We start from the raw sequence: 57,671 nt of genomic DNA, 5'->3' as shown, positions 1-57,671 counted from the left end.
GCACCATCATGGGACGGACTGACAAATAATTTAACTTTTCATTAATTTCATCCATCGCCAATTGAATCATTGGCTCCGCCTTCTTAGCCTCTGCTTGACGAATGTGCTTATTGGCCTCTACCACGCTTTCCAAGGCGTCAATATTAAACAAGTAAATACCGTCCATTTGTGCCACCATCGGGTCTATATCACGTGGCACGGCAATGTCGATCATCACGATCGGCTTGCCATGGCGTGCTTTTATAATATCGCGAGCATGCTCTGCTTTTACAATGTAATGTGGCGATCCAGTGGAGGTAATAATAATATCTGCCAACTTAGCCTGCTCTACAAAATCGTCTAGTTTAATGGCTTGGCCGTTGAATCGTCGAGCCAACAGTTCCGCTTTAGAAAAGGTCCTGTTCGACACAAAGATCGTTTTGACCCCTTTCGCCTGCAAATGTGTGGCCGTCAGCTCACTCATTTTGCCTGCCCCTAAAATTAATACGGTTGCCTCTGAAAGTGGTTTATCCAAACTATCTTCCGCTAAATTAACCGCCGTATAACTAACGGATACAGGGGTATTGGCAATACCCGTTTGGGTGCGAATCAGTTTGCCCACATGGATGGCTTTTTGAAATAAAATATTAAAAACCGCTCCCGTAAAGCCCGCTGTGGCAGCAGATAAATAGGCCGTTTTTAATTGGCTCAAAATTTGCCCTTCTCCTAATACCAAGGAATCAAGGCTAGCCGCTACGCGAAATAAATGTTCAATACAATCTTCCCCTTCTAATAAGAAGAATGCCTCTTCATCAATGGAATCTGTATGCTTTAACTCTTTCATTAAGGTCAGCATATACTGATGTGGATCGTTTACATCCTCTAGTACGGCGTAAATTTCTGTACGGTTACAGGTCGATAACACAACGCATTCGCTGATATTATCATAATGATATACCTCATCGAGGGCTGTACTTACTTCACTTTTATCAAAAGAGAATTGTTCTCGCACATTGATGGGGGCCGATTTATGATTTAGTCCTAATACCACTAATTGCATGGTTCAATGTTTCCTCCACTTGTTGCCAGTTTCCTGCTAAAATTTCGTTAAACTCTCGATGTCCCAATTGGGCTCGCCAAAATGCTTCTCTCTCTGATGCCGTCAGTAACAGCTGTTTAACTTCTTGTCGATACGTATTTAATATAGGTAATATACTAGCTACCTGCTGGTAGCGTTGTTCCAAGTCACAACGAATCAGTGCATTCATCCGTGGACTACTACGTCCTGTACTAATCGTCATATGCAAATCGCCTAGTGTCACCACAGAAGGCATCGTAAAATCACAATCCCTATAATCATCTGCTCGATTCACCAAAGCGCCTTGTAATCGCGCTTCCTTAGCCGCTTGTTCATTAACACTATGTTCATTCGTAGCAATGAATACAAACGAGGCTACGCCTATACATCCTGGAACATATGCTTGTTGATGCCAAGTAAGTAATTGTTCCTCGCTCCATGTCCGAATGGTATCCGTCACGCGAGGGCTAATAATTTCAACCTTTGCTTGTGCTTGTAATAGGGTCTTAATTCTTCGCTCTGCCACAGAGCCTCCCCCGATTACTACACACCGCTTATGTAACATATTAATTGACATTGCAAGCATATGATTCACTCATCTTTCTTAGATTATCAATGTTAAAAACGGCTTGACTTACATCAAGCCGATTTGTAATGTTCATATAGTTACACGTCTGTAGATTCTACAGGTGTTGTTTCTTCTACTACGTCTACAGATGATGCGACTTGATTGTCTAGTGCCGCTTCTCTATCTGCTTCTGCCGATGTTTCGACTTTACTATCTTCTAGTACGATGCTATCTAGCATTTTAATTTGCGAATATAACATCGATTCAATTTTCGCTTTAAACACAGCAATTTCATGTTGAATGGTGGCGTACTTTTCTCTAGCTTCTCGAAGCGATGTATCTGCTTCTTCTAGCATCGTCTGTTTTTGCGCGCTTGCTTCTTGAATAATGAGTTCTGCTTCCTTACGTGCCGACTCTTTTACATTTTCTCCCGTTTCTTTCGCAAGAGCCAATGTACTATTCATGGTTGCTTCCATTTGTTCATATTGAGCAATGCGTTTTTCTAATTGCTCCATACGATCCGTCATTTCACGATTACTCCGATATAATTCTTCATAATCACCTTTTAATTCGTCCATAAAGGCATCGACAGACTCTTTACTATATCCACGAAATCCAGTTTCAAACTCTTTATTATGAATATCCATTGGTGTAATCATATATTAACCTCCTATTATATAAATCGTTTGAGATATACGCCCATACGACCTTTTTTTGTGGTTCCCGTAATGGAATCGACTTGCATACGGCCTCGGCCACGCATAGAAATAATATCGCCTTCTTTAACTTCTTGGGAAGGCCCTTTTGCTGGTTGCCAATTGACTTGCAATAAACCAGCCCGAATGGCATCCACCAATTTAGTACGCGACATACTAAATCCGGACGATGCTACCGCATCTAACCGAAGGGACGGCACAGTCGTTCTTATTTCTTTTACTTTTTCTTCCTTTGGCAAAATAGATGTTAACGGTATCTGTGTCACTTCAATGGTAACCATGGCAATTTTTGTAAAGTTCTGTACAATAAATTCAGCCACCGTATGGTCAACCAATATCTGTGCGCCACCTTGTTGCATAATAATATCGCCAAATTTAGCTCGATCAATACCTAGCGCCATAAGTGATCCTAATACATCGCGATGGGTTAACAAGCGAAATCGCGGATCCCAGAACAACTGTAATGCGAGGATTCCAAAATCTACAGTACCTTTAAAATCACTATCTACAAAGGCAATGCGCAATCGTTCTGCCCCTGTATAGCCACCATTTGTGACAATCTGTAATTGTGGATAATTAGCGCGAATCGCATCGGCAATGACGCACCCAGAAGGTTTCATAAACTCAGTTACGCGAAAGGGCTTACCCTTAACGACTTGCTTTGCTAAATCTAACATACGCCGTGCTTCTTCGCCATTACCACTAGCTTCAAAATAGCGTATTAATTTTTCTTTTTCATTCACTACGATTTCCCCAATTCATTTGAGCGCTCATAGCAAGCAATAATGCCATCGTGAATGGCAGATCGCAAGCCACCTTTTTCCATAGCTAAAATGCCAGCAATGGTAGTGCCACCTGGCGATGTTACTTGGTCACGCAAGATAGCAGGATGTGTTCCTGTTTTTGTAGCCATCATACCAGCGCCTAATAAAGTCTGTGCAGCCGCTTTAATCGCCAATGCGCGCGGTAATCCAATGCGTACACCTGCATCGGCTAAGGCATCCATCATCAAAAATGCATAGCCTGGACCAGCACCAGACAAGGCGCCTAGTCGATCAAGATCCATTTCCGATACTAGTTCGACCTGACCTATAGCAGAAAACAAAGCTTGTACCTGTTCCGTTACTTCTAGCGATGCGTTTGGTCCCGCTGCGAGGGCAGTCATCCCCGCCCCTACAGCAGCCGGCATATTCGGCATAGCACGATACCAATCAGCCTGAGGTAAGGCACTTTCTAATGTATGTAGCGTGATGCCTGCGGCAATAGAAATGCATGTAGTATGTGGTGGGATTTCTTTTAGATTTACTAGTACGTGAGGCAATACCTGTGGTTTAACGGCTAACAGAATCGTATCAAAGGCATCCGTTTTCCAATCTGGTAACGACGTAGTTACCGAAATTCCTAATTCCTCTCTTAATGCACGAGCATGCTCCTCCGTACGCACCGTAACAAGCAACTCGTTTCTCGTGATAACGCCTTTTTCTAGCGCACCTCTAAGGATAGCTCCACCCATAGCACCAGCACCGATGCATAGGATTCGACCTAGCACATATACCACCACCTTATACTATTATAATTGAGGCTCTTTCCATGCAAATTTTTCATTTAATTCTGTATATGTTTTATCATTATAATCAATGGATATATTCATAGGCACACACATAAATATGTCCTTACCCACTTTTTCTAATTTACCGTCCAAAGCAAAGGTGGCACCACTTACAAAGTCAACGATGCGTGCCGCTTCATGAGGGTCTGTATTTTCAAAATTGATCAATACAGGGCGCATATCGCGTAATTGATTCGTAATGGCTTCAGAATCTTCAAACACCTTTGGTTCAATTACGATTACTTTCATCGCCGTAGGACGTTGACTTACTGGTGAATGACCACTCACTTTGTTAGGACGAAATTCAGATGTTTCCTTAGGTTGTGGTGCATTTGGTTGTCCATACTCTGCATCATCATAGTCATCGTACTCGTCGTATTCATCATACCGATCATCATTCATTCCCAAGAAGTTTTTTATCCCTGCAAATTTGTCTGTAAAAGCCATATTAATCCTCCTCAATGTATGCCTAGAAATATACACGCTCGCCGAAAATGGCCGTGCCTACACGAACAACATTGGCACCTTCTTCTATTGCAATTTCAAAATCATGGGTCATCCCCATCGATAAATACTGTATTTGTTCCGGTTGAAAGTATTGCTTCATATCTTCATATAAGGCATGTGCGACTCTAAAGATAGGTCGTGTATCTTCTGGATTTTCAAAATAAGGTGCTATGCACATCAAACCGCGCACACAAACGTGGGGCAATGTACTCGCATACGTTCTTACCTCTGGAAATTCCTCTACAGTCAAACCTGTTTTACTTGCTTCATGAGCTACATTCACTTGCAATAAAACATCTTGTATTATGTCGTGTTTTGCTGCGACTCGCTCAATTTCATCCAATAACTTTTTACTGTCTACGGAATGAATCAAATCAAACATAGGCACTGCTTGCCTAACCTTATTCATTTGCAAATGACCCAACAAATGCCATCGCACCGTGGGTCCCTTATATGTTAATTGCTTTTCTTTTGCTTCTTGTACACGGTTTTCGCCTACATCAGTGACTCCTAAGGATGCTACGGTTTCTACCGCTTGGACTGGATGATTTTTAGTCACCGCTACCAACGTCACTTCATCAACACGGCCAGCACGTTTCATACACTGCTGTATACGATCACGAACCGTCTGTAATGATGTTTCAATCATCGTCATCGCTCCTATACAATTACAAATAAAATGCCCTTTGCCTACAGACTCACACACTATAGGCGATTTTATTATATACTATTTAGCTCATAATGTATAGGAATTTTAATCGTTCTCGTCGTTTTCATCAATTCTCATCTTGTAGCATGGCAAACAAAGCCATCCGTCCCGTACGGCCTTGTTCACGGCGATAGGAAAAACAAGCATCACACGTCATACTATCGATACCGCTTTTCGTAATTTGATTGATCGGCACGCCCTTATCTACTAAACTATGAATAATAAAGCTCCATAAGTCGACATGCGGTGTTGCGTTAGAGGCACCGGGACGCGTTATATAACGAACTATCGCATCGTGGTGCATCGCCTTTTCCATAAATCTATGGGCCAATTCTTCATTCACTTCAAAGGAAGTCGGTCCAATAGAAGGACCTAAAAATACATAACAATCAGCCGCTTGCGTGCCATACGCTTCATGCATAGCTTCTAACGTAATCGTCGGCAACATGCCAATGGTCCCTTTCCATCCTGCATGAATCACCGCTACGGCTCGATGTTTTGTATCGTAAATGCATAGAGGTACACAGTCGGCTGTAAATAATAACAATGGCACAGAAGGTAGATTCGTCATCATCGCATCACAATCAGCCAATGCCGTTTCCTGTGATAAAGCCCCTGCCCCTATGTGACTTTCATCAACACGTGCCACCCTAAGGCCATGCACCTGATTGGCACAGGTTAATAGTTCCACCGAAACACCTAAATAGGCGGCCACACTGCGGCGATTTTCAATCACATGAGCCGGTTCATCACCCACATGCAGCGCCAAATTAAACGACTCATACGGTGCTATCGACGCACCACCCATGCGAAACGTAGAACCAAGAATCAGTGGAAATGGTGTAAACGAAAGAGGGTGCTGAAAGTACCACGATGTACCTTTCTCCGTTACCACTTCTTCTATCGTTGTCCTATCATCAAAATTCGTTGGTAAAACCATCGCATCTATTTTCTTTCCTTCTTTCATAACGTCCCTTCTCTATTACTATCTGTACAATAAGTGAGCATCCTATCTTTAACTATCTAACACAGTAATGTAGTATCATCATACGATCTTTCCCTAGCTAAAAGGTTATTTACATACACCACATCGCTTACAACCAGACCTACAAGGCGGCGTATAGATTTCTTGTAAACACCGCTCCCACTCCATCTGTAAATAGCCATCTTTCAGTTGCATGTCCAATACATCCCACGGTTGTGGATCAGAAAAGGATCGCTCTTTATAAAGTTCATGTTCCATATCAATGCCTTGTGCTTTACATATACGCTTGAAATCTTTACTGCCCCGTTCCAATGCACAAGCGGCTATCACAGATCCTAGGCGTCGATCGCCGCGAGCTAATACGCCTTGCACGTATGCTTCTTTAGGCGATTCTATGAGCACTTCAATGCGCCTATTTTTTTGCAACAATTTTTTAATATATTGCAGCTTCTTTTCAATATCTTTTTGATGCGCCATCGGCATCCATTGAAAGGGTGTAAACGGTTTAGGAATAAAAGGATTAATGCTCAACGTTAACCGCCCCGTACAGCCCACTGTATTCATATAGGCCTGTGTGCGCTCGGCTAAGTCAATGAGCGCCTCTATATCTTCATCTTGTTCTGTCGGTAATCCAATCATAATATACAAGCGAATATGGCGAATACCAGCCTGCCCTGCCAACATAGCCGCTTTTCGTAAATCCTCTTCACGAATGCCCTTATTAATCACGCGTCGCAATCGTTCGCTCCCCGTTTCAGGGGCGATGGTAATCGTCTTTTGTCCGCTATCAGCAAGGCCATTGACTACATCTTGTGTCAACGAGTCCGCACGAAGGGATGCACAAGAATAACGCAAACCTTTCGCGCGAATGTAATTCACCAATTCATCAATCTCTGGATAATCAGAAATAGCGGCACCCATGAGGCCTACTTTTTTCCCTAGTGCGGCCGCCCGGTCCACACCAGCTTTCAACATATCTAAATCACGCACCCGCGGCGTACGATATGTATAGCCCGCCATACAAAAGCGACAATGACGCCCACACCCACGTGCCACTTCCACAATATACATGGCACCAAATTCTGTAAAATCAGTAGCTACAACGGTTTCTCCCTCTCGCTGTAATGGTCGCCAATGGCGCTGTATCTTAGTCGGTGCCTCTTCTGCCACATCATACCCAGCAAATTCCCCTTCTGTATCATAAAGAGGTGTATATAACATAGGCACATAGACGCCTGGCAATCGGCTTAACCGTTTCATAATCTCCTGGCGCGCCAATCCTTCTTCTTTGCCCTCATAGATACAATCTAGCATATCACTGATTAGGCCTTCCCCTTCCCCGATAATACAAGCATCAAAGAAATCAGCAAATGGTTCTGGATTAAATGTCGAACAAGGGCCTCCGGCAATTACAATCGGATCAAATTCTGTCCGATCCTTTGCCATCACCGGTACTCGTCCTAATCGGAGCATACGGGGAATATGAAAGTAATCCATTTCAAAGGTGACATCGATACCAATCACATCAAAACTATCCATGGATCGCCTTGTTTCCACGCTCATAAGTGGCGTTTTAGTTTTTTCATACACTTCTAGTTCTTGTCGTTCTGGCAAAAAAATTCGTTCACATACACTGTCGCTTCGCTCATTAATCTCTTGGTATACAATTTGAATGCCTAAATTGCTCATTCCCACATAATAGGTGTTCGGATACGCCAGTGCTACCTTGTACCGAGCATGAGGATCAATATGACAGCGATTGACTTCTCCTTCATGTAATTCTTGCAGCCGACTAATAAGAGTATTTCGATTCATCTAACGCCTTTCTCACTGAAACAAATGCGATCATTCCTATACCCATATCACTTCACCAGATGGAAGCAATATAGCTACATAGCAATCATCGTCCTAACAATGCCATCGCCATATAGCAGCACCTCTCACTATAGTGCTACACATGGCCATATCTAATAGATTCATTAAATTGTATTATACCATATAAATATAAATTAAAAGGGATATCCCCAACGTGTACTAGTAACGGAATGAATCGCATAATTACTACTATACCGCACCATCATTACAGTTACACAGTATGATACGCTCTTTCAATTGTCGCTGCAAAATTATCCCTATTATTACAATCACACAAGATATAACACGCTTTACTCACTTATATGCTCATTCACTCATTTACTTACTTACTTACTTACTTACTTACTTACTTACTTACTTACTTACTTACTTACAAGCATATTACTCCATCTCATGAATATGGCAACATTATAATAGTACTATTTCTTCCTCTTTCTAGTATCCTATGGCGCGCTATGACAAAATGATTGCCTGTCCCTAGTGTAAAAGAAGCATATGCTACTAGCAATAAGTAGCATATGCTTCTTGATAAAGGCGTACATAGTCAACATATCCGAACACCTAACTAGAAATAAGTTATCTACGGATACGAGGAAGATGTACCATCTATACTAAGATAGGACTTCCTATAATCTGTTAATTATTCTTCAGGATAAATTGTAAAGGACAAGGATGAGAAGTATTTATTTTGTGTACCTGCATCACCAGATGGATAGGCAATTTCTACACCGATAACATTTAAACCATTGGCGTTAACAGTAACGGTAGCACGACCATTGGCATCGGCTTGACTTTCATTTGTCAAATCATTTAGCACATCTTTAATTAATGGTGCATTCGCCATTGGTTTGCCATCTTTTAACACTTGAATTTCAAAAGTATCACCTTTTTTCAATGTTAATGGATTTACCATTGGTACGATTTGAATTGGCATATCACTAATAACCATAGGTTTAGCTGATGCATCCCAGTAGTTAATATTCCATTTTATTGCATGTGTTGTCTTCACTGCGTTAGGAACTTGATTAAATGGTTTGTTGACCATTTTGCCATCTGTTGTTTTAGTAAAGTACCCATAATCAAAGTAAGTAGCAGTCACACCTAAGTTATCAGGTGTTAAAATAGATACGTTCTTATGATGATTAACTACAGTAACTGGTGCCACTTGCCCCATTGTAGTATAGCCATCAATTTTTTGTACACAGCTAGGTGAGTACGCATTATCCAATGGACCTTCACCTAATACAAGTGCCTTTTCATCAAGGCGATTTGCAAACCATACACCATGTGCATCAACTGCAGTCATAGCCGCACTCGATACTAACGTAGCTAAACATAATCCTAAGGCCAATTGCTTCTTCATATAATACCTCCTAGATGATAATAATTAACAAAATTCAACTATACTTTTATCATACATCGCATGACGTCCTTTGTATAATGATGATTATGCATAATAGACACCTTATCTGGCAAAATCGTCCCTCTTCCATCGACTCTATACGCCCTATGTAAGAAAAAAGTTGTGAACATATAATCAATAATCATAGTAAATACAGTACTCTTGCCATAAATGATTATACTATACAGTGCTATGTATATAATTCATAGACCATTAAAAATTTTTATTCCTATGAAAAATGATTTCAATACTATGCGTATGATTTATAACCAGTTACATGTTTTATTCCTGTGAAATATGCTCTCAGTGACATATATATAATTTATAAAACGTTACATTTTCTCCGTAAAAGGCGCTCCTCCTAACATTCATACCAATCTATTCATAATAAAACTATCCTCCCTATCTATTAGGAAGCCACATGCATACTTATATCTACCACGAGACTACATGGATGCCTCTATCTGTCATTATAGATCGTTAAAAATTCTTATTCCTATGCAAGATAATCTCAGTTCTATGTGTATACTTCATAGACCGTTACAGTTTCCCCGTAAAAGATGTTCCTTCTAACACTCATACCAATGCTATTCATAATAAAACTATCCTCCCTATCTATCATAAAACCACATACATGCTTCTATCTATCATGAAAACACATGAATGCCTCCATCTGTCATAAAAGTAGTAACGCGCATCAAAAAGATAAAATACCGATAGAGCTAGTATTTAACTAGTTCTATCGGCATTAACAGCAACACTTTTTGTCCTATAACCCAAGTATTTGCTAGACTTCCCTTAGTAAGGCAATACGTTTTCTTCTAGACACAAAAAAGCTGTAACAAAAGGGGACATCCCCATTTCGTTACAGCTTCTACTCATACTAAGAGTATCTGTCTACGTATACTCACCTATGGCTATTTCGCTCTCACTTATTTCAACCAAGACATTAAACCGCGTAATTCAGAACCAACGGATTCAATTTGATGTTCTGCGGCTGCTTTACGATGATTTTTCAAGAATGGTTGTCCTGCTTTATAATCTTCTAAGAATTCATTGGCAAATTTGCCCGATTGAATATCTCTTAAGATGTCTTTCATTGCTTGTTTAGTATCCGCAGTGATAACACGAGGGCCTGCATAGTAATCACCATATTCTGCAGTATTGGAGATGGAATGACGCATTTTACCAAAACCGCCTTCATAGATTAAATCTACAATCAATTTCATTTCATGTAAGCATTCAAAGTATGCATTAACTGGTTCATAGCCCGCTTCACACAATACTTCAAAACCAGTTTTGATTAATTCTGTAATACCTCCACAAAGCACAGCCTGTTCGCCGAACAAATCAGTTTCTGTTTCTGATTTAAAATTAGTTTCCAAAATGCCTGCACGGCCACCACCGATAGCGGATGCCCAAGCTAACGCTACTTCAGTAGTATCCCCAGATGGGTCTTTTTCTACGGCATACAAGCAAGGCACACCGGATCCTTCTTGATACGTTCTACGAACTAGATGACCTGGTCCTTTAGGAGCTACCATGAAAATATTAATATCTTCACGAGGCACAATTTTACCAAAATGAATATTAAAACCATGAGCAAATGCTAAATAAGCGCCTTTTTTTAAGTTTGGTGCTACATCTTTTGCATAGACTTCAGCTTGTAATTCATCTGGAATCAATACCATAACAATATCAGCACCTTTTACTGCTTCCGCAGTATCTTTTACAGGAAGGCCCGCTTCCTTCGCTTTTGCTGCCGATTTGGATCCTGCACGTAAGCCGATGGTAACATCAAAGCCATTTTCTTTAAGATTCAATGCATGCGCATGGCCTTGTGAACCATATCCTAATACAGTGATTTTTTTACCTTCTAATTTTTTTAAATTGCAATCTGCATCATAATATACTGTTGTACCTAAAATCTTACCTGCCATTTTTATTTCCTCCACTCATTTTACAGTCATCTACGTGTATCTATAGATTACTGTATCTACTCTACATCAATTCTATAGAAAATACAATCTTTTTCATAGCAAAATATTGTATTCATTATAATTCTTTGTTATATGTTATATATCTATCATACATACGTACTACCTTTGCTAACTTGTATCAACCAACACTATCATATTATGAATCCTTTCAAAGAAAACTAGCGCACCATTCGTCGCCCTATACTCACTATGCTATTATGCAACAATCATAAATGGGCGCTCTTTTCGCCAAAGCACGTGCACCGCCACCCCATACAACTCTGACAGTACCGCATCGGTCAGTATATCTCGTTTAGGCCCTTTCTGCACCACTTGCCCCTCAGCTACTATCGCCACATGCGTAACAGGCGGCATAATTTCTTCAATTTGGTGCGTCACATAGACGAAGGGAATACCCCTTTTGCTCATCTGTACCAAGGTGGTCAAAAATGCTTCTCGATGTTTCACATCTAGCCCTGCACAAGGCTCATCGAGAATTAAAAAGTCGGGATCTCCCATAACTGCTCGGCCCAACAAGGTCCTCCGCTGTTCCCCGGTAGACAAAATGCCAAATGTATGATGACGTCTATGGGATAATTGAAAGTCTTTCAGCAAGACGTTTGCGCTTGTATGGTCTTCTGCCGTCAGTGTGCAATAGGTGCCAATCGTATGATACCGTCCAGATATAATAATTTCTTCCACCGTTTGTTTATATAAAGTTTGATAAAATCGTGCAAGGCTAGCACTGACAAATCCAATGCGTTCTTTTACAGAAGACCAGTAACACGTGCCAAATTCCTTGCCAAACACACGCAAGATGCCACTAGTAGGCATGTGAATCGCGGGAATCATGCTGAGCATAGTGGATTTACCAGATCCATTTAACCCTACGACGGCCCAATTTTCACTTTCCTTGACATCCCAATAGACACCGCGTAAAATTTCTTGTCCCTCTCGTTGAAACGTAATATTTTCATAATGCAACAACTCTCGTGCCGATGCATCAGCCTCTCTTATGGACGTATCCTCTTTTCTATGAATCGTATCAACGGTTTCTAATCTATATGATTTTCTCTTAGTCATATCTAACAATCCCTCGCGCCATCTTTCATGCCATTCTCTCTCCTATCTTTCATAGCACACTCTCACACTAACCCTCATAGCATTCTCTTACCATATCTGTCATAGCACTCTCTCCGCTATGTTTCATAGCATCTCTCGCACTATTTCACAGCATTCTCTCACAGTACCGCTATACATGAAATCTCAAGTGTTATACAGAGTGTACTATATTTGCCTTGCACTAACTGATGTGCCTGTATATCTCAAGTGTTATACATAATTTACTATAATCTACATAATCTGATCGTAACCATGCACAAACAACGTACACTCTTTTTACCATACCGCCATGGAAACAATGCATTACCATGCAAGTGACAGCACTTTGAGAAAATTCTGTTATATCTATCAATCTATAAACGATATCACATAAGTTCCTATGCTTACCGTAATCGTCCCTCTCTAACTCACGATTATGGGCAACGAGCTCTACGCGAAATCCTCTCTCTGTCCATAGGCTATCATTGAAACACATGGCCTACAGTACATCACGTTCTTACATTTTCTCACCACGACTCATGGCGGTAACACCTGTTTTAGCGATTTCTAGTACACCGTAAGTTTCCATAATATCAATGAAGCCTTGCAATTTTTCATCATCCCCCGTCAATTCTACGATGAGAGACGTAGGAGACACATCTAATACATTGCCTCGATAAATAGTAGCAATCTGCACGATTTGAGAACGTGTCGAATTATCGGCTCTCACTTTTATCAACATCAGTTCCCGACGCACCACATTTTTAGCGGCAAAAATTTTGACTTTCACCACGTCCACCAATTTATAAATCTGTTTTTGAATTTGATCCAACGAAGTATCGTCTGCCGCTTCTACGGTCAACGTGATGCGCGCATAGCCTGGTTGATTCGACACGCCCGATGTCATTTTATGAACGGAAAATCCTCGCCGATTAAAAAGACTTAAAATTCTAGCACCAATACCACTTGCATTCTTAGCGATTACTAAAATCTGATGTTCATTCGTCATGTAGGGACACCCCTTTCTTACCAACCATATTCGACACTCTAGCACCTGCTGGAATCATCGGAAACACATTCACTTCTTCGGCGACGCGACAATCGATAACAATGCCTGTATCCGATGTGAGTATATCACGCAAATGGGCATCTAATTCCTTTCTCGTACTAATACGCATGGCTGGCAAATCAAAGGCCTCTGCCAATTTAACAAAGTCAGGACTTACATGTAAATCTACAAAGGAGTATCTCCGTTGATTAAATAGTTCTTGCCATTGTCGCACCATACCTAAGTATTGATTATTTAAGATAAGGACTTTCACATTCAAATGATATTGTTTCATCATCATTAATTCTTCGAAGGTCATTTGAAAGCCCCCATCGCCCACTACGAGAACGACGGTTGTATCAGGCGCTGCAATCGCAGCCCCCATGGCCGCCGGTACGCCATACCCCATAGTGCCAGCACCGCCCGATGTAACCATCGTATGAGGATGTTTAAATGTTAAAAACTGAGCCGCCCACATTTGATGTTGTCCTACATCGGTAACGATAATCGCCTCTCCATTCACGATCCTATCGACTTCAGACAATACTTCCTGTGGATATAACACACTTTCATCATGAGGTGGCACGACCATCGGGTACGTTTCTTGCCATTCATGAATTTGGTTCCACCATTCTTCATGGGTCGCATCTTCAATACAAGTGTTTAATTCAGTTAATACATGTTTCAAGTCCCCTACAATCGGCACATGAATTTTTACATTTTTATCGATTTCTGCTGGATCGATGTCGATATGAATAATCTTGGCATGCGGGCAAAAATGATTAGGATCACCTGTAATACGATCGTGAAAGCGAATGCCTGCCGCTATAACCACATCGGCTGCCTCGGTAGCATAGTTCGCCGTCACCGTACCATGCATGCCTAGCATGCCTAGTGACAATGGATGGTCTTCTGGGAAACAGCCTAATCCTACCAACGTATTGGCAACTGGCGTCTGTGTCCGTTCTGCCAGTTCACGCAACTCCTGCCATGCGGAGGCTTTCAATACGCCACCACCAGCAATGATAAGTGGTTTCTTAGCCGTCTTTAACAAGGCAGCCGCCTTTTTAATTTGCCCAATATGACCTTTATACGTCGGATCATAGCCTTCAACAGTGATAGGTTCATCATATAACTTGTCATATACATCCATAGGAATTGTCTGTAATTGAATATCCTTAGGAATATCAATGAGGACTGGCCCTGGACGTCCTGTGGAAGCAATAAAATAGGCGGACTTAATAATCCGTGGTAAGTCCATAATGTCTTTCACTAAATAGTTGTTTTTAGTAATCGGCATGGTAATCCCTACTGTATCAGCTTCTTGAAAGGAATCTTTCCCCAGTAAAGATCGCCCCACTTGCCCCGTAATCGCCAATAGAGGAATGGAATCCACATAGGCCGTCATAATCCCGGTAACTAAATTAGTCGCTCCTGGTCCAGACGTAGCTAAACATACGCCCACCTTGCCAGACACACGCGCATACCCATCAGCAGCATGAGCGGCTCCTTGTTCATGACGTACAAAGTAATGATGAAGTTTCACTTCTTCTTCATTATACTTATAGAGTTCGTCATAAATCGGAATCACCGCGCCTCCTGGATATCCAAACATATATCGCACACCAAGACGATATAACGTTTCTAATACAATATGAGCTCCATTTATCTTATCCGCACGCATCATAAACGCCTCCTTTTCAACATGTACCTATCATCAACCTATCATTGTTACTTATTCTTCCAACAAACTAGAACTGTTTAATCGTGTAATCATATAGCCTTGTTGTGCAAAGGCTTCAATAATGTTAGCAATATGTTCTTCCCCATTCGTTTCTACAGTGACTTGTAGTTCCACTTCATGAAAGCGATCTAGATTTTTGAATTGATTGTGATCCAGTTTAATAACATTCGCATCTTGTTTCGCCAATATCTGTGATACTGCCACCAATTGACCCGGCTTATCTGGTAAATTAACGGAGAAACTGAAAATACGCCCTCGTACGATCAACCCTTTCGTAATCATCGAAGAAATCGTCAATACATCGATGTTACCGCCACTGACGATAGATACGACTTTTTTGCCACGGCAAGATAATTTTTTCAACCCTGCTAAGGATAAAATGCCTGCATTTTCCGCCACTAATTTATGTTTTTCCACCAATAACAAAAAGGCTTCCATCAGTTCATAATCTGATACAGTTACAATTTCATCCACATACTGCTTAATATATTGCAACGTAAGATCGCCCACCAATTTAACCGCCGCTCCATCAGCAATGGTACTCGCCTCTTTTAACTCCACTGGCTTGCCTGCTCGAAGCCCCGCCAAAGCACAAGCGGCCCCTTCTGGTTCCACGCCAATAATCTTAATGGTCGGATTTTTCAGTTTCGCCGCTACCGCCACACCGGCCACTAATCCACCGCCTCCGACTGGCACTAACATAACATCTGCATCGGGTAATTCTTCAAGCACTTCTAAGGCAATCGTTCCTTGTCCTTCTAACACGTCTTCATCATTAAAAGGATGTACAAAGGTATAGCCGTATTCTTCTTGTAACTCACACGCCTTTTGATAGGCTTCGTCATATACTTCACCATGCAAAACAACTTCAGCGCCCCATCGTTTCGTAGATTCTATTTTGATCAATGGCGTATGTTTGGGCATCACAATAACTGCTTTAATTCCTAATTTCTGAGCTGCCAATGCCACGCCTTGTGCGTGATTGCCTGCAGACGCAGCAATGACACCACATTTTTTTTCTTCATCCGATAATTTACAAATTTTGTTATACGCTCCGCGCACTTTAAACGATCCAGTGCGCTGTAAATTTTCTGGTTTAATGTATACATCATTACCACATTCGTCGGAAAATACATCGCTATGTAACAATTTAGTGGTAACAGTAACGGTGCCTAGCCGCTCTCTGGCTTCTATAAAATCATATAACTTATGCATAATATCCCTCTCTTATATGTATCTATCGTGCTATACTACGCACTCACATTGAGCGCTACGGTGCTTTCTTCAATCAGTCACCAATGCACCCGTACATTCCTATCATCTATGAAATCACATAGGATACGCAAACGTATCGCCATACCTTAGTGTTTCAAATTCGCTCTGAAATCATATAGAATACGTTTTATATACTTTGGTAGCGACTTTTTCCACATTCCTATGAAATCACATAGAACGCATTCTATATCTCCTAGACCGCGCTCCGATTAGTCTTCGTCCAATAATTCAATCGCCCCACGATCCGCAGAGGATACATGCATGGCGTATTTTTTCAAATATCCTGTCACATGACTGCGGTAAGGTGCTAAGTTAGCTTTACGTGCTGCAATTTCTTCATCGGATAGCCGTACCGATAACAAGCCAGCAGGAATGTCAATATCAATCATATCCCCATCTTCCACAATCGCAATCGTGCCACCGGCTGCCGCTTCTGGCGATACGTGACCAATCGAGGCACCTCGAGTAGCACCCGAGAAACGACCATCCGTAATCAACGCTACCGAATCGCCTAATCCCATACCTGTAATGACAGAAGTCGGTGTCAACATTTCACGCATACCAGGACCGCCCTTTGGTCCTTCATAACGAATGACAACCACATCGCCTTTTACAACCTTGCCACCCATAATGGCTTCCACTGCTTCTTCTTCATTGTTATATACTTTCGCCGGTCCACTATGAACGAGCATACTAGGATCAACGGCCCCTGCTTTCACTACCGAGCCATCGACGGCCAAATTGCCCTTTAATACGGCAATGCCTCCTGTTTCATGAACGGGATGATCAAAGGAATGAATCACATCGTCATCTAAAATCTCCGCACCATTAGCAATGTCCCCTTGTGTAGAAAGCGATACGGTTTTCGCATCCCCGTGCAAGCGATCATTCATGAATAATCGTTTCATCACCGCTGGAATACCACCAGCCCTATATAGGTCTTCAATAAAATATTTGCCTGATGGCGATAATTTAGCCAACTGTGGTGTGGTTTGTGCAATGCGACTAAAATCATCCAGTGTTAAGGTCACACCCGCTTCATGGGCAATGGCTGGTAAATGTAGGGCCGTATTAGACGATCCGCCCAATGCCATATCTACTGCTACGGCATTTTCAAAAGCCTTTCGCGTCATGATGTCCTTAGGCCGTAGGTCTGCTGCTAAGACTTTTAGTACTTGCATACCCGCTAATTTAGCAAGGCGCATGCGTTCCGCATAGACCGCAGGAATTGTACCATTACCTGGTAATCCCATGCCCAATGCTTCGGTTAAGCAATTCATTGTATTGGCTGTATACATGCCAGAACAAGAGCCACAAGTAGGACAAGCCGTATTTTCAATCTCTGCCAATTCCGCATCATCAATTTGTCCTGTTTGATGTTGTCCCACTGCTTCAAACACATTGCTCAAGCCAATCTTTGTGCCTTTATGAACACCGGCTAACATTGCGCCACCGCTCACAAATACACTTGGTAAATTCAATCGCGCTGCAGCAATCAACATACCTGGCACAACTTTATCACAATTAGGAATGAATACCATCGCATCAAATGGTGTGGCCATTGCCGTCGCTTCAATGGAGTCGGCGATAATGTTACGCGTTACCAAAGAATATTTCATGCCTATATGATTCATCGCTAACCCATCACAAATACCGATGGTATTAAATTCAATAGGAATCCCACCGGCGTTGCGAATACCATCTTTCACAGCTTGCACTAAATTGCGCAAATGCATATGACCTGGCACGATTTCATTAAAAGAATTGGCAATCCCGATAATAGGGCGATGCATTTCTTCATCTACAAAACCTAGGGCCTTCAATAATGATCGATGGGGTGCTCTTGTCACGCCTGTTGTTAAATTGCTACTTCTGCTCATACTAGACATCCTTTCACAAGTAATAAAAAAAGACGATTCCTTTGAATCGTCTTAAAAGTCATAAGCGCAGTATATATATGCATATATATTGTGTTCTATAAAGTTTCTAAAGGTAGCCTGCTATGTTGCTATCCTACAACCAAATCAGCAAAGGCTAGTCGTGGCCATTTTCTTATTGATTGTAATTAAACTACATTCGCTGAAACTTTTAAGACAGAATCTTGTTAAGTTGTTGTTCATAATTCGAATGCTGTTAATAATTGTGATAATCACAATAATCAATAAGCTAATGACTAAACCTAACATAATTCCCTCCAAAAATTTCAATACCTTCTAAATATGTTTCTATCATAGCACGATATTTTTTATTAAGCAACATAAATCAACATGGATATGTAAAAAAATATATCCATTAGTAATGTCACATATAATAATTTGTAATGCCATATAGCGTATTCGTATGGCATTCATACATCATGTATATCATAGGCTACTAGCAGTTTCAAGTCCGCTTATCTACGTAATCTTCATACATCACGTCTATCACAGGTTACACTACAAGGAGCTAGAAGAACCGTACTTTCAGTGCTTCATAAGCCTACCTATACGCCATCCAGTTCTACTTATTTTGTGCCATCCATAGGCACCTAGAAAGCTCCGCCTATGTTCCGTTACCCTCTATCGACAATAAGGACTGCCATCCTATCAAGAACTTTGTAAAAATTCACGTATTGCTGGATTCTTTTGTAATTCCTCTAGTGTTTCATCGGCTACTACAGTCACTTTATCTCGATCAAGGTTCACTAAACATAAAAATCCTAAATAGTCACCTTGATTGGCGCGGAATTGATGCACTGTCCCACTAGGAATTTCAATCATATCGCCCACCGCTACATCTACGATATCATGACCTAACAAGCATTGCCCCTTACCTCTAAATATCATGACCATATGTGTATGTTCATGATACTCTAAGGTGCTATACCCATGAGGCTTGACTTCAAAATAGCGAAATTGACAAGGAATATCAAAGGCTCCATCAAACAAGACTTGCCGTGTTACATCTTTAAAAGGACTGCCATCTTGCTTGTACACCAATAGATCTGTATCACGCCAAGTATAGGTTTGACTGTCAAACTTTTTAATCATCGTCACTGTAATTCCTTTCCTCACAACCCGATAGGTATGAAAGATACATCTACTTCTTAACGTGCCTATATACCTAGCAAACCCTCTCTATATAAAGAGTACCCTTTGTGATAGCCATTACGTTCATAAAAGGCTACACAAAAGGCACTAAGAACTTATCTTATTTAAATAATTTTTTAATCGTTCCCAAAAATCCTGTATGATGGTGTACATGATTTGCTACACCAGCTACTTCAAAACCAGTTGCCAAAATAGCATTGCTAATGGTTTCTACATTATTTTTTGTGGAATCATAGGTAATGGTTACTGTTTTTTCTGGTAAATCAACATGAGATGATACAACACCAGCTAATCCAATCGTAGCACCTTCTACTGTTTCTTGACAGTTGCCACACATCATACCAGGCACAGTAAATACTTTTGTTACCATAGTACCGTTTTCACCACAACCACATTCTTTACACATAGGATGACCTCCTTACTGACTATATATCTATCAGTCACACATTGTATCCATCATAATTATCTATAAGTGAATTTATGTTCACCCATTAGCACATCTATAGTATACAACGATAGCACCACTTAGTCATTATATTTATCAAATTTTCCGCTCCCATAGAGTACCGATTCATTCGCTACACCCAGAGCTATCCAACGTTATACCGCCAGCACTTGTGGCATCCTAAAGAAGAACATGCTGGCCTACAGTGTCAAGCCATCGTAGCACATGCGCTACACATAGGCTAGTACACACTACACATCTTTATGTTTATTATCGTTCACAGACCCTGCTGTCACATCAATTGTTTCTTTCGCAGCATGAACGGCCTCTTGTACATCCTCTTTCGCTTCACGAATCGCTTTCTTTTCTGAACTCATAGCGCCTTTAAATTCACGAATACTCTTACCAATAGCGCGCCCCACTTCTGGTAATTTGCCTGGTCCAAAAATAATCAAGGCAATGACTAAAATAACAATTAATTCTGGAGTTCCAATACCAAACATAATCTATCTCCTTTATCATAGTATTTGACTATTACGCATCTATCGTCCTAGGACTACGTACCGATTGCTGTTACCGATGAATCCTATCATCGGTCTTTAACCTGATAAGCCTCTTGGTCTACAAACCAATCAATAGGTGCCTGTGAAAGAACCGCACCAGGCAACACATGCCCAATGCGTTCTCGCCATGGTGAGTCTTCATAATCAAACCGCTGCTGCAACACTTTTGCTAAGGCAGCTCGCTTCGCATCACCTACGACGGTATACCACACATGCCGCGCTTGTGAAAGAAATGAAAATGTCATCGTCACACGATCCCAAACGTTTCCATCTTCCACCGCTACCACATAGCGCCCATCTTCCTGTAGTGCTAACGACCGAGGAAACAATCCGGCCGTATGTCCATCTTGACCAAGTCCTAAAATCGCCAAGTCTACGCCCCTTTTATCGCGAGCGCGCAAAATCGTTTTTACTTCTTTATCATATTCATCCGCTGCATTTCGTACCGTTCCCTTATCTGTATGAATCGGGAAAAAGTGCGATGCCCCACACATATTAGAAAACAGCCTTTTTTTAGCTCGATAGAAATGATTATCTGGATCAGACTGTGAAATAAATCGTTCGTCTGTCCACAAGAAAAACGTACGTTCCCAATCGATTCGATCAATATAGACTGGCGTGTTTAATAATTCAAATAAGCGATTAGGAATCGTACCGCCCGTAATCGCCACTATGCATGAACCAGTTTCACAGATACTACGCGCCACAAAATCAACAAACGCATCGGCTACAGCCGTTGCCACTTCATCTGGCGTTATGAAACTATGCATCACATCCTGTGCCACAATGATAAGCCTCCTTCATCTTACGATAGGATTGTCATTAGACTACCTATCATTCGATTATACACTGATTAAACATAGTTGTGCAAGAAGGAGGCTATGAGATTTATATATTCCTGGTATTTAAAAAAATAATGACCTACTATCCATCTAATCGTTCTATAACGGCTTGCGCCATGGCGTGGCATTTTACTGGTCTATCATCGCCACGAGCAATATCCCTTGTGCGATAGCCGTCAGTTAATACACGGCTTACGGCATGTTCAATAGAATCGGCTACGTTAGGGCAATCAAGAGCGTACCGACACATCATGGCTGCTGCCAAAATTGTACCGAGTGGATTGGCTATATCTTTACCCATTATATCGGGTGCCGATCCATGAATAGGCTCAAACAAAGGCGTTCCTGTCCCAATCGATGCTGATGGCAATAATCCGATAGAGCCAGACACTACAGCCCCTTCATCGCTCAAAATGTCGCCGAACAAATTGGTTGTTACCATCACATCAAACTGACCTGGATTCACCACAATTTGTTGCGCCGCATTATCTACATACAAATAGTCAAAGGTCACATCCTTCGCTTGTGCTGCTTTTTCTTGGGCAATCCGTCGCCATAAGCGTGACGATGCTAACACATTTGCTTTATCCACAGAAGCCACTTTGCTATGGCGTTTGCGGGCCATATCGATAGCCACATCCATAATTCTTTCAATTTCCATGCGACTATAGGTTTCCTTATCCCACGCTACTTCTCCAGCGCCTGTGCCCGATGCTTCTGATCGTTCACCAAAGTAGATACCCCCTGTCAGTTCCCGAACAATCATAAAATCTACATCTTCTACTAATTCTTGTTTTAAAGGCGACTGCTCACGAAGTGCTGGGAAAATCTTAACGGGCCGTAAATTACAAAACAATCCAAGCGCCTTACGCAAACCTAATATGGCTTTTTCTGGGCGTATAGCTGGATCTACATGATCCCATTTAGGGCCACCTACGGCGCCTAGTAATACAGCATCCGCCTTTTGACAAGCAGTAATGGTATCCTCTGTCAAAGGTACTCCATAGGCATCAATAGAGGTTCCTCCTGCCTCTTTTACAATCCATTCTACCCCTATATCCGCCTTACCAAAGGCTACATCACATACACATCGAGTTACATCGATAATTTCCTTGCCAATGCCATCACCGGGAATCAGCACAATCTGTCGTGTTTTTTTAGTCATACTCTATCCTCTACCTTCCATGGGTATCTCAAAATGCATCTTTCTGTTTATGGCAGAATTTTTCTTGTTCTGTTTCAGAGCTCTTCTTTTTGGTCTATCTCAAAACTCTCTTTTCTATCTATTACAGAACTTTTCTTGTGCCTATTGCAAAATTCTTCTTTTTTCTATTACAAGCCTCTTCTCTGTCTATCCCAAAACGCTTCTTTCTGTCTATCATGTACATCTACATCTCTTATCTATCTCAAAAGCTTCTATCTCATCTATCGGACAAACTTCTTTTAGAGTTATCATAAAAAGCTTCGTATCCTATCGATTAGGAATCGTCGTTTTCTATCAATCATGAATCTTCTAAGACTGACGTTGTTTCGCAAAATTAACGAGTCCCCCTGCTTTAGCAATCTCTTGAATAAACGGTGGCAGCGCTGTCCCCTTATAGGTTTCTCCCGTTGTCAAATTATAGACAATCCCTTTCGTCATATCGATACCGATGGCGTGATCCGCCTGAATACGCTCCACCTGATCGCCGATTTCAATGACCGGCAATCCAATATTAATGGCATTGCGAAAGAAAATCCGTGCAAAGCTATGCGCCACAATAACGGGCACCCCTTTTTCTTTGATGACGCCTGGTGCATGTTCTCGTGATGAGCCACAACCAAAATTCTTACCAGCCACCATAATATCACCAGCTTTGACATGCTTCGCAAAGGTAGTATCAATGTCTTCCATGGCATGGTTTGCCAATTCTTTCCAATCTGCAATGGCCAAATAGCGTGCAGGGATAATCACATCCGTATCCACATTATCCCCATAGCGCCATATTTTTTCACTTCTAAAGTCCATCTATCGTTCCTCATACTTTCATCAACAACGCATTCATACTCGATTCACCCAGATAATCACTAGCATGCTAACCTACATAATATCATCGGGTCCAGCAAGTCGGCCTAACACGGCACTGGCCGCCGCCACATAGGGACTGGCCAAATAGATTTCGCTATCCACAGGCCCCATACGACCGATAAAATTACGATTCGTAGTAGATACGGTCTTTTCACCAGACGCCATAATCCCCATATAACCGCCTAAACAAGGTCCACAAGTAGGTGTACTAATCACACATCCTGCTGCTAAAAACACATCGAATAGGCCCGTATGCATGGCTTGTTCATAAATTTCTTGCGACCCAGGGATCACAATGCATCGCGTAAAGTCGGCTACTTTTCGTCCTTTTAAAATCGACGCCGCTTGCACCAAATCATCATAGCGTCCATTCGTACAGGATCCGATAATAACTTGATCAATCGAGATGTCATCTGCCACTTCCGTAATATAGTGCGTATTTTCTGGTAAATGAGGGAATGCCACCACCGGTTGTAATGATGCTAAATCGATGGTAATGACCTCCGCATATACCGCATCGCTATCGGCATTCGTAGGGATGATATCATATTGGTAGCGATCTTTTACATAGGCCTCAGTAATTGCATCATAAGGGAATACACCACATTTAGCACCCGCTTCAATAGCCATATTGCAAATGGTAAAGCGATCCGTCATCGACAAATGTACGAGTCCATCACCAGCAAATTCTAACGCTTTATACCTCGCTCCATCGACGCCAATACGACCAATTAACGCAAGAATAATATCTTTCCCCGTAATCCATTTCGCCGGTTTGCCTGTCAAGCGTACTTGTATCGTTTCCGGTACTTTGAACCACGTCTTACCTTCCGCCATGGCGACCCCCGCATCCGTCGACCCTACGCCGGTAGAAAAGGCATTCACCGCCCCATACGTACACGTATGCGAATCGGCGCCAATCATCATAAACCCAGGTCCTACCAATCCATTATCTGGTAAAATAACATGCTCAATGCCGACACGGCCGCTTTCAAAATAAGAGGTAATCTGTTCCTCTCTAGCAAAATCGCGCATAATCTTGGCTTGCTCTGCCGATTTAATATCCTTATTCGGCGTAAAATGATCGGGCACCAAGTAGATGCGATGGCGGTCAAACACCGGCTTATCAATCTTTTTAAATTCTTTTAAGGCCGGTGGAAACGTGATGTCATTCATCAGCACCGCATCGAGTTTACATTCGATAATCTGCCCTGGTCTCACCGATACAAGACCTGCATGGCGCGCCATATTTTTTTCTGTAATCGTCATTCCCATACTAGTGTGCCCCCTCTTCTAGCTCTTTCGTCAAGTATATAGAATTTACCGCATTAATATAGGCATTCACACTGGATGTAATAATATCCGTACTCACGCCACGACCGTGATATAATACGCCTTCATGTTCCACTTTTACAATCGCTTCCCCCAAGGCGTCCTTACCAGCCGTCAACGCTCTAATGTGGTAATCTTTCAAACTAACAGGAATCCCGATGGCTCGTTCCACTGCCTTAAGGGATGCGTCCACAGGGCCATCACCGACAGCGGCGTCCTCTGAAAGTCCCGTTGGCGTATGCAAGCGAATGTCTGCATAGGCATAGCCACTTTCATTTGAATGGTAGTGATGATGCACCACCGTAATCGCCTTGTGGTAATCCAACGTATCCATAACGAGGGCCATCACGTCTTCATCGTAAATATGTTTTTTCCGATCTGCCAATTCTTTAAACTTGGTAAATAGCATATTTATTTTTTCTTCGCTCAAGGTAAATCCCAATTGAGATACATGGTCTTCAAAGGCGTGTCGCCCCGAATGTTTCCCCAGCACGATATTCGTTTCTCCAGCTCCGACCGATTCAGGTGTCATAATTTCATAGGTTCCTGGATGACTCAACACACCATGTTGATGAATGCCTGATTCATGGGCAAAGGCATTCGCCCCTACAATGGCCTTATTCGGTGCCACGGCAACGCCCGTTAATTTAGCCACAATCTTACTCACCCGTGTCAATTGTTTTGTATCAATGGGAATCTTGAAATCTCCGTAACAATCCTTTCGTGTAATGAGCGCCATCGTTACCTCTTCCACGCTCACATTGCCAGCCCGTTCACCAAGGCCATTCACCGTACACTCCACTTGCCGTGCTCCTGCCTCAATAGCTGCCAGCGTATTCGCATTGGCGAGGCCTAAATCATCATGGCAATGCACTGAAATAATCGCTTTTTCAATGCCCTTAACATGATCTTTGATGTACGTAATGATGTTTCCAAACTCAATCGGCGTCATATAGCCTACCGTATCTGGCACATTGAGTACCGTAGCACCGCCTTCAATCGCCACTTCGAACACGAGGCATAGAAAATCGAGATCCGTCCGTGATGCATCTTCGGCGGAGAATTCAATTTCATCAAATTTGCCCGCCGCAAAGGCCAAACACTCTTTTACCCGATCCAAACAAGCCTCTTTTGTCATTTTCAACTTATACTCTAAATGGATGTCACTGGTGGCGATAAATGTGTGCAATCGGCTCCGCTTAGCCCCTTGTAAAGCACGGGCCACTTGTTGAATATCCTCCGTATTGCAACGAGCTAGTCCACAAACCGTCGCTCCCGTTACTTGTTCTGCAATCGTTTTAACCGCTTCAAAGTCACCCGGCGACGCAGCTGGAAAACCCGCTTCAATCACATCGATGCCCAACTTTGCCAAATTCTGTGCAATTTCAACTTTTTCCGGCGTTTGCAACGATACACCCGGTGTTTGCTCCCCATCACGAAGTGTGGTATCAAAAAAATAAATGCGTTCTCCGTTCATCTCTATTCCCTCCATCGCTATCATTTCTACATACTACCTGTTATGACTAGATTCGAAACCATCGCCTACTTGGATACCCAATCGCCTATGGCGAATCCACATGCCATAGGTCACAACTCATGTAGCTCCTATAAAAAAACCCCAGACGAATACATCGTATCGTCCAGGGGCGTCATAAGTATATATCACAAAGCATATCATTTACATTGCATCTACTACGAATACACCAAGCCTCTCACACGTAAGAAAGTCCACATAATGAATCACTGCACATGCATCCATACAATCTATATAGCTGTATCGTATACCTATACCACTACATCACTTTCTTGTGCTCCATAACAGATACTAAAAAACCCCTTACAACGAATATCGTTGCAAGGGGCGTCATATACTTATAACACGGTACCACCCTAGTTGGGTCTCATTAGCAATAACGGAACTACCGTTGCCAACTACTATTGATTTCATCAGCAAAACTCACGGGAGAGTGTCAATATATGGTTTCTATTGCCTCGCACCACACGGCAACTCTCTGAAAGTAAACCATTATACCTTTATACCCGATCAACGTCATATCATGTTGTATCACAACTATGTCGTCGTAACGACGATATAGTTAGTATAGCCGATAAAAAATGATATGTCAACACAAAACATTATGTAGTGTATAACATTTTGTTTTATTTTATATATAAATGTTCAATATGCCCCCTACGTCGTTCATCTTCTGGTGGTAACTGCATATAATCGCCATATATACTTCGTAAATAGGCATCATAAGAAGGAATCGTTTTAAATCTATGCCCTTCAAACTCCACGTCTATTAAGTTATCAAACTCTTCTTTATACAGCCGTTCCCTATGCCAATCAGTTCCTATAAGAACACCTGCATACGTAGAACTTTCAAAATCTCTTTGATTGCATACAGCTTGCCAACGCTTCAATCCCCATTTCGCTATTGGTCTACATATAGGTTTTACTAACCCTCGCATACGGGATGTACTAAATTTAGATGCAGCATATTCATGCAATATTTTATCATAGAAGTGATGTTGTTTAAATAACTGCTGTGTAGCCTCCATTGTATCTGGCCAAGCGTCTACAGGGAATATATCAATAAACGCTCCATACGATAGGGTATACTTACGTGGACATTCATAAAATAGTGTGTCTTTTCTGTACAACTTCAACATCCACACTGTATAAAATGATTCTATATCATAAGGATCCATCATCGCGAATTGATCCTCCCCAGACACCTGTTTTTGTCTCATAATTTCTACAAATCGATTGAAATCTGGTCGTGGCATCATAATATCGATATCATCATCCCAAGGGATAAAACCCTTATGACGAATGGCTCCAATTAATGTGCCATAGGATAAAGCGTATCGTAAATTAAACTCTCTACAAATCGTATCGGTATATACTAAAATAGGTAAGATTATTTTTTGTATTTCTTCTGTGGAATCTATTTTCCTCATCACTGTTCCTCGCATCTATTCCATTTATAAAAATCTTTATCAAATTGAATGGCATCCTCAATGGAGTCAAATTCTAAAATGCATCCTCTGTCATATAACTTACGTCGTAAACGTAACACATCTAAATGATTCATATAGACATATTCCCATACCCTATGCCTATACACACTGTCTTGACCAATCGTATGTAAAATGTTAACAAACTCTCGACTAAAATTTCGATCAAAATAGGCATAGCCCATCATAATTTCTGAATCAGAACCACCAATTTCTACATGATTAATATACCCTTCTTCATCCGTCGTAACACACCATTCATCGGTAGCACCTTGGCAAAATACAGTTGCATAATGCCCTGAATAATTATAAAGAGAGAAGATATTGTCCCGATAATAATTATCGACAGAACAAATATACGTGTTACCTAAATATGGTGCAACCAGTTCCAGAGAAGCAATATTATCTTGTGTGTCAAAATAAGGATTCTCGATTAATGTAACGTTATAGTCCGACGACAAATAACGAAACATCTCTTTTTTATAACCTACTACGATAATAATATCTTGAATACCTGCTTCATAAAGTTGTTTAATTTGCCGTTCTATGAGCACTTCATTCTTGATTTTACATAGTCCTTTAGGACATATATTACTAAGCGGCAAAAATCGACTCGACTTGCCCGCCGCCAAAATGACTGCATTATCAACTTTAAACGGTTCTAATTTTTCTATATCATTCAACGCACAATATTCATTGTACTCGTTCTCTGAAATCATATGCCGAAATAATGCCTCCTATAACAATGATACATCCCAAAACAATACTATATAACGATGGAACTATTCCTAACAGCATATAAGAAATAATGATAGAAAACGCACTATAACTACTATTAAGAACCATAGTACGACTAGCACCCACTCGTTTTAGTGACCGATAATAAAATAAATACGACAATGTGCCAAATACAGATGCTATGGGTATATATGAAATAAGTAATGTTCCTTCTAGCTGATAGGTAGTATGCAACAGGCCGATGCAAGAAAGCACAGCAAGACCGGTAACACACATAGACGTAGTTTGTCGCACGAACAGTACCATACTTTCATGAACAGGATATTTCCTTAACACCGTAGTACTAATCACCGCCTCGCTACCCCAGGCGAGAATACAAATGATAGCAAAAAACATTCCTTTACCCACACTCACTATATGACTGTCTGTACTAAATCCTAGCAACATAATGCCTACTAATGAAATTCCTAAGGCTAACAATTGATACGCTTGTCGACGCTCTTTCAAAAATATAATTGCTAATGCTGTACCTACTGCAGGATATAAGGATGTAACAATACCAACGAGACCAGGCCCCATATAGTATACCGCAGCAGTATAGGACACCAACCCTACTGGTCCACCTAACAACGCTGCTAGTATCATATACTTTGTTCCTAACGAATGTAAAATACCCTCTATATACTTTTTATGATATACCATATATAGACTCAATAATAAGACGCTGACAAAATCATGGATACATACACATACTAATGGCAAAAAGAATATGAAAGATACAGTGCTTAATCCCGCCGAAGTGACAACTGTGTCCATAGACCACAAAAAGCCAGATAAAAGACCATTAATCATAGTACCCTCTATTTCATCAAAAATTCACTACGAACAATATGATAGAATTGTTTCGCACAATTATACTGAGAAAGGGCATACCGATTTGTACGCACGGCGAGTCCTTCTTTTACCTCACACCAATTGCTCCATATCAAGCCTGCAATAGCTATATAGGAGTAAATTTTATACACCAGTTCTCTCGAAACATGACATCCATGATACAGAGATATAATCCTATCAACCTCATGCCTAGATAATCCAGAGTATACACAGAACATAGCAATATCTAAATCAGGATCTTGCATCCCTGCATATTCAAAATCTATGATATACACAGTACGATGCTTATCAATCAAAAAATTATCACACACCGCATCAATATGACATAGTGTATATTCTATAGGTAGAGATTCAATATATGATAATAAGCCTAGCACATGCCGTCTTGTTTCATCATAATCTGCATAGGCAGATACCTGTCCACGCAATGACTCATAATATACTAAACGTTCTCGCAAATCAAATGTATGCGATACGCTGATATGTAAATTATGAAACTCTTTTAATCGTTGCATACAAAGATTCAATTCATTATGGTTATGTATATCTAATGTATGTGCTTCCTCAATGAATGTCGTAATTTTCTCTCCCGTTTTGGTATTAAAATAAATAACCTCATCACTGACACCATGCATGCCTAACGCTTTATAAACACTATATTCATGATCTCGATTAATCAAATCCTTTGTTTCTTTACAAGGCGTTCGTAAAATATACTTCTTATTATCTACCGTAAAAGCAAAGGACTGATTCGTCATGCCTGCTTTTATATCATATATATTGTAAATCATCTCTGGCGAGATGCCCAGCATACAACTAATTCTACGCGCAACCTGTTCTGATGAAATCTTTATTGTACCCATACATATAATAACCTTTTACTACCTACACTCTGGTAACTTCTGCTATAATCCTATGCTTACCCATATACTAACTAGATCGTAACCATCTATTTACTATAACCATTTCCTATGATATCGATTCTATTGATTTATTTCCCTTGCCACCGTTTTGCCAAGGCCGATAGTTTTGCACCAAACCGATGTATTCGTGGATACGTTAAAAATAGTTTATACTTACCTCGTACAATACTATCTAGTACCATATCTTTGTGTTCTACAACCCAAGATTCTAATTCTCTCCGCACCCTTTCACTATCCGTCGTAGGGGCTATCGCATAAATCGTGGTTAAACACGATAAGGCAGCCTTCATACCATACGAAATAATTTCAGTTTCGCAAGGCAATCCCTGCTGTTTTACAAAAAACAATTGTTCTTGATAAGCTCGAAAGTAATCATATCGTTTTTGATAACTAAATGCGTTAAAGCAAGTTGATCCTACTCGCTTGCGATATATATAATAAGTTTGTTCATATATGCCAAAGCGCTGTGCTCGATTCATAAACCGATACAAGGTTGCTGAATCTTCAAATAACCGTCCTGCTGGGAATCGCTCATCACCAATCACATGACGGGCATACAATTTATTCCATACACACGTGCCATCATTTTTTAACACGTGAAGAATAATATCTCGCCCTTCTAATAGAGTAATCGTTCCCGAATTAGTTGAATCATTCTTAAAAGTGCCCCCTTTTAGTACTTTGCCATAGAAAGAAATAACATCTAATCCATACCTCTGCATTTGCTCTATCAACAACCTATATGTGTCTAGTTCTAAATAATCATCACTATCAACAAAGCTAATATACGCTCCTTGTGCGACTTCTATGCCTGCATTACGTGCAACACTCTGCCCTTGATTTGGTTGATGAATAACCTTAATTCTCCCATCACGCCTAGCATAGTCATCACAAATAGCCCCCGATGCATCCGTAGATCCATCATCAACTAGAATAATTTCTAACGTTTCATAGGTTTGATGAATGAGTGAATCAATACACTCACCAAGAAAGGCCTCTACGTTATACACTGGCACTATTACAGAAATTAGCATAATAATTTTGCTCCTTTACGTACTATTATCAATGCTTCTATTAGATATCCTTTTACAGTCTTATTATGTTTATTCTAAAATACTACAAATTTTCTTAATTAGATTCGCTTGACTATATTTTTGATTCGCTCCAATCAACCCTACTCGATACAATTCTTTATTACTGTTAAAATTATTAACAAATTTCTCTAATTGCTTGCCAAATGCTTCTTTAGATGATAGATCTACGGCTTCTCCAATGGTAAACTCCTTTAAAATCTCTGGATTCATTTCTGGAGACTGCAATACTGGCTTATAATAGCCTATACTTGTAAATAACATCGCACTAGGCTGATATCGATATCGTGATGCACCATATGGCAATAATAAAACATCTGACTCTATTAGTGCTTGTTGCCATTCTATGCCTAACAAATTTTTATGTAAAAATGACATCGTCCTATTATGCTTATATTTTTCCATCAATCGTTTGAAGTCATTTGCATCATCTTGAGTAACGGTTGCCCCTTGTATTAATAATGTAACGGGTATCGTAAATTGACAGTTTTCAAAAGCATCTAAAAAGAATTCTAAATTCTTTTCTTTTCTATATTGACCAAAAAAACCTAATCGAAGTGGTTGATGTACTTGAAAGTTTAAATCGACATCTAAGTCCATAGGCTTATAAATAGGTGGTAAAATAGTATGAAAATTAGGATACCCCTCTAATTCTGGAAAATCTGTTTGCAACCCGAGAGCACCGATATGGATATTGTTAAACGGTTGTAAACTTCTAACCCCTTTAATTAAACGCTTTCTATCTTTAGGCATAATACCATGTAGCATAACTAATACAGGTATCTTACTAGTAACAAGATGACTGTGTTTAATAGAATGCAGCACACGCCAACTTGCTGTTGGAATAATAATCGAATCACACATTCCATGATTAGCTTTAGCTGCCATTGAGTTAAACCAAGCTCTCCGTCGTTTTTCTCTAAGTAGAGATAGATATATTTTTTTTAACCGCCCCACGCCAGCATAACTAATCGCTTCGCCCCCATCTAAATAGGTAACCTTTGCATCATAGGTCACCTTAAAGGGAAACTTTTCTGGCACAAACATAATTGGTTCATGACCTTGCTTATACAACTCATCTACTAAAATTCGATCAAATTCAACTTCATGCCCTGCCGGCATAACAATACTTTCTAAAATAGCAACTCGCATGATCGCTCCTCATTGTCTACTATCATCATCAGTCAACGCTCGACGACCTAAATCGGTACGCAAATTACATCGATTATATCCATAGTTGGCACTAGCTATATTCTCTTCTTCGCACACCACATCGCCTTTTACCTGTAAAATACCAGCCACTAAATTATACAATAAATCATTCGTAATATATGCATCTTCATGGTCACGCAATATATGGTAAGTTTCTTCATAGCATTGTTTATATGCATCGGATAGATATACAAATAACGGAATCGTAACCATGTTAAAAGATGTAAAATATGGTTTTCTCGGTTGATTAATTTCACTACCGTGATCAGAGAAATATACCATCGCTTGCAAATTCAATTCTTCTTTACCAATCGTATATACTTGTTCCAATACATGATCTGTAAAGAGCAACGAGTTATCATAGGCATTTTGACTAAACTCTTCGCCAATTTCTACTGGCCACCGACTAAACTCCTTAGGATATCGTACTGAAAATGGTGCATGACTTCCCATCAAATGCAATACAATCAATTTATTTTTCTTAGTACGAGGAATCTGTTTCATATACTCAAGTAGCCGTATATCATATTGTTGAGTCGCATAGTCCTCCTCACTCCACCGATGAACATCCGCTGATTTAGCTAACACGGATGTACTTGTATCATGTATCCCCGCTATACCTTGGTTACTAAACCAATACGTTTCAAATCCACACGCTTTAGCAAGATCAATCATCGATATGGCCTCTGTATACTGTTCGTCATTATATTGATTTGCACTCGTTAATGCCAGCTCCAATGCTTTAGCCGTTTCAAAGAAAGCAGCATACGCATTCTTAAATAAAATAAAGTTATCCCCTTTGCTTTCCTCGGTCAACCACGGCGTATTTTCCCGTTCACAATTTGAGAACGCATGCATATATTGACGATTAGCCGATTCACCAATAACAACTATGACTGTGCCAAATTCTTCATGTTGTAAAGGACTCGTCATGCTAGCCTTGTCTACCACTTCTTGATGATGCTGTGTATATACTGCTAATTCTTTCTGAAATTCTACCACATGCAACAACATTTTAAAAAAAGCGGTTCTTTTAACATAACTTTTCTTTCCTACAAATAACAATACAATAAGTGCGATACATATAGGCGCTAATATATACCAATCATTACCTGCTAGTCTGACCTGAGGTAGTTGTACGTATACATAGATAACACACATACAAATGACTACGACACCAATCATATTCGCTACTATTTGTTTGAATGAACATGTGTTAATAAATTCAGTAGCTTCTCGTCTATTCGTATATAGAATCGTTTGCATGGTTGGTACATCAATAACCATTCTATACATGCCATAATACATCCACAGAAATATACTTGGCAGTAAAAAAAGAATGACAACGATGGCAAACATAATCGCCCACACATAGGTATTCGTAATCACACTCTGAAAAAAGACTTGAAGTATCATCAACAGAGATACCATATAAATCCCTGTTATCACATCATAGGGAAAAGAACATATGCTTTGCATTCCACCTTCCCGTTTAGTTGTTACATAATATAATACTGGATATGTATAGCCTATCATACTGGCTATTACAATAGTAGGAATACATGCACCATACGAAACTTTTACATACTCAAATAGATAATAAAAAATCGCCATCATGATAAGAAGAGGTATACCGATCCGACTGATCAACGCTCTACGGTCGGCTCTATCTAATTTTGACAAATACACAAATGACCCATATACACCAGCAAAGATGATAAGAAATATAATACTATACATGCGCTCCATAACTCCTTACAACTTACCGTTATCTTTATATAAATGATACAACTTAACATATTTAGTCATCGTATAAAAATAATGGTTCACCGATAATACCCATCCCATTTTTCCATCTTTACAACCACCATTTAAGATATATACTTTAAAAAATGCCCATAGTGGTCGCAATATGATATCTCTGACAAAATGACAAGGCTTATGATTTTCTTTATATTGGGCCGCTGCTAATGTAGTATACTTATTAAATTTATTAAAATACTGATTCCAATTGTCATATGTATAATGATACATAACATGTTTTAATTTACTGTTTGGATAGGGTGTAACAATTTGAGAATGGACAAAACCAGTTACATAGGACCCTTTCGCTGGGAATAAACGATTCACATAATCTGGTCGCAACACGCCATGTACGGCATGATTATTATGAAATTTATTTTCTCGTTGAATCCAATACGCTTTTTCTTCACCTTTATCTACGACGGAAAGAATTTCTTCTGCTAATGGGGTGGAAATGCGTTCATCTGCATCAACGAGCAACACCCATTCATAAGTAGCTTCTTTAATGGCAAAAGTGTATTGTGCCCCCCAATCACCATTCATACTATGTTGAATAACACGAGCTCCCAACTGTTCAGCAATTTCTCTTGTTCTATCTGTACTACCATCATCGATAACAAGTACTTCATCCACAAAGGAAACACTGTCAATACAATCTTTAATATTTTCTTCTTCATTTTTCGCCAAAATTAATGCTGAAATCTTTGCCATACCTATCTCCTCGTTTCATATACTTTTTACACGCACAATTATACAGATTAAGTATACCATACCAAGTATGCAAATTCTATAACGGGCGATATCTACGCTAATCACATGCACCTACAACCGACTAATCGACTTGCTTACCATTTTATTTTCTCTCCACATATCTTAGTAACCACCCCATAAACGTAATACATGTACGGCACCCATCAAACAAGTTCAATCTCTCACGTTATTTCTATGTACTACCCTATAGGCGCACTTACTCATGCGTCGGATACTGCCATTCTCTTGTTGCGGTTTTCTACTTACCCCAATCGTATTAGCATCGTGTAAAACTTTCATACTAACACATGTATCCATGCCAATTTACCTATGCTGTGGGCATCATATAGTACTTTCGTACTAACAAGCTAGCAATAAAAAGTCCCTCTCTTTACGGCGTAACCCTATAAAAATAGAAACATAAAAAAATAGAGGAACGTTGATTCATACTCAACTTTCCTCTATGTATAAAACACTAGAAGCAAGGTACCTATTTACATCGTTTATGAAACCCATACTTACCAAATATATGTTTATAGAGTCGATGTGTTAGGTAGTAAATTTTTTGAGATATAGGTGCTTGCTGTAGTATGTTTTTAAAGGCATCCTTTTCTTGTTGTTCTCTACCTTCCTTATTATATCTACTATTTTCTACTGTATCAATCGTTGATTCCCATTCAGTGTGAGAAATTGCTAATGAAGGATCAGTAAAATATACGTCACAAATTCCTAAATAGTAATAATATTTAAAATGATCAATAACATGACAAATCGGTGTTTGATATTGCAGAATATTTTTTGCCGCTTCTCGATTAAGAATATACGCATACGCACCAAACCCTTGAAAGGAAGAGTAAATAGAAATGCTATCGATTTGATGTACTTTTTTATAATATGTATTTACGGGACTCAACAATAACACGCTCGGTCTAGCAAGACTTTCTACAAACTCACGACATGCTTGCAGGGCCTTTAAGGAACAGTCTGGTGTAAATGTAACATCATCTTCAAAGATGAGAACTGATTGTTTATCTGTAGCAAGAAATTCTTTATAAATCGCTAAATGGCTTAAGGCACAACCAATTTCACCTGGCACGAGATAGGTGTTAGGAATCGTTGCCCTTTCTAATTCTTCTTTACTCATAGTCTTAGCCATAATCGCTGGGAATATGTGGGGTGTTAATTGTATTTTTTCTGCCTCTCTTTGTACATTTGCCATTCTTTTTTTATCATCTACATTTACAATAAAATAATGATACATCGTCTATTTTCCACCTTTTACACGTCACCTATACTCACTACGCACAACTACACAGACTAAGTATACCATACCCATTATGCAAATACTACACGTCTATGGCATTGTCTACATGTCGCACACCTACAACCGACGAATCGACTTGCTCAATGTTTTATTTTCTTCCCACATATCTTAGTAAACGCTCCCTCAAAAGTAATATATGCATGGCTTCTATCAAACAAGTCAGTCTTCCATGTATTTCTATGTACTACCTATAGGCGCACTTACTCATGCATTGTCTATTGTAATTTTCTTGTTTCTTTTTTCTGCTTAGTCTATTTGCATTAAGCATCGTATCTTACGTTCATACTAATAAGCACCCAACATTCTAATTGACTCATGATGTTTACATCGTATAGTAATTCATACGCATAGACTAGAGTCAAAATGTTCTCTATGTTGCTCGGAGCGTATATAAAAAAGAGGAAAGTTGATTCATAATCAACTTTCCTCTATTTGTAAGTACTAGGAACGAGCTAACTATTTACATCGTTTATTAAACTCATACTTACCAAATATATGTTTATACAGTCGACGTTTTATATAACAGATTTTTTGAGACATAGGTAGCTGCCATAATGCACTTTTAAAATTATCCCGTTCTTTTCGATTTCTCTCTTTCCTATATCTACCTTCCTCATATCTATTACCTTCTGTCATATCAATCGTTGATTCAATTTCAGTAGAAGAAATTGCCAATGAAGGGTCGGTAAAATATAAGTCACTAATTCCTAAATAGTAATAATGTCTAAAATGATCAATAACATCTTGAATCGGTGTTTGGTATTGCAAAATATTTCGTGCTGCTTCTCGATTGAGAATATACGCATACGTACACCATCCATGAAAAGAAGAATAAATAGAAATACTATCTATTTGATGTACTTTTTTATAATACGTATCTACTGGATTCAATAGCAATACACTCGGTCTAGCAAGGTTTTCTACAAACTCACGACATGTTTGAAGGGTCTTTAAGGAACAATCTGGTGTAAATGTAACGTCATCTTCAAAGATGATAACTGATTGTTCATCCGTGGCAAGAAATTCTTTATAAATAGCTAAATGACTTAAAGCACAACCAATTTCACCTGGCATGAGATAACTGTTAGGTATTGTTACCTTTTGTAATTCTTCTTTGCTCATAGTCTTAGCCATAATCGCTGGAAATATATGTGGTGTTAATTGTATTTTTTCTGCCTCTCTTTGTACATTCGCCATTCTTTCTTTATTATCTACGTCTACAATAAAATAATGATACATCCTATATTCCTCTACCATCTATAACTACACGTATAATTATACAGATTAAGTATACCATACCAATTATGTAAATTCTACATGCATCTATGTTGCTTGGTACGTACAAAAAAGAGGAAAGTTGATTCACAATCAACTTTCCTCTTTGTACAGGATATATTCTTACACGTTCAATAGATCCGTAATGGCGCCACTAAGGTCTGTCATCTACGATCCATGTCATCCTATTATTTACAAATTTCTACCACGTGCAAACGCAATAGCGCTCGTGCCAAGGCGAGTCGGGCCCGTTCGATATCGATATCCGGGTCATTGGTAGCCAAGCGCTGTTCTGCCCGTTCTTTTGCACGTGTAGCACGACCCACATCAATCTGATCGGGATGTTCACAGTTTGGTGTAATAATATCGACTTTATTGTCACACACTTCCATAAATCCACCAAAGACAGCGATATAACACGGCGGTTCATCAGGCCGATCAATCCGCATAGGCGCTATATCCAAGGCAATCACAGCCGGTGCATGATTTGGTAAAATACCAAATGACCCGTCTTTATCGCGACCAGAAAGAAAGGTAGCTTTACCGCTATAGACAATAGCATCAGGGGTAACAACTTCTATGTCCATGGATGTAACTCCGTCCATTTATTATGCCCCCTTTTCTTCCATGTCCTTTGCTTTTGCGATGGCTTCATCAATGGTGCCTACCATGTAGAAAGCACTTTCAGGTAAGTCATCATGTTTGCCTTCTAAAATTTCCTTAAATCCACGAAGTGTTTCTGCTAATGGAACGTATTTACCAGGTGAACCAGTAAATACTTCGGCTACGAAGAATGGTTGGCTCAAGAAACGCTGAATTTTACGCGCACGCGCTACGGTCAATTTATCTTCTTCCGACAATTCTTCCATACCTAAAATAGCGATAATATCTTGTAAATCACGATATTTTTGAAGCACTTCTTGTACACCACGCGCAATGTGGTAATGTTCTTCCCCTAATACATTAGGGTCTAGGATACGGCTCGTAGAGTCCAATGGATCTACCGCTGGATAAATCCCTAATTCTGCAATGGAACGAGATAGTACGGTAGTCGCATCCAAATGGGCAAATGTTGCCGCTGGTGCTGGGTCAGTCAAGTCATCGGCTGGCACATAGACGGCTTGTACCGATGTAATGGACCCTTCTTTGGTAGAGGTAATACGTTCTTGCAACGCTCCTACGTCATTCGCCAAGGTTGGTTGGTATCCTACGGCTGATGGCATACGACCAAGCAAGGCGGATACTTCCGATCCCGCTTGAATAAAGCGGAAAATATTATCTACGAATAACAACACGTCTTGTTTTTGCACATCACGGAAATATTCTGCCATGGTTAATCCAGCTAAAGCCACACGCATACGAGCTCCTGGTGGTTCATTCATTTGCCCATAGACTAAGGCCGTTTTGTTGATAACCCCCGATTCTTTCATTTCGTTCCAAAGGTCATTACCTTCACGGGTACGTTCTCCTACGCCGGAGAATACAGAATAGCCACCATGTTCTGTAGCAATGTTATGGATCAATTCCATAATCAATACGGTTTTACCTACACCGGCACCACCAAACAAACCAATTTTACCGCCTTTTACATAAGGGGCAATCAAATCAACAACCTTAATCCCTGTTTCAAGAATGGTTGTTTCTGGTGCTAAATCATCAAATTGAGGGGCAGCGCGATGAATTGGCCATTTTGTATCTGCTTGTACAGGTGTATCATCGTTATCCACGGTTTCACCAAGAACGTTAAAAATACGGCCTAATACGCCATCCCCAACAGGTACAGAAATCGCAGCACCCGTATCGACTGCATCGATGCCACGAGTCAATCCATCTGTGGAGCTCATCGCTACGCAACGAACAGTATCGTCGCCTAAGTGTTGCATGACTTCTGCCACGACTTTCGATTTTTTATTGTCCTCACCAGTCACAGCAATTTCAATGGCGTTATAAATCGCTGGCAAGAAACCAGGTGTAAACTGCACATCAATAACTGGACCGATAACTTGAACAACTTTACCTATAGTATTCATGGAGAGATGTCTCCTCCTTATCTATTGCAACGCATTGGCACCGCCAACAATTTCAGAAATTTCGTTAGTAATGCCCGCTTGCCGTAATTTATTGTATTCCAAATTAAGCTTATTAATCAATTCTCCTGCATTATCCGTAGACGATGTCATCGCCGTCATTCTAGCGCCCAACTCACTCGCTGCAGATTGTAACAACCCATTGTAGATGGTAATTTCCAAATACTTAGGCACCAATTCATTGAAAATAGTTTCTCCATCAGGCATAAAGAAGTATTCTCGTTCTCCTGCGGCATGCGCTTCTGGTGTAGAGAATGGCAACAAATGACATTCGCGTACTTGTTGCGTTAAGGAATTGATAAATTCTGTATATACCATAATCACTTCGTCCACTTCTTCCTGTAAGAAAGCGTGGGCGATTTCTTTTGTCAATGCTTTGGCATGTTCATAGGATGGTTTATCAGAATAGCCATAAAATGACTTCTTCACAGTATAGCCACGACTCTTCATGTAATCCCGTGGTTTTCTCCCTACCGTTACCAATGTATATTGATCCGGTGTTTTACCACTTAGCTCATTGACCATATACTTGATGAGATTACTTGTATAGGCCCCAGCCAATCCTTTATCAGCGCCAATAATCAGATACCCAGTTCGTTTCACTGTATCATGACGCAACATGGGATGCGTTCTTTCAAAGGTAGGACTGCCTGCCACATGACGAAGTACATCCGCTAATTTCAATGCATAGGGACAGGTAGACTGTGCTTTCAACTGTGCACGGCGTAATCGAGCAGAAGCCACCATTTTCATGGCTTTAGTAATTTGCTGTGTATTGGTAACGCTTTTTATGCGCTTACGCAAATCCTGTGCACTCGCCATAGGTTACGCCTCCTCTGTGACTAATGAATGAGTAGCCCCAAAATCAGATACACATTCAGTAATCGCCTTCTTCAACAATTCTTCTGTATCTGGTTCTAATTTCTTCGTATCTCGAATGGATGTTAACACTTCGCTGTAACTAGCTTTTACAAAACGGAGCAACGCATTTTGAAACTCTGGTACATCCGCCACTTGAATGGCCCCAAAATAACCATTAATGCCGGCATACAAACAAACGACTTGTTCTTCTACGGGCATTGGAGAATATTGTGGTTGTTTCAACATTTCTGTCAATCGTTCCCCACGATCTAATTGTGCTTTCGTCGACTTATCTAAATCGGAACCGAATTGAGAGAACGCCGCCAATTCACGATATTGCGCCAAGTCCAACCGCAATTTACCAGCCACTTGTTTCATCGCTTTAATTTGTGCACTACCACCTACACGAGATACGGATAACCCAACGTCGATGGCAGGACGAATGCCAGAATAGAACATATCAGTGCCCAAGAAAATTTGACCATCTGTAATGGAGATAACATTGGTTGGAATGTAGGCGGATACGTCCCCCGCTTGGGTTTCAATGATAGGCAAGGCAGTAATAGAACCGCCACCCAATTCATCGGATAGTTTAGCTGCTCGTTCGAGTAAGCGAGAGTGTAAGTAGAATACGTCCCCTGGATACGCTTCACGTCCTGGTGGACGACGTAGTAACAAACTCATCGCACGATACGCTGCCGCTTGCTTTGTCAAATCATCATACACGCAGAGTACATGTTTGCCTTCGTACATAAAGTGTTCACCCATAGCAACCCCTGCATACGGTGCAATATATTGCATTGGTGCCCCTTCAGATGCACTGGCAGATACGACGATGGTATAATCCATAGCACCGGCTTTTTCCAATTGTTGTACCACACGTGCTACGGTTGATTCTTTTTGACCGATGGCTACATAAATACAAATCACGTCTTGCCCTTTTTGATTCAAAATTGTATCAATGGCAATCGCCGTTTTACCCGTACCACGGTCGCCGATGATTAATTCACGTTGCCCACGACCAATCGGTACCATCGCATCAATCGCTTTAAGGCCCGTTTGCATTGGTTCAAATACTGATTTTCGATCTGCAATACCTGGTGCTGGATATTCTACAGGACGATAGGTTTCTGCTTTAATCGCCCCTTGTCCATCAATCGGTTGCCCTAAGGCATTCACAACGCGACCAATTAATTCATTCCCCACTGGCACTTGCATGATTTTACCAGTACGGCGCACTTCATCGCCTTCTTTGATGAGCGATCCTTCACCTAGTAATACGGCCCCTACATTATCTAATTCTAGATTGAGTACCAAGCCGTATACACCATGTGGCAATTCTAATAATTCACCAGCCATCGCTTTTTCAAGACCATATATATGTGCAATTCCGTCCCCTACATCGAGGACAGTACCTACATCATCAACGTTAAGTTGTACATCATAGTCCTGAATCTGCTGTTTAATAATGGCAGTGATTTCTTCAGGCTTCATTTTCATACTTAACCATTCACTCCTATCTGTGTAGAGCCTGCATTATGCAGCGTTTTTTCTAATTCTTCTAACCGACGTGCCACACTGGCATCAATGCGCTTATCCCCAATTTGAATGATCATACCACCCATAATATGAGGATGTATCGTTACATTCAAAATCACTTCTTTTTGCAATGTAGCTTGCAATTTAGCTAGCAATTTCTCTTTCGCCGCCTCTGAAAGTGGTTCTGTGACGAACACGTCTGCCTCTACAATATTACGCAACTCTCGTGCCTTTGTAATAAAGCCTTGAATGGCTTCTCTCATATACGATGCACGATTTCGCTGTATCATAACTTTCATAAAATTCAATGCCATTGTACTGATAGCTTGTGAAAAAATTTTATCTATCAATTCAATTTTTACATGATTTTCCATAACAGGATGTGTTAATACCATTGTTAGTTCTGCATGATCCTTCATCACATCTTGCACATAGGTCAACTCTTCTTCTAGTTGTGCTAAGGTATTTGATTCTTGTGCTAGTTCCAACATGGCTTCACTGTATTTGTCTGCTACAATTCTTACGCCCATATCATCACAACCCAATCGTTTTACTATTCAACTTGTCGATAGCTTCATCAATCAATTTGGCATTAATTTCGCTATTCATATCGTTAGCAACTACTTTACCAGCTATTGCCACCGACAAAGAAATCACGTCATTCCGCAAGGATTCCATAGCCCGTTTACGTTCTTGGGCTAATTCTTTTTGTGCTTTGTCTTTTTCTCGTGCAATTTGAGCTCGTAACTCTACTAGTTGTTGTTGCGTAGTACGTTCCGCTTGTTTCGTTGCTTTATCAATGATATCTTGCGCTTCTTGACGAGCTGCAAGTAGTTGTGCTTTGTATTCTTCTTGTACTTTTTGAGCTTCCTCTTTAGCAACCTCTGCCGCTGCTAAATCATGGGCAATCCGTTGTTTACGTTCTTCCATAATCGACACTAATGGTTTATAGGCAAATTTTGCTAAAATAGCCACTACGATGAAGAAGTTAAGGAATTGAGCAAGTAATGTACCGTTTATATCTACCAACGGTTCTCCCTCCCTTAATTAGATTTTTGTAAATACTAAATATAATGCAATAACGGCGCCGATAATAGGCATCGCTTCGATCAAACCAATGGCAATAAACATAGTAGAACGCAATTTGCCTTCTAATTCAGGTTGACGAGTCATACCTTCCAATAATTTACTAGCTACCATACCATCACCGATACCAGCACCAATCGCTGCAAAACCGATAGCAATCGCCGCTGCTATCCCTAATAAACCTTTTAAAATTGCATCTTCCATAATTAAAACCTCCATAATAATTAATCATTATATGTAAAACTATATTAGTGACTATCGCCAATACCTTGTCCTAAGTACGAAGCTGTTAAGACGGTAAAAACAAAGGCTTGAATAAGGCCGATAAATAAACTAAACAAAATCCATGCCCATTCAAGAGGGATATATCCAGGTAATAATTTATACATAAGTTCTAATAAAATTTCTCCGGCTAATATATTACCGAATAGACGGAAACTCAATGTGATTGGTTTTGCCACTTCCTCAAACACGTTGAGTATGAACAAAGCCGCAAATGGTTCTACGAAATGTTTAAAATAGGATAATCCTTTCACTCGTAGACTAACAACCCACACTGATAAGGAGCTGGCCAGCGCTAACCCTAATGTTGTATTCAGGTCAGTCGTTGGTGAAAATAGTAGCTCGCCCGTTGGCAGTAAGCCTAACTCATTACCAATCAGAATGAAGAAAAAGAAAGTAAATAGTAGTGAGCTAACTAGAGGCCAGTGTTTTCCTAATCCTGGTGCTAATTGTCCCTCTAGCTCTTCTAATGCCCATTCTACAACATTCTGTATTCCAGATGGAACCAATTCTCTCCTTCTTGTGGCTGCTACAGTAATAATGATAACAATCGCCATGGTAATCCACGTCATAATGATGGTATCCATATGAAATGTCAAACCTAACCATTGTACCACTGTATGGTGTCCTGCATGCAATTCCACAATCTCACCTCCTTTCATAAATAGCCGTTGTATCCTTACGATAATTTCCAATATATACCATATGACAAAATCTGATTCACTACCAATCCTAGTACTATACCTATTGGGTCAAGTATAGGCCATTGAAAGCCTACTAACAATAGTGCCATAACACTCACTAAACGCACGCCCATATGTCCACGCACATGGCGCACCACATCTCGTGTATGCCTACCTTGTACGTGTTTCATATGAAAGCCCAACAGCACAAGATATACGATGTGAATCATGCATCCCCATAACCAACCAGCCATATATGTCATATGATGGGTCATAAAAAAAAGGGTCATACCTGCGAGAGTAACCACTATTGTTGCCAATAGCACACGTTTGATAAATTGTGTATATTCTCTCATATGACCTCTTTTCATTATAAATTTAGGCTATACCTTATTGATTCAGTTGTCTATACATGAGATAGAGTCCACCAAATCCTCCTACGAGCCCACCTATTAACATACCTACTGGTGCCGTATTGAACTCTGTATCACACCACCAGCCGAGCCATAAAAAGCCACCGATACTGGACAGTATCGTAAATCCTGCCGACGTGGCTACGGCGATAGCTTTTAAGCGCGATACTTGTTCATCACGTGTATCATCATGCGTATCATTTTGATTCACTCAAGTAGCACCCCCTTATCGTAGGTAATACTTACATGCTTAATATACTCGCATTTGAAAAAAAACTCTAATATATCCTATGAATAACAGTATCAATTTTTTCTAATTTTACAGGCCCTAGGCCATCAATGATAATCTCAATTAAGAGTATACGCATAATATTAAGTCATGAGTAAATGTAATAGTATTGGAGTTGTAGCAACTTTTATTCATAGCACCCTATCCTATTTCTTACAATTATTTCCAAAATAGTCGGGACGTGCAGCGGTGCCTAAGAACTCATGGCGCAAAGCTTGTAAGATTCTCTGTGTCGCCTTGCCATCACCATACGGATTGACCGCATTCGACATCTGTTTATAGGCTTTCTCGTCCGCCAATAGAGTGTAGGCTTCTTTATAAACGCGTTCTCTATCGGTTCCTACTAAATGTACCGTACCTGCCACGACTGCTTCTGGTCGCTCCGTCGTATTCCGCAATACGAGCACTGGTTTTCCTAAGGACGGTGCTTCTTCTTGAATGCCTCCTGAATCAGTTAACACCAAGTACGAACGAGCCATCAAGTTAGCAAACGGTTCATAATCTAACGGATTAATTAAGCTAACGCGATCGACGTGTCCCAATTCTTCTTTTACCACTTGTCGTACTTTTGGATTTTTATGAACTGGAAATACGACTTGAATATCGTCAAAGTCATCTACCAATTGACGAATCGCACGGTACACATGGCGCATTGGTTCGCCTAAATTTTCTCGGCGATGTGTCGTAACAAGAACAATGCGTTTGCCTTCATAATCCAAGGTATTCAGATCATCATCTTCAAAGTGATATCCATCTTGTACCGTCATTTGCAGTGCGTCGATGACGGTATTACCTGTTACATAGATATGTTCGTTGCCTACATTTTCTGTTAGCAAGTTCTGCTTCGATCCATCAGTTGGTGCAAAATGGTAGGTTGCTAAGGAACCTGTTAATTTGCGATTCATTTCTTCTGGAAAAGGAGAGTAAATATTACCCGTTCTAAGTCCCGCTTCTACATGTCCTACAGGAATTTCTTGATAGAATGCCGCTAACGCACCAGCAAAGGTGGTCGTCGTATCGCCATGGACCAATACCACATCAGGCTGTGCCTGTTCTAACACATCTTTGAGGCCCATCAAAGCCCGCGTTGTTACATCATACAAGGTTTGTCCTTGACTCATAATATTTAAATCATAATCAGGGGTAATCTTAAACACGTGTAACACCTGATCTAACATGTCACGATGTTGTGCTGTTACGGTTACAATGGATTCCATATCTGGTGCTGCTTCTAATGCTTTCACGACAGGAGCCATTTTAATCGCCTCTGGTCGTGTACCGAATATGGTCATAACTTTCAACATACCCTACATTCCTCCTATAGGTGTGTATTATTTTTGTTCAGAATCAATCTGCTTATCTAATACATCAATATCATCCATCGTATGCAATGGACGGGTCAATTCAAATTCATTAGGTTCTAGTAAATTCGGTGTCGCCGGCACGTTAATGATCGGCTGCCCTTTCTTATCTAGGGGGTTATCCGCCGCATCTGTTCGTGAAATAACGCCAATGCGTCGCGCCACGATGACCGCCACAACAATGAATAGTATGACGAGAATCGTACCAACGATGGCATTTACTTCCGCCGTTACAACGGCTACACTGGCTAACAGTGCCGTAATGACATACATCAATAGTACGGTTTGCTTTTGTGTGAGTCCTTGTGCTAACAATCTATGATGGACATGACTTTTATCAGGCTTGAAAATAGGTCGTCCACTAATTTTACGACGAATGATGGCAAATAGAGTATCCAATATAGGTAACCCCAACACGATAACCGGCACTACCAATGCCGCTACTGCCGCCGTTTTCACGGCGCCCATCACAGAAATAGCTGCCAACGTATAACCTAGCAACATGCTCCCCGTATCACCCATGAAAATTTTTGCTGGATTAAAGTTATACCGCAAAAATCCACACGCCGACCCTGCTAAGGCTAGGGTAATACAGGTAAGTTCATATTGTCCCATTTGAAACGTTACAATGCCGATAGCGATACAGGCAATAAAAGAAATACCTGCTGCCAAGCCATCAAGGCCATCGATGAGGTTTACAATATTGGTAAACCCGACAATCCAAAAAATGGTAAGCGGTACCGACCAATATTCTAGATACAGCATGCCACCCCAAGGAATTGCCAAGAAGTCAACGCGAATGCCATAGGCCACCAGTACAGCGGCCGCAATGATTTGCCCCATCAATTTCGTTTTCGGATCGATTTGTTTCACATCGTCCCAAATACCTACAATCACCAAAATAGTGGAGCCCAACAATAAGCCGAATAAACTATGCGTATGTGGCACATTCCATAGGACCGACGCCATATATCCGATACAAATCGCCAATCCTCCTAGTCGAGGAATCACTCCGTGATGTACTTTTCGTGCATCTGGTTTATCAATAGCACCTATTTTTATGGCCAATTTACTAACTATCGGTGTGATCACATAGGTAATGGCCAATGCCACTAAGAACGCTACTATATACACCGTTATCGCCATTATCACACCTCCTTGTGATGCAATGGATACATCAATTTGTCAAACTGCGAATTGGTGCTGGAATACGACCACCGCGGCGAATAAATTCTTCCGAGCTGAATGGACTGACTTCCACAATCGGACAATATCCCAATAAACCGCCAAATTCAACGGTATCACCTACCGTTTTGCCTGGCACTGGAATCAAGCGCACCGCCGTTGTTTTATTATTAATCATGCCAATAGCTGCTTCATCGGCAATAATGGCCGAAATCGTTTCTGCCGTTGTATCACCTGGTACGGCAATCATATCAAGTCCTACCGAGCATACACAGGTCATGGCTTCCAATTTTTCGAGTGATAAACTACCACATGATACGGCGTCAATCATGCCCGCATCTTCGCTAACAGGAATAAAGGCACCGCTCAAACCGCCCACATGAGAGGACGCCATAAGGCCACCTTTTTTTACCGCATCATTTAATAAGGCTAGCGCCGCCGTTGTACCATGTGCCCCACAGGACGTGATTCCCATTTCTTCGAGTACGTGGGCCACCGAATCGCCTACTGCTGGCGTTGGTGCCAAGGACAAATCGATGATACCGAACTTTTTACCTAAGCGATGTGACGCCTCTTGTGCCACCAATTGTCCCACACGGGTAATTTTGAAAGCGGTTCGCTTAATCGTTTCCGCTACTACATCGAAAGTTTCGCCACGCACACTTTCTAAGGCGTGTTTTACCACACCTGGTCCGCTAACACCGACGCTAATCGTAGTATCCGCTTCTGTTACGCCGTGAAAGGCGCCTGCCATAAATGGATTATCTTCTACAGGATTACAAAAAACTACTAATTTAGCGCACCCTAGGGCATCGTTATCCTTTGTTAATGCAGCCGTTTGCTTTACAATCTGTCCCATGTCGCGTACAGCATTCATATTAATGCCCGCTTTCGTAGATCCGATGCCTACAGAACTGCACACGATGTCGGTAGAGGCCAAGGCCTCTGGAATCGAAGCTAGCAAAATGCGATCCGCTTTCGTACACCCTTTCGACACTAAGGCAGAAAAGCCGCCGATAAAATTAATTCCCACCGCTTTAGCCGCTCTATCTAGCGCCTGTGCTACTGGTACATAGGTAGTTAAATCACTGCTAGCAGCTACTAGCGAAATCGGTGTGACGGACACCCGTTTATTGATAATCGGTACCCCGAACTCACGTTCAATCGCTTCGCCCGTCGCCACTAATTGTTCCGCTTCTTTCGTAATGCGGTCATAGATGCGGTCACATAATTGTTTTCCGTCGCTATGGGCACATTCTAAGAGGCTAATCCCCATAGTAATCGTGCGAACGTCTAACTTATTCTCATGAATCATAGCGTTCGTTTCTAAAATATTCTCAATTGATAACATAGTTGCCACCTAACCTACACGATGCATGCTCAAAAAAATGTCCGCATGTTGTGCACGAATTTCTACACCTAACGTTGTTCCTAACTCAGTTAATTTTGCTTGTACCGTTTCTAAGTCCACTGTATCCTGCATGGTGCACATCATAATCATATTAAAAAATCCATCTAAAATTGTTTGATTAATCGACTCAATATTTATATTGTTATCCGCCAACACATTGCTAACGCCAGCAATAATGCCTACGCGGTCAATTCCGACTACCGTAATTACCAATTTCATGATTTCACAACCTTTTCTTTAAGCCTAGCCTCTCAAAATACTCTTTCTAATTATAGCATAGATTGCCCATTATCACATACTATTCACAAATAATTATACGTTCCATCATCATGTGGCCTTTACGTTCACTATCCACCAATCACAGACGATACAAGTTCTTCCCCTGCCCGAAGTAAGGCATCAAGACCTTCTGGGCCATCTAGACTTTCACCGTATACTTTGTAAAGGTCTTCCGTACCTGACGGTCTCGCCACTAGCCAACCTCGTTTGGTAGCAATGTAGAGTCCCTTAATCGGCAAATCATCATAGGTGGATGTGGTGCGCATAGTAACAATTGGTTCACCATTTAGGTCCGTTGCAGTTACATCACTAGGTGCTAAAGATTGTAATAACGTTTTAGCCTCTTTGCTGCACGGTGCATCCATACGGCCATATACTGGCTTCCCGTATTCTTCTGTTAGTGACCGATACATTTGTTCCGGTGTTTTACCCGTTACGGCTAGCATTTCCATAGCCAAGAGCGCCATCACGATGCCATCTTTATCCGTAGTCCACACAGTGCCGTCTTTTTGTAGGAAACTGGCGCCTGCACTTTCTTCACCACCGATGCCAATGGTCCCGTCAAACAATAGGGGCGCAAAATATTTAAACCCTACGGGCACTTCATAGACTGGCACATGATGACTTGTGGCCCACGCATCTACAAGAGACGTAACCACTACTGTTTTTCCAATCCCTTTATCCTTCCAACCACGAGTGGTGAACAAGTAGGCACTGGCGGCCACTAAAAAATGATTGGCTGGCAACAACCCTTCATGGGTCACCACACCGTATCGATCATAATCGGGATCATTTCCCACCGCCAAGTCATAGTTACCAATCTGTGCAATCACTGGTGCCATCGCATAGGGAGAGGAGCAATCCATGCGAATCACGCCATCATGGTCATAGGTCATAAAACTAAATGTAGGGTCGTACTCATCGTGAATGATGTCTAAGGATAATCCATAGCGGTCACGAATCGCCTTCCAATAGGCGCTTCCACTGCCACCGAGGGCATTGACGAGGATGTGTAACTGGCCCGCTTTAATGGCGTCCATATTGACAATCCCTTGTAATTCTTCCACATATAACCCTTTATAGTCATAAGGAATTTGTACAGACGGCGCCATATTATCGACGGAAATTCGTTGTATCCCTTCACCGCCAGCTAACAAATAGTCGTTGGCACGCGTTTCAATCCATTGGGTAATCGTCGTATCGGCGGGACCTCCATGAATCGGATTGTACTTAATACCCCCACAGTCTGGCGAATTATGAGACGGCGTGATAATAATGCCATCCGCTTTTTCATCGTGCTCTCCATTATAGCGAAGAATGGCGCGCGATATAGATGGAGTTGGCACAAAGCCACCGTCTTTATCGACAGCCGCCACTACCCCATTACCAGCTAACACTTCTAATACCGTTACCAGTGCCTCTTGCGATAAGGCATGCGTATCTTGTCCCACAAAGCACTGAGCATTAGCGCCAAATTTATTGCGGCCATCACAAATGGCTTGCGTAATCGCCGCCACATGTAAATCATTAAAACTGCCCTCCAAGGCTTTACCTCGATGACCCGATGTACCAAATGCTACTAATTGCGAGGCATCATGCACATCTGGCATTCTGTGTTGATAGGCATCACATAGTGCCATCACATCGATGATATCTTCTGCGCGCACCACTGTACCTGCTAATTCGTGTGCCATACGTACCGCCTTTCTTTTCAATCTATGTTACATAACTTTACTAGAAACATTGAATTTTACATGTCATATAGACTATACTTAATACGTTACCATATTATATAATACTACTAATAACATATGTCAATGTATGAACCATCACGAGATTCATAGATGCACATTGTTTTCTATAGAACATAGTCAATATACTATGGTTCCTATCCATACTTACCACCTTACATGTGGCATTATATATGCTAATCTTATACTAATTAATGTTTTATTTCAATAAAGAACACGTAAAGGAGATTGTCTTGGAACAACTGAGCCATAGCAAAATTAATGTTGGTCTCGCCATCTTACACAAGCGCGATGATGGATACCACGCCATTGATACTATCTTTCAATCCATACGATTAGGCGATTCTATTTATTTTGCCCGTCACCATTCCGTCGTATTTTCAGGAATGGCCCCAGAACTACCTGCCTATATGGCAAACATGATTCCCTATGATGAAAGCAACCTGGCTATGAAAGCACTCCGTGCCATCCAAGACTATACAGGTTGCCAATTGGGTGCAGCCATTCATCTACTAAAACGAGTACCGCCTGCGGCTGGTCTTGGCGGTGGTAGCGCCGATGCGGCGGCAATGCTACTCGGATTAAATCGTTTTTGGGACCTACGACTTACCGACGACGAATTGCTATCCATTGCCCGCACCTTAGGGGCGGACGTACCCTTCCTAGTAAAAGGTGGCGCGGCCCGTGGCACCAGTCGTGGCGACGTACTAGAAGCCTTGCCCCTACCAAAGGCGCATTGGCTATTGGTAGTCAAACCAACCCTATCGGTATCAACGGCGCAAGCGTACCATCGCTTTGATGGGTCCAGTCAAATTTCTACTGGCACCATTGACACCGTCGTCAATCATTATCAAAACCAAGACTTTATAGGGGCTTTCAGAGCCAGCGCCAATACCTTTGAAGAATTGCTATTCCCCATTCATGATGAATTACGAATTTGTAAAGAATTCTTTACCACCAGAGGGTATGATACTATCATGACGGGTAGCGGTCCTACGATGATCGTTCTGTTAGATACAGCCCGTGATGCCCTCGCCTTACAAGAAGAAGTTAAGGCCGCGAATCACGATTGGCTAACACTCATTACAAAAACTTGTACAGAGGAGGATCTAGAGCAATCATGAAAGATACACGATTACAACCTATCAAATTAGATGCCTATAAACCACTGCGTGAAGTAGTAAGCGAAACCTTGCGTCAAGCCATTCAAGATGGCGTGTTACAACCGGGTGAACGGTTGATGGAAATTCCCTTGGCCGAAGAACTCGGCGTCAGTCGCACACCGATTCGCGAGGCCATTCGCAAACTTGAACTGGAAGGTTTCGTCGTTATGATTCCACGCCGCGGCACCTATGTGGCCAACATTTCCCTCAAAGACATTACGCAAGTCTTTGAGATTCGATCGGCCCTAGAAGAATTGGCGGCAGGGCTCGCAGCCGAACGCATTACGGAAGAAGAAATTGAAGAACTAGAGCGCATGTTGGTAGAAATTAGCGACCATATAGAGAGCAAAGATATGGACCGCATCGTAGACGCGGACATAAAATTTCACGAAGTCTTATACAAGGCATCGCGCAATGATCGATTAGCAGAAATTGTGCATAATCTGCGCGAACAAATCATTCGTTTCCGTTCTGTATCCATGAATCAGCCTGGGCGTTTGGCGAAAACCTGGGAAGAACATCGCCAGCTTGTAGAGGCTATCGGCGCTCACAACGCCTTACAAGCTAGAAAAATAGCTCGCATTCACATGGAACATTCCGAACAAGCCCTATTAACGGGTATGGAAGATAGAGAAACAGCCCATGATGTAGAAGCATCCTTACAACTATAATCATGGGACAATAGTGAATCTCTTATTAGAGTAGATTCACAATAACCTTATAGCTATCAGTCGTGACAACAGGTTCACCATCCTAGTCACTCACCGTATAGTATCGATTGATATAATTGGTAAAGATACCTTTATATATGCTTTATGTTATATTTTCAAGAGAAAGGAATGTTTGCATTGGAATCTGCACTCAACAATCTTGTATCCGACATTAACGGATACCTATGGAATTATTTGATCATCTTTATTTTAATTGGTGCCGGTCTTTGGTTTACCTGTACCACAAAACTCGTACAACTTCGTCAAATTCCTGAAATGATTCGTCTATTAGGTGATGGGGTCGGTACAAAAACAAAAAACAATCACGTATCCTCGTTCCAAGCCTTTTGCGTAAGTACCGCCTCTCGCGTAGGGGTAGGGAACATTGCAGGCATCGCCATTGCCGTAGTGCTAGGCGGTCCTGGTGCGATATTTTGGATGTGGGTGATTGCCTTAATCGGTGCGGCTACTGGCTTTATTGAAAGTACGCTAGCCCAAATCTATAAAGAACCTTTACCCAATGGCGGTTTCTACGGTGGCCCAGCTTACTACATTCGCTATGGCCTTAAAAGCAAATGGTTCGCCGTATTGTTCGCTGTACTCATTTCAATTACCTACGGTCTTATCTATAACTCCGTACAAGCCAATACATTAGCCTTGTCACTCGAAACATTCCACATCGACGTAGCCTATACTGGCATCATAGCGGCCATCTTAACCGGCATCATCGTATTTGGTAGTATCACTCGTGTGGCCAAAGCCTGTGAAGTCATCGTACCTATCATGGCCTTGCTCTATATCGGCACCGCTTTATATGTCATCATTGCCAACATCGAGCATTTTCCGCATGTCATTTATAGCATTTTCGCTTCCGCCCTCGATCCCTACGCTGCTGGTGGCGGTTTCCTAGGTGCTACCATGATTAACGGCATCAAGCGTGGCTTATTTACCAACGAAGCCGGTGAAGGGTCTGTGCCAAATGCGGCCGCTACTGCCAATGTATCCCATCCAGTAAAACAAGGCCTCGTACAAGCTTTCGGCGTATTCGTGGATACCATGTTTATTTGTACCTCTTCCGCATTCATCGTATTAGTCATCGGTGATTATTCCACCACTGGTTTGACCGGTGTGGCCCTCGTACAACATAACCTAGCTCAAGAACTAGGACCATGGGCTCCCTACGCGTTAGCCGTGTTCATCATGATGTTCTGCTTTAGCTCTCTCATCGGTAACTACTACTATGGGGAAGTAAACATTACTCATATGACCGATAAAAAATACGTATTAAACATTTTCCGTCTTCTCGTAGTAGCCATGGTATTCATTGGCTGTATCTCATCGTTAGAACTCGTATGGAACATGGCCGACTTATTCATGGCGTGCCTCATATTGACAAACGTAACGGCTATCGTCTTACTTGGTAAGCAAGCCGTCGTAGCTCTAAACGATTATATCGCGCAAAAACGCGCAGGTATTAAAGAACCACAATTTAATAAATCCGTACTACCCGACCAAAGCGGTATCTTTTGGTGGGGCGACAACCAAACTGATAACTATGTACCGGATCATAAAAAATAATACGATTTATGTCTAACGAACAATCACCTACTACTATCGTGAAAGTAAGTAACTCACGATAGTGGTAGGTGATTTTTTATGCTCTATCCATGGTAAGCTATGAAAGACTATGCCTATGATGATGTACAGCCCTTCTACTACATTCAGTTTTTGTTACCTACTGTCCTTGATCTAATACACTATTCCTCTAAACACTTACACTTTTTATTTTGAACATAAAAGGACGGTAGCGCTACCGTCCTTTTACCACATTCAATCTTTATATGTTACCTAGAGGATTATATTCTTGCATGTGCATGCTCCATAAAAAATGGCCAGGGCATCGTATGTTTCCTGACCTAATCGTATAATCCCAAATCACTAATTATCAAATGCTATTAGGATTTTTTACTATCTTTATATTTCTTTGTATACTATATTTCTTCTTTATTTTGCGATATCCATTGCATGCATACTTAGATATTACCATGTATGTTAATTGTGATTCTGATTGTTACTCACTTGATTCTACCTTATACTATCAAGAATACGTCGACGCCCTTCTCAAGAACGATATCGACCAGATCACCACTGCTAGTGCCATCTAAATTAACCCATAGTAGTGATCGTATTTGTCATCTAGTTTAGCATAGGTGCCTTGTAATATATCTTCTAGGGTAACGCTTTGTAAATAGTCATGAATATAATTTTGCAAGCCCGCCCAAAAGCCGACGGCTATATCCGTCACGGCAGTTTCTGTGGCAACGCCTTCATCGAGGCTAGCAATGATGGCCATCGAGTCTTCCGTAGCTAATAAAATATCCAATATGGTATATTCTGATGGTGCTCTCGATAGTGTATAACCCCCATATTTTCCGCGGATGCTACGCACCAATTGAGCCGCGCTCAACCGTGATACAATGCCTTCTAAATATTTTTCTGAAATGTGTTGACGATCTGCAATGGATCGCAAGGAAACTGGTTTCTTTGTATCTTGTTGTGCTAAATCCAGCAAGATTCGCAATGCATAGCGCCCCTTCGTTGAAATTCTCATCACCTATTACCTCTCTTGTAAAGTCCCCATGTTCACTGCAATACATCGTTACACACGCCGTATCGAACACATCATTGATGTGGTTCTTCTCGTTCCCATAAAGAATTTTGTAACGCCTCTTTATAATCTTCTACTGTCCCTACGCCAGAAAACCCTTGTTGATAATCTAGCACAAAAAATGGCACACGACTGATTTCTAAATCCTTAGCAATCGCTTCATCATCACGCACATCAACTTGATTGTCGCCTGTTTCCAACATATGGCGAACATCATCCACCGCAAGACCTACCTCATGAGCAATGCGAAGTAATACTTCACGGTCCGCTAGATTTTCATGATAAATATAATTAGCCTCAAATAAGGCATCCACGATTCGCTCCATGCGCTCAAATCGCTGTTCATCACGAATAAACCAAGCATACTTTACCAAACAATGTGCATCCATCGTATTAGTGCGCGTCGCCTTACGATAACTAAAACGGCTATCTTCGCCTTGCCCCATCGCATCAATTTCTGCTACCTTAGCTTCACATTCCTCTTGCGACGCATGAAAACGTCTCATCAACGATTCTACCATCGTTTCCGTAGTTTCTATCGGCGATTCTTTATCAATTTCGAAACAACGCATTTCCAATTCAATACGATCTTCTTCACCAATCTCGCGGATTGCTTGTAGCATACGCTTTCTTCCAATATAACAATAAGGATCTGCAAAATCTGACCAATAGGTAATTCTCATAATTTCCACCTTTTACAATAACTACATACGTCCATATAGTATATCATGGCTACTCACGTATTGAAAGTCCATTCCACACACGTACTATTTCGCCACTTTTTTAATCTTACCAAGCACCAACGCCGCGGCCCCCAAAGCAGTGACACCGACACCAAGCACACTGGCACCGAGTGCTACATGATCGCCTACTGTGCGATGCGACTTATCTTTCACCCAATACCCTACCGCTGTACTAGCGCAAACAGCAAGACTATTAGCTAACGATTTTTTCGATAAAAATGGTTGTCTCATAAGAACCTCCTTAGGAACACCTATGCTATTATCTCTGCTATATATATTACCATGATTGTACAATCCAGGTTAGACAACTCGACCCCACATGGAAAGATGCCATTGTATGGATTGGTGCGCATAATATGATTATTCTTTTAACAATTCATGGGGTTAGATGTATAGCACGTTTTGTCCTATACCCCTATATAGTTATAGTATACACTAGAGACAAGTGAAAGTGAACGCTCTATGCTAACGTTCCTATATCCATACGTAACCATTCGATGTGTACCCGTATCATGTATCATGTATCGCATAGGTGCTTAGAAAAGCCATATTTATAGCAGCACGCGTTATATCATTAACTACCGCATAGGTAGCTTAGAAAATTTAGCGGTTTCTCCACCTCGCAATTTTGAAGTTAACTACCGCATAGGTAGCTTAGAAATAAAATGCGCCAGTAACTACCCTAAAATGCGCCGTTAACTACCGCATAGGTAGCTTAAAATGTTGAGGCTTCAACTCACCACCATGATATGCGGTTAACTACCGCATGAATCGATTACAAGGATATCCTTACATGCATAAAAACTACTCCATGTCTAACCCCTTATCGATAACTTTCACCATAGGCCGCCCATTGATTAAAACTGCTACTTGTTATACCGCCCTCGCTGAATCCATACGTAGCCACTCGCTAGTCCCCCTTACCATGTATCGCATCAGTAAGTAACAGTATATCCTAACATTCATAAAAAACTAATTTTCTAACCCTCTATCGCTAGCTTTCACCATAGGCCCCATTGATTAAAAACTGCTACTTGTTATACCGCCCTCGCTGAACCCATAGGTAGCCACTCGCTAGTCCCCTTACCATGTATCGCATCAGTAAGTAAAAGTATATCCTGACATTCATAAAAACTAATTTTCTAACCCTTTATCGCTAACTTTCACCATAGGCCCCATTGATTAAAACTGCTACTTGTTATACCGCCCTCGCTG

At 41.0% G+C, this 57,671-nt stretch carries 55 protein-coding genes and 1 other annotated feature (1 of these 56 running past the window's edge); of the genes, 3 read left to right on the top strand and 52 right to left on the bottom strand.

The window, feature by feature from the left end; all coding sequences use genetic code 11:
* The 49 genes from hemA to P6940_RS05130 form a co-directional block, all read right to left on the bottom strand.
* Nucleotides 1–1,039, bottom strand: the 5' portion of a protein-coding gene (gene hemA, locus P6940_RS05370) for a glutamyl-tRNA reductase (RefSeq protein WP_028258217.1). It extends 245 nt beyond the left edge of the window; 1,039 of the gene's 1,284 nt are visible here — the first part of the coding sequence; its start codon is at nucleotides 1,037–1,039; its stop codon lies beyond the left edge, outside the window.
* Entirely contained in the window at nucleotides 1,008–1,583 is a 576-nt protein-coding gene (locus P6940_RS05365; protein WP_244869396.1) for a precorrin-2 dehydrogenase/sirohydrochlorin ferrochelatase family protein, read from the bottom strand. The genes hemA and P6940_RS05365 overlap by 32 nt, the downstream gene beginning before the upstream one ends.
* Before the next feature lie 140 nt (nucleotides 1,584–1,723).
* The gene (locus P6940_RS05360; RefSeq protein ID WP_277287917.1) at nucleotides 1,724–2,284 is read right to left on the bottom strand and encodes a DivIVA domain-containing protein; all 561 of its coding nucleotides are present in this window, start codon (nucleotides 2,282–2,284) and stop codon (nucleotides 1,724–1,726) included.
* Between the two features lie 14 nt (nucleotides 2,285–2,298).
* Nucleotides 2,299–3,084 carry an RNA-binding protein gene (locus P6940_RS05355; protein WP_277293431.1) on the bottom strand — a complete coding sequence of 262 codons (786 nt, stop codon included), beginning with the start codon at nucleotides 3,082–3,084 and terminating at the stop codon, nucleotides 2,299–2,301.
* Entirely contained in the window at nucleotides 3,084–3,890 is an 807-nt protein-coding gene (gene proC / locus P6940_RS05350; RefSeq protein WP_277287915.1) for a pyrroline-5-carboxylate reductase, read from the bottom strand. Before proC ends, P6940_RS05355 begins: the two co-directional genes overlap by 1 nt.
* 21 nt (nucleotides 3,891–3,911) lie before the next feature.
* Nucleotides 3,912–4,397 carry a cell division protein SepF gene (locus tag P6940_RS05345; RefSeq protein ID WP_028258221.1) on the bottom strand — a complete coding sequence of 162 codons (486 nt, stop codon included), beginning with the start codon at nucleotides 4,395–4,397 and terminating at the stop codon, nucleotides 3,912–3,914.
* Between the two features lie 22 nt (nucleotides 4,398–4,419).
* Nucleotides 4,420–5,106: a YggS family pyridoxal phosphate-dependent enzyme gene (locus tag P6940_RS05340; protein WP_277293430.1), complete on the bottom strand. Its 687-nt coding sequence runs from the start codon at nucleotides 5,104–5,106 to the stop codon at nucleotides 4,420–4,422.
* A gap of 127 nt (nucleotides 5,107–5,233) precedes the next feature.
* Nucleotides 5,234–6,133, bottom strand: coding sequence for a peptidoglycan editing factor PgeF (gene pgeF / locus P6940_RS05335; RefSeq protein ID WP_277293429.1), 900 nt, complete (start codon nucleotides 6,131–6,133; stop codon nucleotides 5,234–5,236).
* 105 nt (nucleotides 6,134–6,238) lie between these two features.
* A complete protein-coding gene (locus P6940_RS05330; protein ID WP_277293428.1) occupies nucleotides 6,239–7,966 on the bottom strand; it encodes a radical SAM protein in 1,728 nt (575 codons plus the stop codon).
* 700 nt (nucleotides 7,967–8,666) lie between these two features.
* The gene (locus P6940_RS05325) at nucleotides 8,667–9,389 is read right to left on the bottom strand and encodes a DUF4198 domain-containing protein (RefSeq protein ID WP_038152547.1); all 723 of its coding nucleotides are present in this window, start codon (nucleotides 9,387–9,389) and stop codon (nucleotides 8,667–8,669) included.
* Nucleotides 9,390–10,360: 971 nt separating this feature from the next.
* Entirely contained in the window at nucleotides 10,361–11,368 is a 1,008-nt protein-coding gene (gene ilvC, locus P6940_RS05320) for a ketol-acid reductoisomerase (RefSeq protein ID WP_028258226.1), read from the bottom strand.
* 255 nt (nucleotides 11,369–11,623) lie between these two features.
* On the bottom strand, nucleotides 11,624–12,490 hold the full coding sequence (locus tag P6940_RS05315) for an ABC transporter ATP-binding protein (RefSeq protein WP_277288423.1): 867 nt from the start codon (nucleotides 12,488–12,490) through the stop codon (nucleotides 11,624–11,626).
* 535 nt (nucleotides 12,491–13,025) lie between these two features.
* Nucleotides 13,026–13,517 carry an acetolactate synthase small subunit gene (gene ilvN / locus P6940_RS05310; RefSeq protein WP_028258228.1) on the bottom strand — a complete coding sequence of 164 codons (492 nt, stop codon included), beginning with the start codon at nucleotides 13,515–13,517 and terminating at the stop codon, nucleotides 13,026–13,028.
* A complete protein-coding gene (gene ilvB, locus P6940_RS05305) occupies nucleotides 13,507–15,240 on the bottom strand; it encodes a biosynthetic-type acetolactate synthase large subunit (RefSeq protein WP_338116628.1) in 1,734 nt (577 codons plus the stop codon). The genes ilvN and ilvB overlap by 11 nt, the downstream gene beginning before the upstream one ends.
* Before the next feature lie 51 nt (nucleotides 15,241–15,291).
* On the bottom strand, nucleotides 15,292–16,515 hold the full coding sequence (ilvA, locus tag P6940_RS05300) for a threonine ammonia-lyase (RefSeq protein WP_277293426.1): 1,224 nt from the start codon (nucleotides 16,513–16,515) through the stop codon (nucleotides 15,292–15,294).
* 269 nt (nucleotides 16,516–16,784) lie between these two features.
* Nucleotides 16,785–18,455 carry a dihydroxy-acid dehydratase gene (ilvD, locus tag P6940_RS05295; protein ID WP_277288420.1) on the bottom strand — a complete coding sequence of 557 codons (1,671 nt, stop codon included), beginning with the start codon at nucleotides 18,453–18,455 and terminating at the stop codon, nucleotides 16,785–16,787.
* 705 nt (nucleotides 18,456–19,160) lie between these two features.
* On the bottom strand, nucleotides 19,161–19,604 hold the full coding sequence (locus tag P6940_RS05290; RefSeq protein ID WP_277288419.1) for a cupin domain-containing protein: 444 nt from the start codon (nucleotides 19,602–19,604) through the stop codon (nucleotides 19,161–19,163).
* 160 nt (nucleotides 19,605–19,764) lie between these two features.
* Complete coding sequence (locus P6940_RS05285; protein ID WP_277288418.1) at nucleotides 19,765–20,070, bottom strand: heavy-metal-associated domain-containing protein; 306 nt, start codon at nucleotides 20,068–20,070, stop codon at nucleotides 19,765–19,767.
* A 290-nt stretch (nucleotides 20,071–20,360) separates the two neighbouring features.
* The gene (gene tatA / locus P6940_RS05280) at nucleotides 20,361–20,612 is read right to left on the bottom strand and encodes a twin-arginine translocase TatA/TatE family subunit (protein WP_277288417.1); all 252 of its coding nucleotides are present in this window, start codon (nucleotides 20,610–20,612) and stop codon (nucleotides 20,361–20,363) included.
* 86 nt (nucleotides 20,613–20,698) lie between these two features.
* On the bottom strand, nucleotides 20,699–21,457 hold the full coding sequence (pgl, locus tag P6940_RS05275; RefSeq protein WP_038152553.1) for a 6-phosphogluconolactonase: 759 nt from the start codon (nucleotides 21,455–21,457) through the stop codon (nucleotides 20,699–20,701).
* A 139-nt stretch (nucleotides 21,458–21,596) separates the two neighbouring features.
* Nucleotides 21,597–22,679, bottom strand: a complete 1,083-nt coding sequence (gene leuB, locus P6940_RS05270; RefSeq protein WP_277293425.1) for a 3-isopropylmalate dehydrogenase — start codon at nucleotides 22,677–22,679, stop codon at nucleotides 21,597–21,599.
* A 348-nt stretch (nucleotides 22,680–23,027) separates the two neighbouring features.
* Nucleotides 23,028–23,522 (bottom strand): 3-isopropylmalate dehydratase small subunit, encoded by a 495-nt coding sequence (locus P6940_RS05265; protein ID WP_028258237.1) that lies wholly within the window; start codon nucleotides 23,520–23,522, stop codon nucleotides 23,028–23,030.
* A gap of 72 nt (nucleotides 23,523–23,594) precedes the next feature.
* The gene (leuC, locus tag P6940_RS05260) at nucleotides 23,595–24,857 is read right to left on the bottom strand and encodes a 3-isopropylmalate dehydratase large subunit (protein ID WP_277293424.1); all 1,263 of its coding nucleotides are present in this window, start codon (nucleotides 24,855–24,857) and stop codon (nucleotides 23,595–23,597) included.
* A gap of 1 nt (nucleotide 24,858) precedes the next feature.
* Nucleotides 24,859–26,391, bottom strand: a complete 1,533-nt coding sequence (locus P6940_RS05255) for a 2-isopropylmalate synthase (RefSeq protein ID WP_277293423.1) — start codon at nucleotides 26,389–26,391, stop codon at nucleotides 24,859–24,861.
* A 377-nt stretch (nucleotides 26,392–26,768) separates the two neighbouring features.
* Nucleotides 26,769–26,971, bottom strand: a binding site (T-box leader).
* A gap of 103 nt (nucleotides 26,972–27,074) precedes the next feature.
* On the bottom strand, nucleotides 27,075–27,878 hold the full coding sequence (locus P6940_RS05250) for a LicD family protein (RefSeq protein WP_277293422.1): 804 nt from the start codon (nucleotides 27,876–27,878) through the stop codon (nucleotides 27,075–27,077).
* A complete protein-coding gene (locus tag P6940_RS05245) occupies nucleotides 27,878–28,654 on the bottom strand; it encodes an NTP transferase domain-containing protein (RefSeq protein WP_277293421.1) in 777 nt (258 codons plus the stop codon). Before P6940_RS05245 ends, P6940_RS05250 begins: the two co-directional genes overlap by 1 nt.
* On the bottom strand, nucleotides 28,629–29,525 hold the full coding sequence (locus P6940_RS05240; RefSeq protein ID WP_277293420.1) for a DMT family transporter: 897 nt from the start codon (nucleotides 29,523–29,525) through the stop codon (nucleotides 28,629–28,631). The genes P6940_RS05245 and P6940_RS05240 overlap by 26 nt, the downstream gene beginning before the upstream one ends.
* A gap of 8 nt (nucleotides 29,526–29,533) precedes the next feature.
* Complete coding sequence (locus tag P6940_RS05235) at nucleotides 29,534–30,430, bottom strand: choline kinase family protein (protein ID WP_277293419.1); 897 nt, start codon at nucleotides 30,428–30,430, stop codon at nucleotides 29,534–29,536.
* Nucleotides 30,431–30,558: 128 nt separating this feature from the next.
* Nucleotides 30,559–31,524, bottom strand: a complete 966-nt coding sequence (locus P6940_RS05230) for a glycosyltransferase family 2 protein (RefSeq protein WP_277293418.1) — start codon at nucleotides 31,522–31,524, stop codon at nucleotides 30,559–30,561.
* Nucleotides 31,525–31,593: 69 nt separating this feature from the next.
* Complete coding sequence (locus P6940_RS05225; protein WP_277293417.1) at nucleotides 31,594–32,733, bottom strand: glycosyltransferase family 1 protein; 1,140 nt, start codon at nucleotides 32,731–32,733, stop codon at nucleotides 31,594–31,596.
* A 9-nt stretch (nucleotides 32,734–32,742) separates the two neighbouring features.
* The gene (locus tag P6940_RS05220) at nucleotides 32,743–34,542 is read right to left on the bottom strand and encodes a phosphoethanolamine transferase (RefSeq protein ID WP_277293416.1); all 1,800 of its coding nucleotides are present in this window, start codon (nucleotides 34,540–34,542) and stop codon (nucleotides 32,743–32,745) included.
* 6 nt (nucleotides 34,543–34,548) lie between these two features.
* On the bottom strand, nucleotides 34,549–35,307 hold the full coding sequence (locus P6940_RS05215) for a glycosyltransferase family 2 protein (RefSeq protein WP_277293415.1): 759 nt from the start codon (nucleotides 35,305–35,307) through the stop codon (nucleotides 34,549–34,551).
* Nucleotides 35,308–35,836: 529 nt separating this feature from the next.
* Entirely contained in the window at nucleotides 35,837–36,607 is a 771-nt protein-coding gene (locus P6940_RS05210; RefSeq protein ID WP_277293414.1) for a glycosyltransferase family 25 protein, read from the bottom strand.
* Between the two features lie 519 nt (nucleotides 36,608–37,126).
* Complete coding sequence (locus tag P6940_RS05205; protein WP_277293413.1) at nucleotides 37,127–37,909, bottom strand: glycosyltransferase family 25 protein; 783 nt, start codon at nucleotides 37,907–37,909, stop codon at nucleotides 37,127–37,129.
* 224 nt (nucleotides 37,910–38,133) lie between these two features.
* Nucleotides 38,134–38,550 carry an ATP synthase F1 subunit epsilon gene (gene atpC / locus P6940_RS05200; RefSeq protein WP_277293412.1) on the bottom strand — a complete coding sequence of 139 codons (417 nt, stop codon included), beginning with the start codon at nucleotides 38,548–38,550 and terminating at the stop codon, nucleotides 38,134–38,136.
* 3 nt (nucleotides 38,551–38,553) lie between these two features.
* Nucleotides 38,554–39,975, bottom strand: a complete 1,422-nt coding sequence (atpD, locus tag P6940_RS05195; RefSeq protein ID WP_028258249.1) for a F0F1 ATP synthase subunit beta — start codon at nucleotides 39,973–39,975, stop codon at nucleotides 38,554–38,556.
* A gap of 21 nt (nucleotides 39,976–39,996) precedes the next feature.
* Entirely contained in the window at nucleotides 39,997–40,854 is an 858-nt protein-coding gene (gene atpG, locus P6940_RS05190) for an ATP synthase F1 subunit gamma (RefSeq protein ID WP_277293411.1), read from the bottom strand.
* Between the two features lie 3 nt (nucleotides 40,855–40,857).
* Complete coding sequence (atpA, locus tag P6940_RS05185; RefSeq protein ID WP_028258251.1) at nucleotides 40,858–42,393, bottom strand: F0F1 ATP synthase subunit alpha; 1,536 nt, start codon at nucleotides 42,391–42,393, stop codon at nucleotides 40,858–40,860.
* Between the two features lie 2 nt (nucleotides 42,394–42,395).
* Nucleotides 42,396–42,962, bottom strand: coding sequence for an ATP synthase F1 subunit delta (gene atpH, locus P6940_RS05180; RefSeq protein WP_028258252.1), 567 nt, complete (start codon nucleotides 42,960–42,962; stop codon nucleotides 42,396–42,398).
* A gap of 4 nt (nucleotides 42,963–42,966) precedes the next feature.
* On the bottom strand, nucleotides 42,967–43,461 hold the full coding sequence (gene atpF, locus P6940_RS05175; protein WP_028258253.1) for a F0F1 ATP synthase subunit B: 495 nt from the start codon (nucleotides 43,459–43,461) through the stop codon (nucleotides 42,967–42,969).
* Between the two features lie 18 nt (nucleotides 43,462–43,479).
* Nucleotides 43,480–43,722: a F0F1 ATP synthase subunit C gene (gene atpE / locus P6940_RS05170; RefSeq protein WP_028258254.1), complete on the bottom strand. Its 243-nt coding sequence runs from the start codon at nucleotides 43,720–43,722 to the stop codon at nucleotides 43,480–43,482.
* Nucleotides 43,723–43,766: 44 nt separating this feature from the next.
* The gene (atpB, locus tag P6940_RS05165) at nucleotides 43,767–44,444 is read right to left on the bottom strand and encodes a F0F1 ATP synthase subunit A (RefSeq protein WP_028258255.1); all 678 of its coding nucleotides are present in this window, start codon (nucleotides 44,442–44,444) and stop codon (nucleotides 43,767–43,769) included.
* Between the two features lie 35 nt (nucleotides 44,445–44,479).
* The gene (locus tag P6940_RS05160) at nucleotides 44,480–44,839 is read right to left on the bottom strand and encodes an ATP synthase subunit I (RefSeq protein WP_038152573.1); all 360 of its coding nucleotides are present in this window, start codon (nucleotides 44,837–44,839) and stop codon (nucleotides 44,480–44,482) included.
* Nucleotides 44,840–44,873: 34 nt separating this feature from the next.
* Complete coding sequence (locus P6940_RS05155) at nucleotides 44,874–45,107, bottom strand: AtpZ/AtpI family protein (protein WP_038152574.1); 234 nt, start codon at nucleotides 45,105–45,107, stop codon at nucleotides 44,874–44,876.
* A gap of 224 nt (nucleotides 45,108–45,331) precedes the next feature.
* Complete coding sequence (gene wecB / locus P6940_RS05150) at nucleotides 45,332–46,489, bottom strand: non-hydrolyzing UDP-N-acetylglucosamine 2-epimerase (protein WP_277293410.1); 1,158 nt, start codon at nucleotides 46,487–46,489, stop codon at nucleotides 45,332–45,334.
* 27 nt (nucleotides 46,490–46,516) lie between these two features.
* Entirely contained in the window at nucleotides 46,517–47,692 is a 1,176-nt protein-coding gene (locus P6940_RS05145) for a glycosyltransferase family 4 protein (RefSeq protein WP_081936446.1), read from the bottom strand.
* A gap of 31 nt (nucleotides 47,693–47,723) precedes the next feature.
* Complete coding sequence (locus P6940_RS05140; RefSeq protein ID WP_277293409.1) at nucleotides 47,724–49,082, bottom strand: PFL family protein; 1,359 nt, start codon at nucleotides 49,080–49,082, stop codon at nucleotides 47,724–47,726.
* 9 nt (nucleotides 49,083–49,091) lie between these two features.
* Entirely contained in the window at nucleotides 49,092–49,361 is a 270-nt protein-coding gene (locus tag P6940_RS05135) for an ACT domain-containing protein (protein WP_038152577.1), read from the bottom strand.
* Nucleotides 49,362–49,489: 128 nt separating this feature from the next.
* On the bottom strand, nucleotides 49,490–51,115 hold the full coding sequence (locus P6940_RS05130; RefSeq protein ID WP_277293408.1) for a phosphoglucomutase: 1,626 nt from the start codon (nucleotides 51,113–51,115) through the stop codon (nucleotides 49,490–49,492).
* 290 nt (nucleotides 51,116–51,405) lie between these two features.
* Between P6940_RS05130 and ispE the strand changes: the two genes are divergently transcribed.
* From ispE to P6940_RS05115, 3 genes are all read left to right on the top strand, one after another.
* On the top strand, nucleotides 51,406–52,296 hold the full coding sequence (gene ispE / locus P6940_RS05125) for a 4-(cytidine 5'-diphospho)-2-C-methyl-D-erythritol kinase (protein WP_277293407.1): 891 nt from the start codon (nucleotides 51,406–51,408) through the stop codon (nucleotides 52,294–52,296).
* Nucleotides 52,293–53,006 carry a GntR family transcriptional regulator gene (locus P6940_RS05120; RefSeq protein WP_038114028.1) on the top strand — a complete coding sequence of 238 codons (714 nt, stop codon included), beginning with the start codon at nucleotides 52,293–52,295 and terminating at the stop codon, nucleotides 53,004–53,006. Before ispE ends, P6940_RS05120 begins: the two co-directional genes overlap by 4 nt.
* A 177-nt stretch (nucleotides 53,007–53,183) precedes the next feature.
* Complete coding sequence (locus tag P6940_RS05115; RefSeq protein WP_277293461.1) at nucleotides 53,184–54,623, top strand: alanine/glycine:cation symporter family protein; 1,440 nt, start codon at nucleotides 53,184–53,186, stop codon at nucleotides 54,621–54,623.
* Nucleotides 54,624–55,206: 583 nt separating this feature from the next.
* Here the strand turns inward: P6940_RS05115 and P6940_RS05110 are convergent.
* The 3 genes from P6940_RS05110 to P6940_RS05100 form a co-directional block, all read right to left on the bottom strand.
* On the bottom strand, nucleotides 55,207–55,656 hold the full coding sequence (locus tag P6940_RS05110) for an RrF2 family transcriptional regulator (protein WP_277293460.1): 450 nt from the start codon (nucleotides 55,654–55,656) through the stop codon (nucleotides 55,207–55,209).
* A 71-nt stretch (nucleotides 55,657–55,727) separates the two neighbouring features.
* Nucleotides 55,728–56,396 carry a DsbA family oxidoreductase gene (locus P6940_RS05105; protein ID WP_277293406.1) on the bottom strand — a complete coding sequence of 223 codons (669 nt, stop codon included), beginning with the start codon at nucleotides 56,394–56,396 and terminating at the stop codon, nucleotides 55,728–55,730.
* A gap of 84 nt (nucleotides 56,397–56,480) precedes the next feature.
* Nucleotides 56,481–56,687, bottom strand: a complete 207-nt coding sequence (locus P6940_RS05100; RefSeq protein WP_277293405.1) for a hypothetical protein — start codon at nucleotides 56,685–56,687, stop codon at nucleotides 56,481–56,483.
* Nucleotides 56,688–57,671 lie beyond the last annotated feature (984 nt).

It is taken from the genome of Veillonella montpellierensis (assembly GCF_947090115.1).
In the GTDB taxonomy this organism is placed as follows: domain Bacteria; phylum Bacillota; class Negativicutes; order Veillonellales; family Veillonellaceae; genus Veillonella; species Veillonella montpellierensis.
The sequence above is the reverse complement of the archived record's forward strand: the minus strand, read 5'-3'. Positions and strand labels throughout refer to the sequence as shown.

Coding starts and splice junctions, on each gene's coding strand:
- P6940_RS05360 (WP_277287917.1), bottom strand. CDS start 2,284: ATGATTACACCAATGGATATTCATAATAAAGAGTTTGAAACTGGATTT.
- P6940_RS05345 (WP_028258221.1), bottom strand. CDS start 4,397: ATGGCTTTTACAGACAAATTTGCAGGGATAAAAAACTTCTTGGGAATG.
- P6940_RS05340 (WP_277293430.1), bottom strand. CDS start 5,106: ATGATTGAAACATCATTACAGACGGTTCGTGATCGTATACAGCAGTGT.
- pgeF (WP_277293429.1), bottom strand. CDS start 6,133: ATGAAAGAAGGAAAGAAAATAGATGCGATGGTTTTACCAACGAATTTT.
- P6940_RS05330 (WP_277293428.1), bottom strand. CDS start 7,966: ATGAATCGAAATACTCTTATTAGTCGGCTGCAAGAATTACATGAAGGA.
- P6940_RS05325 (WP_038152547.1), bottom strand. CDS start 9,389: ATGAAGAAGCAATTGGCCTTAGGATTATGTTTAGCTACGTTAGTATCG.
- ilvC (WP_028258226.1), bottom strand. CDS start 11,368: ATGGCAGGTAAGATTTTAGGTACAACAGTATATTATGATGCAGATTGC.
- P6940_RS05315 (WP_277288423.1), bottom strand. CDS start 12,490: ATGACTAAGAGAAAATCATATAGATTAGAAACCGTTGATACGATTCAT.
- ilvN (WP_028258228.1), bottom strand. CDS start 13,517: ATGACGAATGAACATCAGATTTTAGTAATCGCTAAGAATGCAAGTGGT.
- ilvB (WP_338116628.1), bottom strand. CDS start 15,240: ATGCGTGCGGATAAGATAAATGGAGCTCATATTGTATTAGAAACGTTA.
- ilvA (WP_277293426.1), bottom strand. CDS start 16,515: ATGCATAAGTTATATGATTTTATAGAAGCCAGAGAGCGGCTAGGCACC.
- ilvD (WP_277288420.1), bottom strand. CDS start 18,455: ATGAGCAGAAGTAGCAATTTAACAACAGGCGTGACAAGAGCACCCCAT.
- P6940_RS05290 (WP_277288419.1), bottom strand. CDS start 19,604: ATGATTAAAAAGTTTGACAGTCAAACCTATACTTGGCGTGATACAGAT.
- P6940_RS05285 (WP_277288418.1), bottom strand. CDS start 20,070: ATGTGTAAAGAATGTGGTTGTGGTGAAAACGGTACTATGGTAACAAAA.
- tatA (WP_277288417.1), bottom strand. CDS start 20,612: ATGTTTGGTATTGGAACTCCAGAATTAATTGTTATTTTAGTCATTGCC.
- leuB (WP_277293425.1), bottom strand. CDS start 22,679: ATGACTAAAAAAACACGACAGATTGTGCTGATTCCCGGTGATGGCATT.
- P6940_RS05265 (WP_028258237.1), bottom strand. CDS start 23,522: ATGGACTTTAGAAGTGAAAAAATATGGCGCTATGGGGATAATGTGGAT.
- leuC (WP_277293424.1), bottom strand. CDS start 24,857: ATGGGAATGACGATTACAGAAAAAAATATGGCGCGCCATGCAGGTCTT.
- P6940_RS05255 (WP_277293423.1), bottom strand. CDS start 26,391: ATGAACGGAGAACGCATTTATTTTTTTGATACCACACTTCGTGATGGG.
- P6940_RS05250 (WP_277293422.1), bottom strand. CDS start 27,878: ATGAGGAAAATAGATTCCACAGAAGAAATACAAAAAATAATCTTACCT.
- P6940_RS05245 (WP_277293421.1), bottom strand. CDS start 28,654: ATGATTTCAGAGAACGAGTACAATGAATATTGTGCGTTGAATGATATA.
- P6940_RS05240 (WP_277293420.1), bottom strand. CDS start 29,525: ATGATTAATGGTCTTTTATCTGGCTTTTTGTGGTCTATGGACACAGTT.
- P6940_RS05235 (WP_277293419.1), bottom strand. CDS start 30,430: ATGGGTACAATAAAGATTTCATCAGAACAGGTTGCGCGTAGAATTAGT.
- P6940_RS05230 (WP_277293418.1), bottom strand. CDS start 31,524: ATGCTAATTTCTGTAATAGTGCCAGTGTATAACGTAGAGGCCTTTCTT.
- P6940_RS05225 (WP_277293417.1), bottom strand. CDS start 32,733: ATGCGAGTTGCTATTTTAGAAAGTATTGTTATGCCGGCAGGGCATGAA.
- P6940_RS05220 (WP_277293416.1), bottom strand. CDS start 34,542: ATGGAGCGCATGTATAGTATTATATTTCTTATCATCTTTGCTGGTGTA.
- P6940_RS05215 (WP_277293415.1), bottom strand. CDS start 35,307: ATGGCAAAGATTTCAGCATTAATTTTGGCGAAAAATGAAGAAGAAAAT.
- P6940_RS05210 (WP_277293414.1), bottom strand. CDS start 36,607: ATGTATCATTATTTTATTGTAAATGTAGATGATAAAAAAAGAATGGCA.
- P6940_RS05205 (WP_277293413.1), bottom strand. CDS start 37,909: ATGTATCATTATTTTATTGTAGACGTAGATAATAAAGAAAGAATGGCG.
- atpC (WP_277293412.1), bottom strand. CDS start 38,550: ATGGACGGAGTTACATCCATGGACATAGAAGTTGTTACCCCTGATGCT.
- atpD (WP_028258249.1), bottom strand. CDS start 39,975: ATGAATACTATAGGTAAAGTTGTTCAAGTTATCGGTCCAGTTATTGAT.
- atpG (WP_277293411.1), bottom strand. CDS start 40,854: ATGGCGAGTGCACAGGATTTGCGTAAGCGCATAAAAAGCGTTACCAAT.
- atpA (WP_028258251.1), bottom strand. CDS start 42,393: ATGAAAATGAAGCCTGAAGAAATCACTGCCATTATTAAACAGCAGATT.
- atpH (WP_028258252.1), bottom strand. CDS start 42,962: ATGGGCGTAAGAATTGTAGCAGACAAATACAGTGAAGCCATGTTGGAA.
- atpE (WP_028258254.1), bottom strand. CDS start 43,722: ATGGAAGATGCAATTTTAAAAGGTTTATTAGGGATAGCAGCGGCGATT.
- P6940_RS05160 (WP_038152573.1), bottom strand. CDS start 44,839: ATGAGAGAATATACACAATTTATCAAACGTGTGCTATTGGCAACAATA.
- wecB (WP_277293410.1), bottom strand. CDS start 46,489: ATGTTGAAAGTTATGACCATATTCGGTACACGACCAGAGGCGATTAAA.
- P6940_RS05145 (WP_081936446.1), bottom strand. CDS start 47,692: ATGGCGATAACGGTGTATATAGTAGCGTTCTTAGTGGCATTGGCCATT.
- P6940_RS05140 (WP_277293409.1), bottom strand. CDS start 49,082: ATGTTATCAATTGAGAATATTTTAGAAACGAACGCTATGATTCATGAG.
- P6940_RS05135 (WP_038152577.1), bottom strand. CDS start 49,361: ATGAAATTGGTAATTACGGTAGTCGGAATTGACCGCGTAGGCATTATT.
- P6940_RS05130 (WP_277293408.1), bottom strand. CDS start 51,115: ATGGCACACGAATTAGCAGGTACAGTGGTGCGCGCAGAAGATATCATC.
- P6940_RS05120 (WP_038114028.1), top strand. CDS start 52,293: ATGAAAGATACACGATTACAACCTATCAAATTAGATGCCTATAAACCA.
- P6940_RS05110 (WP_277293460.1), bottom strand. CDS start 55,656: ATGAGAATTTCAACGAAGGGGCGCTATGCATTGCGAATCTTGCTGGAT.
- P6940_RS05105 (WP_277293406.1), bottom strand. CDS start 56,396: ATGAGAATTACCTATTGGTCAGATTTTGCAGATCCTTATTGTTATATT.
- P6940_RS05100 (WP_277293405.1), bottom strand. CDS start 56,687: ATGAGACAACCATTTTTATCGAAAAAATCGTTAGCTAATAGTCTTGCT.